The organism is Halarchaeum rubridurum, assembly GCF_014647115.1.
Taxonomy (GTDB): Archaea; Halobacteriota; Halobacteria; order Halobacteriales; family Halobacteriaceae; genus Halarchaeum; species Halarchaeum rubridurum.
The window spans coordinates 285601-340914 of record NZ_BMOO01000002.1 but is presented as its reverse complement, the minus strand read 5'-3'; the positions used below and the strand labels follow the sequence as shown (position 1 = coordinate 340914).

Here is a 55314-nt window from a genome sequence, read left to right as displayed (position 1 = left end):
TCCGCTTCGAGCCCGGCGACGAACAGGACGTCGACCTCGTCGCGTTCGGCGGGAAGGGACGCGCGTACGGGATGAACGGCCTCGTGAACGGGAGCGTGACCGGCGACCCGGCCGCGGCGCTCGACCGCCTGCGCGAGGCGGGGTACGCGGACACCGGCGCGCCGGACGGCGACGGTGAGGCGGGTGAGGAGTCGTGACCCGCGACGTCTCGCGGGAGGCCTACACGGAGCTGTACGGTCCGACGGTCGGCGGGCAGGTCCGGCTCGGCGACACCGACCTCCGCGTCGAGGTCGAGGCGGACTACCGGACGCCGGGCGACGAGGCGGTCTTCGGCGGCGGGAAGACGATACGCGACGGGATGGGGATGGCTCCCGGCGTCACGCAGGCCGAGGGCGCACTCGACTGGGTGATCACGAACGCGACGGTCCTCGACCCCGTGCTCGGCGTCGTCGCCGCGGACGTCGGGATACGGGACGGCCGGATAGCGGGGGTCGGGAACGCCGGGAACCCGGACACGATGGACGACGTCGACATGGTCGTCGGGCCGTCGACCGACGTCTACCCCGCGGAGGGGAAGCTCGTCACGCCGGGCGGCCTCGACATCCACATCCACTTCAACTCGACGGGGCTCTACGAGCACGCGCTCGCCTCCGGGGTCACGACGATGCTCGGCGGCGGCTACGGCGGCGGCGCGGCGACGACGACGACCGGCCCCGTGAACGTCGAGCGCTTCCTGCAGGCGGCGGAGGAGTGGCCGGTCAACGTCGGCTTCTACGGGAAGGGGAACGCGAGCGACCCCGGACCGCTGCGCGAGCAGTTGGAAGCGGGGGCCTGCGGGCTGAAGATTCACGAGGACTGGGGCGCGACGCCGGGCGTCATCGACACCTGCCTCACGGTCGCGGACGAGGAGGACGTCCAGGTCGCCATGCACACGGACACCCTGAACGAGACGGGGTTCCTGGAGAACACCGTCGCGGCCATCGACGGCCGGACCATCCACCTCTTCCACATCGAGGGGGCGGGCGGCGGCCACGCGCCGGACATCATGGAGGCCGTCGGCGACGCGAACGTCCTCCCGTCGTCGACGAACCCCTCGATGCCATATACTGAAAACACGTTCGACGAACACCTCGACATGGTGATGGTCTGTCACCACCTGAACCCGGACGTCCCCGAGGACGTCGCGTTCGCGGAGTCGCGCATCCGGGCGGAGACCATCGCCGCCGAGGACGTCCTCCACGACACGGGCGCGATCTCGATGATGACGAGTGACTCGCAGGCGATGGGTCGGATGGGCGAGGTCGTCTCGCGGACGTGGCAGACCGCCCACAAGATGAAGCGCCAGCGCGGGTCGCTCGACGACGACGGCGCGGCCGACAACGAGCGCGTCCTGCGCTACCTCGCCAAGTACACGGTCAACCCCGCAATCGCCGCGGGAATCGACGACCACGTCGGCACGCTCGAACCCGGGAAGCTCGCCGACCTCGTCCTCTGGGACCCGGCGTTCTTCGGGAGCAAGCCCCACGTGACGTTCAAGGGCGGCTTCCCGGTCTACGGCGAGATGGGCGAGTCGAACGGCTCGCTGATGACCTGCGAGCCCATCATGCAGCGCCCGCGCGCCGGCGCGGTCGGGAAGGCGAAACACGCCCTCTCGCTCTCCTTCGTCAGCCCCGCGGCCAAAGAGCGCAGCGTCGGCGAGGAGTACGGCCTCGACACGGAGACCGTCGCCGTCTCCGGCACGCGGACGGTCGACAAGAGCGACATGGTGCGCAACACGACCCGGCCGGACGACATCGAAATCGACCCCGAGACCTTCGAGGTGCGCGTCGACGGCGAACACGTCACCTGCGAACCGGCCGCGGAACTGCCACTCACCCAACGCTACATGCTATGAATCTCACACCGAAGGAGCGAGAACGACTCACGATATACACGGCGGCGCAGCTCGCACGCGACCGCAAGGAGCGCGGTCTGAAGCTCAACCACCCGGAGGCAATCGCGTACATCTCCGATTGGATATTCGAGGGCGCGCGTGAGGGAAAGGACGTCGCGGAGCTACGGGCGGGCGCGACCGGCCTGCTCGGCCGCGAGGACGTCATGGAGGGCGTCCCGGAGATGATCGACATGGTGCAGGTCGAACCGATGTTCCGCGACGGGACGAAGCTCGTCACCGTCCACGACCCGATTCGCACCGACACGGCGCGCGAAGTGGGGAGCGACGAGGTGGAGGGCGAATGAGTTCGCGGCTCACCCACCGCGACGTCGCCACCGTCGGCATCGGCGGGCCCGTCGGCTCCGGGAAGACGTCGCTCATCAGCGAGGTCGTCCCGCGCCTGCGCGACGCCGGCCTCGACGTCGGCGTCATCGCGAACGACATCCTGACGCAGGCGGACGCGGACGCCCTCCGCGAGCGCTTCGCGGGCGTCGTCCCCGAGGACCTCGTCGCGGGCGTCGAGACGGGCGCGTGCCCCCACACGGGCATCCGCGAGGACCCCTCGATGAACCTCCGGCAGATCGACGACTTCGTCGAGACCCACCCCGAGCTCGACCTCGTCATCGTCGAGAGCGGCGGCGACAACCTCGCGGCGACCTTCGACCCCGAGCTCGCGGACTACTCGCTCTACGTCATCTCGGTCGCGGAGGGCGACGACATCCCCGCGAAGCGCGGCCCGGGCGTCGTCGACTGCGACCTCCTCGTCGTCAACAAGACGGACCTCGCCCCCCACGTCGGCGCGGACCTGGAGAAGATCGAGCGCGACGCCGACGCCGTCCGCGACGGCCCCTCGGTCCTCACGGACTGCAAGGCCGAGGAGGGAATCGAGGACGTCATCGAGCACGTCCGGACCGAGGTGCTGTTCGCGTAGATGGCGACCGAGGAGGCGCACACGACGGACGGGAATGAGGCGGCACGAGAGGGGGAGGGCGAAACGGACGGCAGTGCTGGTGGAGCGGACGTGAGTGACCCGACTCTCGCGCACGCGCGAGAACTCCCGCCAGCGTTCGAGCCCTACGCCGAGGAGTCGCTCCCGCAGGTCGGCGTCGGGTCGCCGGGGAAGGTCGGGGAGTTGGAGGCGACGTTCGCCGCGGGGGCGGACGGGACGACGGACCTCGTCGCGGACTACGCCCGCGTCCCCTACCACCTGAGCGGGACGCTCGGTCACGACGTCGACCGGCCCGAGTTCGCGTCGGCGTACGTCCAGAGCCCGACGGGCGGCGTCGCACAGGGCGACCGGAACCGGATGGTCGTCACCGCCGAGGCGGACGCGCGCGCGCACGTCAGCACGGGGAGCGCGACGAAGGTGCTCTCGATGGACGCGAACTACGGGCGCGTCGACGCGACGTTCGTCGTCGGGGACGGCGCGCACCTCGAATACGTCCCCGAGCAGACCATCCTGCACCCGGACGCGCGCTACTGCGGCGAGACCGCGGTGACGCTCGGACGCGACGCCAGCATCGTGCTCGCCGACGTCGTCGTCCCGGGGCGACTCGCGCGCGGCGAGGCCTTCGACTTCGAGCGCTACTACGCGCGCACGACCGTCGACGGCCCCGAGGGGCGCATCCTCGCGGACACGACGCACCTCGCGCCGGGAGACGAAACAGAGGACCCGCGGCGCGCGGGCGTCCTCGGCGACTACGCGGTGCTCGGGACGTGCTACGTGGCGACGACGCGCGACGTCGACTCGGGGGCGTTGAGCGACCGACTCGCCGAGCGGGTGGCGGACGGGCCGGCACGCGCGAGCGCCAGCGCGCTCCCCCGCGACGGCGGCGCGTTCGTCCGCGCGCTCGGCGACCGGGCGGACGACGTGCGCGAGGCGCTCGCGGCGACGTGGGACGAGGCGAGCCGCGTCCTCCTCGACGCGCCGGCCCCCGACCCGCGCAAATACTGACACCGAGAGACACGCATGGAACTCTACGACACCTACCTGGGGAACGAACGGACGGACGACGACGTCGCGGCGCGCGTCGCGGCGAGCGAAGACGAGGCGGTCAGGCGCGTCACGCTCGACGAGACGACGCGGCGGCGCTCTCGCTTCCGCACGGAGGCGGCCGACGGCACGGACGTCGGCGTCGTGGCGACCGACGCGGGGAGCCTCGAACCCGGCGACGTGCTCGCGGGCGAGGACGACGGCCTGCTCGTCGTCGCCCTCGCCGCGCGGGAGGCGCTCGTCGTCTCGATGGCCGAGGCGACGGCGACCCCCGAGACGATGGCGCTCGCGGCGAAACTCGGCCACGTCGTCGGCAACCGCCACCGCGACCTCGCGGTCCGCGGGAGCGACGTCCTGATAGCCGTCGCGGAGTCGACCGAGCGCCAGCGCGCGGAGGTCGAGGGCCACCTCCCCGAGGGCGCGACCGTCGGCGTCGAGACGGTCGACCCGACGCTGTTCGACGACGCGACGCCCGAGCACGGCCACGACAGCGAGGGCGGACACGGCCCGGAAGGGCACGGACACACACACGGCGACGAGGGGCACGACCACGGCCACGACGACGAACACACGCACGCGCACGACGGAGACGGGCACTCGCACGCGCGCGGCGGCGTGCGGACGCCGGGTACGGGGAGTGACGCGTCGTGAGCGACGCGAGCGAGATGACGGACGCGGACGCGGACACGGACCCCGACGGGTCCAGCCCCGAGAAGGGGAGCACGAGCGCGGGCGACGCGCGCGCGCGCCTCGCGGCGTATCGGCTCGCGGACTCGTTCCTCCCGGTCGGCGGCAACACCGTCTCGTACGGCCTGGAGCAGTTCGTCCAGTCGGGGGCAATCGCGGACGGCGACGACCTCTGCGCGGTGCTGGAGAGCTACCTCCGCCGACAGGTCGGCCCCTGCGAGACGGTGGCCATCCGCGCCGCGCACGACGCGGCCGACGACCTCGACGCGGTCCGGGAGGTGGACGAGGCGCTGCGGGCGACGACGCTCGCCGCCGAGTTCCGCGAGAGCGCGACGAAGGCCGGCCGGCGACTCCTCGAAGTCGAGGCGGAGACGGGCGACGACCCGGTCGTCGCGGCGTACGAGGAGCGCGTGGCGAGCGGCGACGCCCCGGGAAACTACCCGGTCGCGCTCGGCCTCGTCGCCGCGCGCCGCGGCATCGACGCAGAGGAGGCCTGTCTGCTGCACGCCCACTCCTTCCTGACGGACATGCTCGGGGCGGCCCAGCGCCTCCTGAGCCTCGGGCACGTCACCGCCCAGCGGACCCTCGACGACCTCGCACCCGTCGCGGTGACGGTCGTTGAGGAGAACGCGGACCGGGGAATCGACCGCCTGGAGGCGTTCGCGCCGCTCGTCGACGTCCACGCGATGGAGCACGAGCGCGCGGACCGGCGGCTCTTCATGAGCTGAGCGGGGGTAGTTTTACGCCGATAGGGGTCGTCGGTCCACTGGAATGGTGAAATCGACGGTCCGGTTCCCGGAGGAGGTCCTCGACGCCGCCGAGGAACTGGTCGAGCGCGGGCTCTTCACGAACCGCTCCGAGTTCCAGCGCTTCGCCGTCGAGTGCGTCCTCGAACAGATCAACGAGGAGTACGAGCCGGCGATGCTGGACTACGACGAACTGTACGACGAGGTGTTCCCGGAGGAGGGACCGGGCGGGGAGGAACCCGAGGAGGGGTCGATGGACGACGAGTTCATCCAGACGGCCGCGCGCGTCCGCCAGTTGGCGATGCGCGGCGACGTCGAGACGGCGACGGAACTCCTCGACAGCCGCTACTCGCCGGCCGACCCCCGGGCGCTCCTCCTGGAGGACCTGCTCGCGGAGTACCGCGAGTAGCCCGTCACCGACCGCTTCTCAGGCGAGTCGCTCGCGGAGCGCCGCGGCGGCGTCCGCGAGGAGCGTCACCGTCCCGTCCGGGGCTCGAACGGCGGCGTCGTCGGCGTCGGTGGCGACGTCGGCGACGCGTCCGGCGGGGAGGTCGGCGGCGTCGAGGTCGACGGGCGTCACGTCGGCGGCGAGCGCGTCGGCGTCCGCGACGGCGAGCGCGTAGCGGTACGCCGGGTCGCGTTCGCGCGCGGCGAGCAGGCGTTCGCCGAGTCGGCCGGCGTCGCCGAATCGTCCGTCCGCGCCGCCGGCGACGTCGGCGAGCGATTCGGCGTACGGCGTCGCGCCCGCGGCGTCGGTGACGGAGTCGAGGGCGGCGAGACCGCGGACGACGGTGGCGACGTCGTCGCGCGTGGCGTCGTTCCGGAGCGTGGCGAGGTGGTGCACGCTCCCGGTTGGGCCGCCGACGGCGTGGGGATACCGGATGGCGCGCGCGACGACGTCGATGCCGCGCGCGACGGCGGTTTCGAGGTCGTCACCGCGGGCGAGGCGAGCGGTGATCGCGCTGGATATCGTACAGCCGGAGCCGTGAGTGCGCTCGGTGTCGACGCGCTCGCTCACGAACGTCCGGGTGCCCTCATTTGTGACGAGGACGTCGACGGCGCGGCCGTCGTCGTCGGTGTAGGGGTCGCCGCCGGTGAGGAGGACGGCGTCCGCGCCCTGCCCCCGGAGGGTTTCGGCGGCAGCGACGGCGTCCGCTTCGGTCTCGATGGTCGTGTCGGTGAGCGTCGCGGCCTCGCTCGCGTTCGGCGTGAGGAGCGTCGCGTGCGCGAAGAGGGTGTCGTAGGCCGCGGCGACGGTGTCGTCGGCGAGCGCGTCGCCCGCGGTAGCGACGAGGACGGGGTCGACGACGAGCGGGCCGTCGACGTCCGTGACGGCGTCGACGACCGCTCGGAGGGTTTCGGGCGTCCCGAGCATTCCCGTCTTCGCCGCGCGGACGTCGTAGTCGTCGGTGACGGCGTCGAGTTGTGCGGTGACGTCCGCGGGCGGGAGGTGGTGGACGCCGTGGACGCCGCGGGTGTTCTGCGCGGTGACGCTCGTGACGACGCTCGTCCCGTACGCCCCGCAGGCCTCCATCGTCTTCAGGTCGGCTTGGACGCCCGCGGCCCCGCCGGAGTCGCTCCCGGCGATGGTGAGCGCGACGGGGTAGTCGACCGGGGCGGCGCGTCGGGTCACGCGGCCACCTCCGCGGCGGCGCGCGCGCAGGTCGTGTGCGACATGGTCGGGGGTATCACGCGGTGATACAATAGCGTAGTGGACGACGGGCCGGCCGGCGGGTCGGGAGAACTGCGGCGTCCGGCGGCTTTTCGTCGCCGCGTCCCGCAGTGCCGGCGTGGAGAACCCGAATCGGGGGTACGAACGGCTGTTCGGCGACGACGCGCTCACGGTGGGGACGACGTTCCCGCTGACGGACGCCCGCGAGGAGCGCCCGGACGTCGAGCGCGAACTTGCGCTCGCCGAGCACCTCGAAGCGCTGGGGTTCGACGCGCTGTGGGCGCGCGACGTGCCGACGTACTGGCCGACGTTCGGCGACGCCGGCCAGACCTTCGACCCGTGGACGTGGCTGTCGCGGGTCGCCGCGCGGACGGACGACGTCGCGCTCGGGACGGCGAGCGTCGTCCTCACGCTCCGGCACCCGCTGCACGTGGCGAAGAGCGCGGCGAGCCTCGACCGCCTCTCCGACGGACGAGTCGTTCTCGGCGTCGCCTCGGGCGACCGACCGCCGGAGTACGCGGCCTTCGGCGTCGCGGAGGACGAGCGCGGCGCGGCGTTCCGCGAGCACGTCCGCGTCCTCCGGGCGGCGTGGCGCGAGTCGTACCCCGAGGTCGAGACGCGTTGGGGCACCCTCGACGGGACGCTGGACGTCGTGCCGAAGCCGACGGCGGGCGACCTGCCGCTGCTCGTCACGGGCAACAGCCGTCAGTCCCGCGAGTGGATCGCCGAACACGGCGACGGCTGGCTCTTCTACCACCTCCCCGAGGACACCCTGCGGAGCTACCTCGACGACTGGCGCGAGCGGACGGCGAAGCCGTTCGTGACGACCTGCACGGTCGACCTCGCCGCGGACCCGGACGCCGCGCCGGAACACGTGAATCAGGGCTTTCGCGCGGGCGCGGCGTGGTTCCGGGACTACTTCGGGCGACTCGACGACGCGGGCGTCGACCACGTGATCGTCGGCGTGCGCGGCGACGACCGCGAACGGGCGCACGAGCGCTTCGTCGCCGAGGTACTGGCGGAGGTGTAGCGAACCGGAGTGAGGAGTCGGGTCCTCAGTCAGTCGAGCGCGTCGAGCGCGTCGCGGACGCGCCGTTCGGCCGCCCTCGACGGCCCGTCGTCGTAGTCGAGGCCGTGCTCGCGGTGGTCGGCGACGGTCGCGGCCATCGCCTCCGGGACGGGCGTCGACGCCCAGCCGAGCGACGCGAGTTTCTCCGTCGGCATCACGAACGGCGTGCCCATGTAGAGCGGGAAGGCCGCCCGGTCGAGGTCGGCGGCCGCGAGGTCGCGCGGGCCCGCGTACACCGGGTCGACCGCGGTGTCCGCGGCGTCGGCGACGCGGTCGAGGAACTGCGTCATCGTCACCGGGCGCTGGTCGGCGACGTTGTACGCTTCGCCCGGGTCGCCGCGTTCGAGGACGATGCGGACGGCCGAGGCGACGTCCGCGACGTACGTCCGGTGGCAGACGTAGCTGCCGTCGCCGGGGACGACGACCCGGTCGTGGTCGAGCACGCGGTCGACCCAGTACCGCACGAACCCGAGGTGGTTGTGCGGGCCGTACACCATCGTCGGGCGGACCGACATCGCCGGTGTTCCGTGTTCGTCGGCGGCGGCGAGCGCGACCCGGTCCGCCTCGGCCTTCCGGGGCCCGTAAGTCTCGAAGGAGTCGTCGGTCGCCTCGGCCGGCGAGCAGGGGACGAGCGGCGTGTTCGACTCGGTCCGCAGCACGTGCTCGGGGTCGTAGGCGGCAACGCTCGACACGTAGACGTACGCGTCGACGTCGTCGAAGACCCGGACGGCCGTCTCGACATCGGCGGGGTAGAACGCGACGTTGTCCACGACGGCGTCGGGGTCGACGGTCTCGGCGACGCGCTCGACGGCCGCGTCGTCCCGCCGGTCACCGGTGACGTGCTCGACGCGCGGGTCGTCGGCGAACGGGCTCGGGTGGGTGCCGCGGGTGAACACCGTCACGGCGTACTCGTGGTCGAGGAGTTCGGCGACGACGTGGCGGCCGATGAACCGCGTGCCGCCGATGACGAGGACGTCGCTCATAGGTCGGCGTACGGCGTGTCGCCGTCGACGTTCTCGGGGAAGTAGGCTTCCGCGACCGCGGCGATGTCGTCCACCGTCGGAACCGCGTCGGGGTCGACCTTCTCGACGGTGAACGGTTCGATCTGGTAGACGCGTTCGCCGACGAGCCGGCCGTCGTCGGTGTACGGCCAGTACATCGCGTGCGGGGAGACGCGCGCGTAGGTGGCGTCGGGGTCGTCGATCACGGGGTCGTCGTAGTACCACGCGTCGCGCTCGTCCGCGATGACGTGGCCGGGGGCGAAGTCGACGGTCGAGGCGAACTCCGCGAGGCCGCTGTCGTTGACGAACAACTGGTGGAGGCCGTCGTTTATCGCCATGACGTTCTCGTCCTCGATAATCGCGTAGAACTCCTTCACCTCGTCCGCGCCGTCGAGGACGACCGTCTCGTCGGAACCGGTCCGCATCTCGTAATGCGGGTGATCAACGGTCATCGAGGGGTCGAAGATGCGCTCCCAGTTCCCGCTGAGTTCGAGGGCCCCGTGATGGAGGTAGTTCCAGAGGATGCGACTCCGATGCGGGTCGGGTTCGGACTCGGCCATCGACTCGATGTGTGCGAGGTGCCGGTCCAGCTTCTCCACGTACTGTGGCATATGAGGACAATATTCGTGAACGACGACAAAAGGGTTCGGTTCGGTGACACGGCGTCGAACGCGGACGGCCGGGGGGGTCAGCGCGCGGCGGGCGCGTCGCGGACGGCGTCGACGAACTGCTCGGGGTCGGCGTGCATCGCCATGTGCGCACAGCCCGCGAGCGTGACGATGTCGGCGTCGGGGAGCGCGTCGGCGACCGATTCGGTGGCGCGTCGCATCGCGGATGGGCTGTCGCCGCCGAGGAGGAGCGTCGTCGGGACCGCAACGTCGGCGAACGCGGCCGGGTCGAAACGCTCGCCCTGCGTCGCGCGAATCTCGCGCGGGACGGTCGGAATCGCGTCAAGGCGGGCGCGCCAGAGGTCGTCGCCGCGCATCGAGTCGATGACGAGGTCGCTCAGGCCGACGGCCTCACGGAGGAAGGCGGCGGTCGCGGCGTCGCGGCCCTCCTCGCGGAGCAGGCGCTCGATGTCGGCCGCCGCACCCTCGGGTTCGGGGACGTCGCCGAGCGGCGGTTCGTAGAGGACGAGCCGGTCGACGGCGTCCGTCTCCCGGACGGCGTGGAGCGCGCAGATCGCGCCGTAGGAGTGCCCGAGGAGCGAGACGGGCGTGTCGGGGTCCACCTCGGCGGCGGCGTGCTCGACGACCGCGGCGACGTCGGCGTACTCGTGCTCGATGGCGTAGGACGCGGCGTCGCCGCTCTCGCCGCGACCCCGCCGCTCGACGAGAGAGAGGGTGAACGACTCGGCGAGCGCGGGGGCGACCTCGCGCCAGTCGACCCGGTGGCCGGCGGTGCCGTGGACCAACACGAGCGGCGGTCCGTCGCCGGTTCGCTCGTACGCGATTCGCGTTCCGTCCGCCGAGGTAACAGTCGGCACACGAGAGAGCAGACCGCCGACCGCCTTGTACGTGAGGGTGTGCGGCGTCACACACGGTCGGACCGGGGGCCGGGAGGGCGACCACAACCGTTTTCTCACCCCGACGACCACTAACGGGTATCACCCGTGAATAGCGAGTTCGGCACCTACCTCGTCACACAGGGAAGTCGCTCGCGCGGGCGGACGACGGAGGACGTCGTCGCGGCCGCCATCACCGGCGGCGTCGACGTCGTCCAGTTGCGCGAGAAGGGCGCGACGGCGCGCGAGCGCTACCACCTCGGGCGCGCGCTCCGCGAGCAGACGCGCGAGGCGGACGTCACCTACCTCGTGAACGACCGCGTGGACATCGCGGCGGCCGTCGACGCCGACGGCGTCCACCTCGGCGACGAGGACCTCCCGGTCGCCGCCGCGCGCGACGTGCTCGGCGACGAGGCAATCGTCGGCCGGTCGGTCTCCTCCGTGGCAGCCGCCAGACGGGCCGTACAGGCCGGCGCGGACTACCTCGGCGTCGGCGCGGTGTACGCGACCGACTCGAAGGACGTCCGCGAGGAGCACGCGGAAATCGGCCCCGACACCGTCGCCGCCATCGCGGACGCCGTCGACGTCCCCATCGTCGGAATCGGGGGAATCACGGCCGCGAACGCCGGCGACGTCATCGAGGCGGGCGCGGACGGCGTCGCCGTCGTCTCCGCGATCACCGCCGCGGACGACCCCGAGGCGGCGACGCGCGAACTCGCCGACGCGGTACGAGCTGCCGGAGAACGACCATGACTATCGACTTCACCATCGCCGAGGCGCTCGGCACGATTCGGGACGAACAGCCGCTCATCAACTGCGTGACGAACGCCGTCACCGTCAACGACGTCGCCAACGTCACCCTCCACTGGGGCGGCCTCCCCGTAATGAGCGACGACGCCCGCGAGGTCGACGACATGGTCGCGGGCGCGCAGGGCTGTCTCCTCAACATGGGGACGGTCAGCGAGGCCGGCGAGGAGGTGATGTTGACGGCGGGCCGCGCGGCGAACGAGCACGACGTCCCGCTCGTCGTCGACCCCGTCGGCGTCGGCGCGACCCCCACGCGCGACCGCGTCGCCGAGGCGCTCGTCACCGACCTCGACCCGACGGTCGTGAAGGGGAACTACGGCGAGATTACGGCGCTCGCGGGCGACGACGCAGAGGTCCGGGGCGTCGAATCCGTCGGCGAGTACGCGGACGTCGCGGAGACGGCGATGGCGCTCGCGCGCGACACCGACGCCGTGGTGGTCGCGTCCGGCGAGACGGACGTCGTCGCGACGACCGAGGCGGCCTACGAGATTACGGCGGGCGACGCGATGCTCGGGCGGGTCGTCGGCACCGGCTGTATGCTCGGCGTGACGCTGGCGACGTTCGCCGCGGCGCTCGACGACGCGGAAACCGCGGCGCTCGCCGGCACGCTCGCCTTCGGCGTCGCGGGTGAAGCAGCCGCGAACGGGTCGTTCGGCGACTACGAGGGGCCGGCGAGCTATCGCGTGACCTTCCTGGACGCCGTCGCCGGACTCGACGATGCGGAGCACCCCGAGGCCGACGCGCGAATCGAGCGCGTCGTCGAGACGTAGAGCCGAGAGCCGAAAAACGCGAGAGGCGACGTTACTGGACGTCGATTCGGTGTCCGTCCGACTCGTCTTCTTTTCCGAGCGTCACGGTGAGCACGCCGTTCTTCATCGTCGCGGCGACGTCGTCGGTGTCGACGGGTTCGGGGAGCGTCAGCCGACGCGAGACGGATTCGCCGTGGCGCTCGCGGCGGACGTACGTCGACTCCGCCTCGTCCCCGCCGGTCTCGGTCTCCGTCGTCCGCTCGGCACTGATGGAGAGCGCGCGGTCCTGCACGCGGACGTCGACGTCCTCCTTCTCGAAGCCGGGGAGGTCGACGGTGACGACGAACTCGTCGCCCGCGTCCTCGACGTCGGCGGCGAACCCGCCCGTGAGCGCGTCGCCACGCTCGTCGTCGAGCATCTCGGCCGCGTCCTCGAACTGGCGGTTCAGTCGGTCGAAGAGCCGGTCGATGTCGTCGAAGGGGTTGCGTCGCGGCATACGGGGAGTGTGGAGGGCCGTCTCGAATATAGGGATGACGGCGAAACGCGCGAGCGGCACGACTGCGTCGCGGTCGCCGGAGGAACGCGAGCGACCGCCGTCCCGTGAGGCGCGCCGGGGCCCGTAGCGTTTTCGGGCCGACGGACGTAGGCGGGGGCGATGAGCGACTTCCACCGGTTCGGCCTCGGTACGTACAAGAACACCGATCCCGCGGACTGCCGGAACGCCGTGCGGACGGCGCTCGAAACGGGGTATCGACACGTCGACACCGCACAGATGTACGACAACGAGACGTACGTGGGCGAGGGTATCGCGGAGGCCGACGTCGCGCGCGACGACGTCTTCCTCGCGACGAAACTCGACATGGACAACCTCGCGCGCGACGCGGTCCACGAGACGACCGCGGAGAGCCTCGAAAAGCTCGACACGGAGTACGTCGACCTCCTCTACGTCCACTGGCCGATAGACAGCTACGACCCCGCGGAGACGCTGCCCGCGCTCGACACCCTCCGCACCGAGGGCGCGATTCGCAACGTCGGGCTCTCGAACTTCACGCCCGAACTCCTCGACGAGGCCATCGAGCGCCTGGAGAGCCCGGTCTTCGCCCACCAGGTCGAGATGCACCCGCTCCTCCAGCAGGAGGAGCTCCACGAGCGCGCGCTCGACGACGACCACTGGCTCGTCGCCTACTGCCCGGTCGCGCGCGGGCAGGTCGCGGACGTCCCCGAGCTCGTCGAAATCGGCGAGAAACACGACGCGAGTCCGTATCAGGTGTCGCTCGCGTGGCTCCTCTCGAAGGAGAACGTCGCGGCGATTCCGAAGGCGACCTCGAAGGCGCACATCGTCGAGAACTACGGCGCGCTCGACCTCGAACTCGACGACGAGGACGTCGCGCGCATCGACGGCATCGAGCGCGAGGAGCGACTCGTCGACTTCCCCGCGGCACCGTGGAACGAGTGAGCTACCGCCAGCCCGCGCGCCCGAAGTAGTCGCGTATCGGTGCGGGGTCGACGCCGTAGCGTGCGGGGAGTGCGTCCGCGTCGACACCGAGGAGCGCCCCCTCGTTCGCCCACCGGTAGAAGGCGGTGAGCGAGCGCGGGGCGGCGGTCGGACCCCGCGGGTCGGCCGTTATCGATCGACCGAGGAGCGCTTCGAGGACGTCGGCGACATCGTAGAGCGAGTGGGTCCCGGAGACGACGGGGAGTCGTTCGCCCGCGGGCGGGCGCGAGTCCGTGAACGCCGCAGCGGCGGCCCGACCGACGTCGCGCGGGTCGGTCAGCGGGACGCGCGCGTGCCCGTCGAGGGGGAACGAGAGACGTCCCTCGGTCTCGACGGCGTCGCGGGCGCGCTCGAAGGCGTCGAGCGGGACGCCGGGACGCAACGAGACGTGCGTGACGCCCCGAGAGGCGAGGTCGGCGTCGATTCGACCGCGGACGTCGACGAGGGGAACGCCGGGGCGCGCGTCGGCCTCGACGAGCGAGGCGTGAACGACGGTCGCGTCGGTGCGGTCGGCGGCGCGAACGAGCGCCTCGGCCCGCTCGGCCGTGGTTCGCGCGCTCGCGCCCGGGCCGCCGACGGCGAGGAAGAGCCCGTCGGCGTCCGCGAGGGCGTCCTCGACGTGGTCGAGTTGATCGCGTCGCCCGCGAGCGAGGCGGACGCCGCGGGAGGTGAGGTCACGGGCGACGTCGGTGTTGGGGTCGCGGACGAGCGCCGTGACGTCGACGCCCGACTCGCGGAGCGCGAGCGCGGCGGCGTAGCCGTACCGACCGGTCGCACCGGTGACGAGGACGCGCACGGGCGGACGGAGGACGAGGTGCTACTGGGGGCTTTCGGTTCGTCCCCACAGAGGGAGCGGACGCGCGACCCCGGCGTGTCCGCCGTTCCGGGATAAAGCCGACACCACCGCGTCCGCAGTAGTGACGCCGCGGGTCGGCTCGGTCGTCGGGCGGACGAACCCCGGCGTCGACCCCACCGTGTCCGCAGTAATCCGCGGGTGGCGGAGAGCCGACCGGAGGACGCGAGAGCCGACCGGAGGACGCGAGAGCCGACCGGAGGACGCGAGAGCCGACCGGGGGACGCGAGAGGCGCTACTCGAAGGACGCCAGCGACGCGTCGGAGCGGTCCGCCTCGGGCCGTTCCTCCCCGTCGGTCTCGTCGCCGCCTTCGGTGCTGGCGACCGACGTCGTCAGGTCGGGCATGGCGTCCTCGGCGAGTTCGACGACGGACTCGTGGACGCCGACGAGTTTCACCGTCTCCGAGAGCGCGCTCAACACCTGCTCGACGGGCATGTCGAGTTCGTACTCGCGGTACGTCCCGCCGCGACGGCCCTCGTTGCGCTCCGTGACGGAGATGATACCGAGCATGGCGAGTTCGCTCAGGTGGTCGCGCATCCGGCGCGGAACGAGCGGGTCGCGTTCGGCGAGTTCGGCGAAGCGTGTGTAGCGCGGGCGGACGTCGCGCGAGCGAATCGGTGTCTCGCCCTCCAAGTCGTTCGTCACGAGCGCGTAGAGGACGAGGTGGCCGTGCTCGGTGAGCCCACGGATGCCCTCCTCGATGCGGCCGCGTTCGAGCGCGGTCCGACCGCGGTCCACGTGGTCCTCGGTGATGGTGGTCGCCTCGTCGTCGCGCGCGACGTCGCCCGCCTTCATCAGGAGGTCGATGGACTGGCGGGCGTCACCGGCGTCTTTCGCGCCGTAGGCCGCACAGAGCGGGATGACGCCGTCCTCGAGGACGCCGTCGTGGAACGCGACGTCGGCGCGTTGCTTGAGGATGGCCTTCAGGTCCGTCGCGTCGTAGGCCGGGAAGTGAATCTCGTTCTCGCAGAGCGAGGATTTGACCTTCGGGGAGAGGTCGTCGCGGAAGGAGAAGTCGTTCGAGATACCGATGAGACCGACCTGGGTGTCTTCGAGTTTGCCGTTCGCGCGGGCGCGCGGAAGCTGGTAGAGGATGGAGTCGTCGCCGATGTTGTCGATCTCGTCGAGGACGATGAGGACCGTCCCGCCGTGCGAGTCGAGGTCCTCCCAGAGCATCTCGTACACCGTGGCGAGCGGGTAGCCGGTCGTCGAAATCTGGTTGTGCTCGGCGCGGAGTTCGTTCACGAGGTGGGTGGCGACCTGGTAGGAGGAGGAGAGGCCGTCGCAGTTGAGGAAGATGATGTCGAGGGCGATGTCGTCGTACTCCTCGGCGTCCTCCCGAAGGTGATCGAGGAGGTAGCGCGTCGCCGCGGTCTTCCCGACGCCCGTCTTCCCGTAGAGGAAGACGTTGTTCGGTTGCTCGCCGTTGATGACCGGTTGGAGGGCGGACGTGTAGGTGGAGAGTTCCTCGTCCCGCCCGACCAGCTCGGCCGGCTGGTAATCCTCCCGAAGCGCGTCGCGGTCCCGATAGATGTCGGTGTCCCGCTCGAAGAGCCCCATACGAACACCCCTGGTCGGAGACCACAATAAAACCACCGCGTCCGGAGTGTCCGCTGTGTCCGGAGTGTCCGGAGCGTCCGGAGTTCTGGAGGATTTACGTAGGTCGAACAATCAGATAAGAAGATTGTGGCCGACACCCTCCCCCCACTTTGTCCGCAGTAACGGGCGAGGAGAGGGGGAGGGGGGGTGAGGAAGAGGCCTCTAGAATAGCGATGGATTTAAATCAATAAAGAAAAAACACTATCCGTAGTAGGGACAGACAGAATAGTAGTATAGTTGTCTCGTTTAACTTCTATCCTATTTGTACTTTAATCCTATTCTGTAACAGGTGAATCCATCTACCCGTCTTTCGGTTCCGGCAACAGTTGTTCTCTCCTGCTCCCCCCACCGGTCCCTCTACCGCGATTACTGCGGACAAAGTGGGGGGAGGGTCCGTCCCGCCGTCGTGGATTGCGGACGGCCGAAGAACAGCGGACACGGTGGGGTGTTCGCCGTCGGCGTTCCTCCCCGGGCGACTCCGGGCACCTCCTCTCCGACGTACCGCCCGGTTCCGGTTCCGTGCGCCCGACCGACGCGAATCCCTCCCTTCGTTTTGACTCCTCGGCCCGAGACGTATCCACACTGAACACCGGCTCGAAGGCGGTTCCGAGCCGTATTACTGCGGACACGGTGGTGTCGGTTCGGCTGTCCGGTTCCCCTCCAGTCACCGTCGTCGGTCGCGCTATCGGGGCCGACAGTTGCCGATGGGGGTGGGATCGACGGGTCGGCGGCCGCTCGCCCGGTCTCCGTCCCCCGCATCCAACACCACCGTGTCCGCAGTATCGGCGCGTCTCGACGACTACTACGTCAGATACTCCGATGATGGTTTCACTCGATACGGACCGGGGACCCTCCTTTCGACCTGCCCGCCTTCTCCCGGAGCCGTTCGACGCGTTCGTCGAGGTCGGGATGGGTGGAGAACCACCGCCGTATCGGGTCCCCCGCGTCGTCGTCGTCGCTGTGCACGTAGAGCGGTGAGAGGACCGACCACGCGGGCCGGCTCGCGCGCTCTATCTTCCGGAGCGCGCGAGCCAGCGCCATCGGGTCACCCGTCACCTCGGCCGCACGGTCGTCCGCGGCGAACTCCCGACTGCGCGAGTGGGCGTTGACGGCGAGCGTGAGCGCGACGAGTCCGAGCGCGATAACGCCGTCGAGGGCACGCCGAAGCCGCCCGAACGGGGTCCGTCTCCACGCACCCGGCCGTCCGGCTATCCATGCCCACCCCTTCGCCAGCCCGGTCGTCGACAGCACGGCCGGGAAGAGAGTGATGGAGAGGAGCCCCGTGAGCGTCTCGCCGACGCTGAACGCGAGCGTCTGCACGAGTCCGTCGTGGTTCTCCAAGTGCGCGAGCTCGTGCGCGATGATGGCGTCGAGCTCCGCCGCCGTGAGGAGACGAAAGAGCGAACGGTCGAGGACCACGACCCCGGTCCCGACGCCGCCGAGCGCGAACGCGTTCGGCGTCGGCATCCGACTCACGTAGAACGCGGGGACGTCCGCGTCCATCCGCTCGCAGAGCGCACTCGCGCGTTCGTAGAGCCCGGGTGCGCGCTCCCGCGCGAGCGGCTCCGCGTCGAGTCGCGCGAGGAGCCGTCTCGTCCCGAGCGCGTAGCTGAGAGCGCCGAGGACGACCGCGGCGACGGCGACCACCGCGAGCGCCGTCGTCGGGTCCGGCCGGGTTGCCCAGAGGGCCGCGAGGACCCAGTACGCGAGGACCGCGGTGCCGACGTACCCGACGAGGAGCAGGGTACCCACCGCCGCCATCGCCAGCCGTAGGCCCGGTCGTTTCATCGAGTGTACCTACGGGCGCTCGCCCGAAACGCGTTCCGGCGTCGTCCCCGCGGGCCGACCGTTTGATGATTGTTCGCTCACTGCACAGATACGTGCCAACGAACATCGACCGACTCGTCGACGCGGCGCGCGAGCGACTCGGTGACCACCTCCAGGCCGTCGTCCACGGCGACATCGAACACCGGGAGTACACCCTCGCCTACGCTCAATCCGGGTTCACGGAGCGCCACGAAGCCGAAAACGTCACGCAGGTCGTCGAAGAGCACACGCTCGAACGGATAGAGATTCCGTACCAGGAGTCGCTTCACCCGACGCTTGGCGACCTCGAAGTGACGATTCGCGTCTACGAGGACGGCGTCAACGTCCACGGGTGGGGATGGGACGGCGAGTCGAGCATCGTCGTCGTCTACCTCGACGACGACGTCGCGGACGTTCCGTGGGTGGTCGAACAGATACGGGGGCTCGGCGGGACCGACGGCTGAAGCTCACACGACCCGTCTCGCCGACGCTTCCGGCCGGACGCGAACGCCGGTCGGACGCGAACGCCCGCCGCGTCGCTCCACGCGGGTCTCGCGCCCTACGCCGAGCCCTTCACTTTCGCCTCGAAGGCTTCCCGCACCTTCTCGACCTTCGGCTTCGCGTGCATCGTGCAGTACGCGTCGTTCGGGTTCTTCGCGAAGTAGTCCTGGTGGTACTCCTCGGCCCGGTAGAAGGTGTCGAGCGACTCGACTTCCGTCGCGACGTCGTCCGCGTACTCCTCGTCGAGCGCCGCGACGTACGCCTTCGCCTCCTCACGCTGGCGCTCGCCGTGCGTGAGGATGATCGAGCGATACTGCGAGCCGATATCGGGCCCCTGCCGGTCCACCTGCGTCGGGTCGTGAACCGTGAAGAACACCTCCAGTAGGTCGGCGTACGAGACGGTGTCCGGGTCGTACTCGATTTGGACGACCTCCGCGTGGCCCGTCTCGCCCGAACACACCGCCTCGTACGTCGGCTCCTCGACGTGGCCGCCGGCGTAGCCCGAGGTGACGTCCACGACGCCCGTCAGTTCCTCGAACGCCGCCTCGATGCACCAGAAGCACCCGCCACCGAACGTCGCGCTCTCGGTCGCAGTCATACGTCCCGGTACGTTACCCATCCCTATGTAGTTGGCGCGCACGACATCGCAGCCGACCACTCGGCTGACTAGAGTGTCTGTGAAACAGACTGGTCAGACACACCCGTCCGCGACACGCGCCGTCCCGCGGGCGATACGGAAGCGCCCCGATTCGGTGTCGGAGGCGTGGACGAACCAAACTATGATTACTGATCGGGTCGAAGCCGGAGACATGCGCGCTGGCCGAACCGAACCGACGCGGGTAGCATCGACGACACTGCGAACCGAGCGGCCGTCGGGGGTGCGTGCGTAGATGTACGAAATCCTCGTGCCGCTCGACGACCCGGACCGCGCCGACAAGCAGATCGAGTCCATCCTCGACATGCCGCTTGAGACCGAGACGGTCCGTGTGACGCTCCTCCACGTGTTTACGGACAATCCCGAGGGGGCGTCCGTCGGGCAGATAGAGTCGGTCCACGAGGCGCAGGACCTGCTCACCGACGCGGGCGTGGAGACGAACCTGATAGAGCGCAGCGGGGACCCCTCGACCGAAATCGTCGAGGCGGCCCGCGACCTCGACGCGGACCTCATCGCGCTCGCCGGCCGCTCGCGGAGCCCGACCGGGAAAGCGGTCTTCGGGAGCACGACGCAGCGCGTCATCCTCGAGGCCGAGCGCCCGGTCGTCGTCCAGAGCGTCTCCGAGTAGCGCGACCGGACCCGACTCGTCGCCGGACCGCGTCGGTCACCGGGTCGGACCGTCGCCGTCTCCCTCCCCCGATACTGTCGAGTATCCTATAACCATCGAAACTGGTTTGTTCGTCCGTAACCGAATATACGCGTGAGCAAGCAGTACGTTCGTACCGTCACCGACTGGGGCACGTTCCGCGCGGCGGCGCGCGACGCACCCGACGGCGCGCGCATCCCCGTTGAGGTCCGCGTCCCCGTCGAGGACCCCTTCGACGCCTATCGACGGGCGCGCGGCGGACGCGTGGCGGGCGATGGGCGTCGGGACTCGTCGTTCTTCTACGAGACGGGCGGGGACGCCGTCGGCTGGGGGTACTTCGGCGTCGCACCCGCGGACGCGACGACCGTCGGCCCCGACGGAAACGGCGTCTTCGAGGCCATCGACGCCCTCGTCGCCGACGAGACGCTCGTCCGCGCCGGCTGCGACGTCCCGTACCCCGGCGGTTCCTTCGGCTACCTCTCCTACGACGCGGTCCGGGAGATCGAGGCGATTCCCGAGACGACGACGGACGACCGCCGCCTGCCGCGCCTCGAACTCGCCACCTACGACTGTCTCGCGGCGTGGGCGGAGCCGTTCGAGCCCGGCGACGACCTCCGCGTGGTCGCCACGCTTCGACTCGACGCGCACGACTCGCCCGACGAGGCGTACGATGCCGCGCTCGCGCGGGCGACGGCGCTTGCCGAACGCGCCCGTGAGGGCGACCCGAGCGTCGGGCCGGCACCCGCGTCGGACGCGACGACCGCCGCCTTCGAGAGCGACGCGGGCCGCGAGGCGTTCGCCGGGCGCGTCGCTCGCATCAAGGAGGCGATTCGGGCGGGCGATACGTTCCAGACGAACGTCAGCCAGCGCCTCCGCGCGCCGGCCGCCGTCCACCCCGTTGAGGCGTACGCGGCGCTGCGCGACGTCAACCCCGCGCCCTACGCGGGCCTCGTCGAGTTCCCGTCCTGCGACCTCGTCTCCGCGAGCCCCGAACTCCTCCTCGAACGCCAGGGCGACCGCCTCGTCACCGAACCCATCGCGGGAACGCGGCCGCGCGGCGAGACCGACGCCGAGGACGCCGAGTACGAGGCCGACCTCCTCGGCGACGAGAAGGAGCGCGCCGAGCACGCGATGCTCGTCGACCTCGAACGCAACGACCTCGCCAAGGTCTCCGAACCGGGCTCCGTCGCCGTCGAGGAGTACCGCCGCGTGGACCGCTACTCGCGCGTCATGCACCTCGTCTCGCTCGTCACCGGCCGGATGGCACCCGACACGTCGCTCGGCGAGGCCGTCGAGGCCGTCTTCCCCGGCGGCACGATTACGGGCGCGCCGAAACCGAAGACGATGGAACTCATCGAGTCCGTCGAGACGACCCGCCGCGGGCCGTACACGGGCAGCATGGCCGCAATCGGCTTCGACGGCGACGCCACGTTCAACATCGTCATCCGGACGCTCGTCCGCACGAACGCCGAGTACGCCCTCCGCGTCGGTGCCGGCGTCGTCCACGACTCGGACCCCGACGCCGAGTACGACGAGACGCTCGCCAAGGCACAGGCGCTCGTCGACGCGCTCGATCAGGCGCTCGCCGCGGACGCCGGCGGCATGGAGGTCTCGAAATGACCGTCCTCGTCGTCGACAACTACGATTCGTTCGCGTACAACCTCGTCGACTACGTGGCGAGCGAGCACGACGCGGACGTCGTCGTCCGCCGGAACGACGCCGTCGACCTCAACGACGTCCGCGCGCTCGACCCCGAGGCCATCGTCGTCTCCCCGGGTCCCGGGACGCCCGCCGAAGCCGGCGTCTCCGTGTCGCTCTTCGACACCGACTACCCGATTCTGGGGGTCTGTCTGGGCCACCAGGCGCTCTGCGCCGCCCGCGGTGCCGACGTCGTTCGCGCCGACGCGGTCGTCCACGGCAAGCCCTCGGCGATTCGTCACGACGGCGACGGTATCTTCGACGGCCTCCCCGACGCCGTCACCGTCGGCAGATACCACTCGCTCGCCGTCGACGCCGACACGCTCCCGGCGCGCCTCGTCGAGACCGCGTGGACCGCCGACGGCGAGGACGACGACGTCGTCATGGCGGTTCGGGACCGCGAGAAACCCCACGTCGGCGTCCAGTTCCACCCGGAGAGCGTCCTCACCGGCCGGTCCGACGACCCCGCGGACCTCTCGCTCGGCCGCCGGCTCGTGGCGAACTTCCTCGCGGGCGCGACACGCGACCGAGACCGGGGACGGAACCGCCAGCAGTGACGATGCAGTATCACGTCGACGGCGCGCTCGTGGACGCCGACGCGGCGACCGTGAGCGTCGCCGATCGAGGATTTCGCTACGGCGACGCGGCCTTCGAGACCCTGCGCGCCTACGGCGGCACGGTGTTCCGGTGGGACGACCACGCCGCGCGCCTCCGTGACACGCTCGACGCCCTCGGCTTCGAGCGCTATCCGGACGCGGCCGACCTCCGCGGACGCGTCGCCGAGACGCTCGCCGCGAACGACCTCGATGACGCCTACGTTCGTGTTTCCGTCACGCGCGGCGCGCAGTCGGGAAAACTCACGCCCGGGCCCGCCGACCCGACCGTGGTCGTCGTCACGAAGCCCCTCTCGCGCGGCGGCACCGACGGCGACGACGTCTGGGACGCCCCGGCGAGCGCGCGCGTCGTCGAGACGCGCCGCGTGCCCGACGCGGCGATTCCCGCGGCCGCGAAGACGCACAACTACCTGAACGGCGTTCTCGCGCGGAACGAACTCGACGGCGAGGACGAAGCGCTCATGTGTGACGTCGACGGCCACCTCGCCGAGGGCGCGACGAGCAACGTCTTCTGGGTTAGTGACGGAACGCTTCGCACGCCGACGCTCGACGGCGACGTCCTCCCGGGCGTGACGCGCCGCGTCGTCCTCGAACTCGCCGAACGCGAGGGCGTCGACATCGAAACCGGAACGTACGACCCCGACGCCCTCCGACGCGCCGACGAGGCATTCCTGACGAACACGACGTGGGAGCTCCGGCCGCTCGTCGACGTCGACGGGACGGCCCTCCCGGTCGGCCCGCTCACCGAGCGACTCGCGGGCCGCTTCGACGCGCTCGTCGAGTCGACGCACTACTAGAACCGAGACCCAGCCGCTTCGACGCGCTCGCCGAGCGGCGGCGAGCCGACGAGGGGCGGCCCCCTGCTCTCCCCTCTACTCGCCGCCGTCGACCTCCTCGCGAAGCTGCGCGAGGGAGGCGACGCGTTCGGCGTGGGCGTTGTGCTGGTGGATGGACTCGTCGTTCGACTGCTTCATCGTGACGACGGTCCCGTCCGGGAGGTCGGGGTACTCATCGACGACCTGCTCGGCCATCGAGCGCACGCAGTCCTCTACGAACCGGGCGTTCGCGTGCGCCTCGTACGTCATGTGGTCCTCGTCCGGGCGCTTCGCGAGGTTGTAGATTCGCGCGCTCATCGAGTCCCGCGCGATCTCGATGAGGTCGCGCAGGTCGACGTCCGGCGTCCCGGCTGTCTCGACCGTCAGCGTCGCGTGCCCGCGCTGGGAGTGGCCGGCCTGCGGGACGTCGCGGAGGAACGCCTTCACGTCGTCCTCCGCGACGCCGAGCTCCGCGAGCCGCTCGGCGGCGCGCGCGGACATCATCTCCTGACTGCAGGGACAGACGGTCATCCCGGTGACGCGGACGCCGACCTCCTCGCGCGTCTCCTCGCCCTCCGCCGCCGTCGCGGACGCGACGATGTCGAGCGTCGCCTGCGTGGCGCGCTCCGACTCGGGCGTCTCCTCGCGCGTCATGTACGCGGCCTCCATCGACACCACCGCCTGCGAGGTGTAGTCGTGCTTTTCGAGGAGTCGGTCGGCGACCTCGCCGCAGACGTCCTCGACCTGATAGGTCGGTTCGTCGATGGCCGACTGGAGCGTCTCGTCGATGACCTCCATGTTTCGGCTCATGTCGATTCCCTTGCGCTCCCGCGGGAGATCGACGTACACTTCGAACTCCGCCATCAGGACGACCGGGCGTTTCTCCGGCCGTTCGAGCGTCACCAGCTTCTCGACGCCGGTCACACCCACGTGGCTCAACCCCACCGAGACGTCCGGTGTTGACGCCTGCACGTCCGGAAGCTCGTCTGGCATTACTCCCCAGTGGGCCGCGACCCGTTTATTCCTTGCTCTTCTCGCCCCCGCCCGAGCGGACGCCCGCGACGCCGCGCCACCCCCGCCGACACCGACCGGAACGGGCACCGACGCGGCACCGCCAGGCGAACCCCATCCGCGAGTATCGGACATATTCGAGTTCGTACCAGGTGGCTAGGGTGTTTCGAACCCGAATCCACGCTCCCCGCGGCGACTATTTACGACGGTATTCGTGTAAAGAAACCCCCGTATCGTCTTCAGAGAGTATCACTAATCGACCTACGAGGGCGATATATCCGATACAGTCGGATAGCGTGTTCGCTGTCGGCTCAGGGCGACGTGGCGATGTACCGGTCAGCCACCCGGTCGCCCGCGACGATGTTTCGGACGTTCGCCGTCAGCTGGTCGATGGTGTCCTCGCGGCTCGCCCGCGTCATCGCCGCGACGTGCGGCGTCGTGACGACGTTCTCGAAGTCGAGCAGCGACGAGTCGCTCGGGAGCGGCTCCGTCTCGTACACGTCGAGGCCCGCGCCCCCGATGGCGTCGGATTCGAGCGCGTCGAGTAGCGCCGTCTCGTCGACGACGGGTCCGCGCGCCGTGTTCACGAGAATCGCGTCGTCCTTCATCGTCTCGAACTCCGCCGCACCGACGAGCCCCGTCGTCTCCTCGGTCAACTCGGCGGTGACGATGACGACGTCGCTCGCCGCGAGCGTCTCGTCGAGCGACGTGAGCTCCGTCCCCGAGAAATCGGCGTCGATGCTCGGGACGTAGGGGTCGCTCGCGTACAACTCGACGTTGAAGCCCGAGAGCAACGAGGCCACGCGCTTGCCGACGTCGCCGAAGCCCACGATTCCGACGGTCGACTGCGAGAGGCGCGTCCCGAGCGGGTACTCGTCGCGCCACTCGCCGCGCTCGATTATCGAGCGCGCCGTCGGGAGGCGCCGCGCGCTCGCCAGCGCGAGACAGAGCGCGTGCTCGGCGACGGAGAGCGCGTTGTGCCCCGGCGTGTGTGTCACGGTGATGCCGTGGTCGGCGGCCGCCTCCAGGTCCACGGAGTCGATACCCGTCCCGAGTTTGGCGATTATCTCGAGGTCCTCGGCGTGTTCGATGACCTCGCGCGTCATCGGAATCCGCGAGGTGACGAAGACGACCTCGACGCCCTCGACGGCCTCGAGGAGCGCGCCGTCCCCCTTCTCGATTCCGACGCTGATGTCCCACGACGACGGGAGCGCGTCCGTCAGTCGGTCGCTCGGCGTGATGTCCTGGTCGACTATCGCTCGCATGGGCGTGCATCCGCGGGCGCGTCACTTGTGCGTGCCGGTCGCCGCGACGGTCCCGGGTGCGCCGATTGACCGATAGGTTTTTGCACCCGTTAGCTGAATCAGGAGACATAGCGAGCACGTTTACGTGCTGGTGTCACAGATGAATCCGAACCTAACCGAGGTCACCGTTATCGGTGACGACGATACGGGGGTACTCACCCGAGTCACGTCGGTGCTGTTCGAGCACGACGTCGAACTCGAAGAACTCGACCAGCAGGAAGAACAGGGCGTGTTCCGCGTGAAGGCGCTCGCCGACACGTCCGACGCGGACGAGGACGCCCTCGAAGACGACCTCGCGGCGGCCTGCGACGAGCTCGACGTCGACCTGCGCGTCCGCTTCCCCGAGGACCGGGGCGGGGACTCGCTCGGCGTCCTCGTCACGAAGGAGAGCCACTGCCTGGAGGCGATGCTCGACGCCGTCGAGAGCGGGGCCCTCGACGCCGACGTCGAAGTCGTCATCGGGAACCACTCGACGCTCGCCGACATCGCGGAGGACCACGACGTCCCCTTCCACGACGTCGGCGACGAGAACGGGAACCCCGACGAGAGCGAGATTCTCGACCTCCTCGACGAGTACGACGTCGACGTCGTCGCCCTCGCGCGCTACATCCAGATAATCAGCCCGGAACTCGTCTTCCACTACGAGAACCGCATCATCAACGTCCACCCGAGCCTCCTGCCCGCCTTCCCCGGCGCGGCCGCCTACCGGCAGGCCGTCAACAAGGGCGCGCGGATAGCCGGCGTCACCGCCCACTACGTCACGCCGAACCTCGACCAGGGCCCGATCATCACGCAGCGCGCGTTCAACGTCCCGGACGACGCCAAGGAGGCCGACCTCCAGGAGCAGGGCCAGCCCCTCGAGGCCGACGCGCTCATCGAAGCCGTCCGCCTCCACGTCGAGGGCGCACTCGAAGTCGCCGACGGCCGCACGTACGTCGACGACGCGGACGCCGACCTCGGGCTCCCCGCGGAAGTCCGGGAGCTCAACCCGTCGGAGCCGACCGACCGGAACTGAGCCGACTCGCGGACGCCCCGCTCGTCGTCTCCGTCCGTCGCACCGTCACGAGCGCAGCGAGCACTCGACCGCCGTCCGACCCGATTCTGCCGTTCGTCGCCCGTCACACAGCCCCGCCGCTCGCCGTTCGTCACTCGCGTCAGAATCCGCCGTCGAAGAAACGTCGATGACCGCGTTCGGCCGTTAGTTCAGTCGACCCTTCCGCCACGACTCCGTGTCCGGCACCTGATTGAAGGTGTAGATGTGGAGCGACTGGATGTTGTACTCGGGGTCGTCGGCGTGCGGCTGGAGGCCGTCGATCAGCGCGTCGGGCGTGTAGTTCCCGCGCGAGCCGATGAGCTGGCGGAGGAAGCCGATGATCCCGTTCGTCTTCTGGAGGAAGCGAATGGAGTCACCGACGCCGACCTTTCGGGAGATGGAGAGGAGCCGGGAGTACTTCATGACGCCCGGAATCCCGACGACGACGGGGAGGTCGACGCCCCGCGCGCGGATTTCCTCGATCCACTCGAGCACGGCGTTCGGGTCGAAGCAGAGCTGCGTGGCGATGTACGTCGCGTACGGCGCCTTGTTGTCCATCGACTCGGCGAGCGTCTCGTCCGAGAGGAAGTCGTGGCCCTCGGGGTAGCCGGTGATGCCGACATCCTCGAAGTCGTAGTCGATGCGTTCGAGCCCCTGCAGGAGGTCGTACGCGGACTCGTAGTCGCCGATTGGCTCCTCGCGGTCGCCACCCGGGACGAAGATGTCGTCGACACCGAGCTCGGTGAGCTGCTCCGCGATCTCGGCGAGGTGGTCGTCGCCGCGAACGTACCGCGCGGAGACGTGGGGAACGGCCTCGAAGCCCTGTTCGACCGCTTCCTCGGTGGCCTCGATGGTCCGCTCGATGCCGAGCTGCGGCGAGGCCGTAATCGTGACCGTCGCCCCGTCGGGCAGGTGTTTGATCTGGTCGCCGAACGTGTCGAAGGGCATCAGTTCGTAGCGCGGGTCAGCGAGCAGCGTCGTGGAGTCGCGGGACGTCGATGTTGTTTGTGCCATGATGTGTCTCCGGTCTACCGCGGTCGTCCCACCGTGGCCTCGCCGTCGCGCGCGGCGGCCGTCGGCCCGGTCGGTCGGACGTACTCACGGTACATCACTTACATGATACGGTATCAGCGACATAAGCCTTGCCCTCGTTCGTGTCGCCGAGCCGACGCGCGGACCAGTCCTGGACGCGACGAACACCTCCGAGAATATCGGACGAACGTCCGCTTGCCGCCCGCCCAATCGTTCGAACGGACGCGTCAGCGGTCTCGACGGCCACGGGGCACGCACGAGTTTACGGAGTTATCGGTGTCAAACGGCGGCGGAAATATCGGAAAGAGAACTATTAGGGGCCGGAGGCGCCGCCAATTTTCCGATTATCTCGGATACACTCTGACAATCTATCGTGTAGGTCTCGCGGGCGAGCTCGTCCCGGCGGCGGTGACCGCGCTCCCCGCCGACGGGCACACTCCATTAGTCCCACGCGCGAGGGCACCCGTTCGGGTGGTGTGGTGAATCGCACCACGAAAGTATTAAATAGACCAGGCACAACTGATGAGTTACGACTCACCATGAGCAGAGAGTGGTCATTCAGCGACAGTATGGAAGAGGCAGTCGAAGCGGCCGGAAGCCCGCTCGACCTGATGCGCAACCTCGGCGTCGGCAAGTTTACCGAGGTCCCCGACGAGTACACCCACTGGATCGAAGAGCAGCGCTCCTGGGCCGAATCCGTCGCCTTCGCCGACCAGTCCTACCACATGTCGGACCTTCGCATCAAGGGTCCCGACGCCGTCGAGTTCCTCTCGGACTTCGCCGTCAACAACTTCGAGGGCTACGAGGTCGGGCAGGCGAAGCAGCTCGTCGTCGCCAACCCCAACGGGAACTTCCTCGGTGACGCCATCCTCTTCCACGAGGAGGAGAACAACCTCCTGAGCGTCGGCGCTCAGGCCGGTCACAACTGGCTGCGCTACAACATCGAGACCGGCGACTACGACGTCGAGTACGAGTACCAGCCGCGCCCCGCCGCGACGGGCAACGACCCCAACGACTACCGCTACCAGGTCCAGGGTCCCGACGCCGTCGAGGTCATGCGCGAGGCCGCCGACGATCCGCTCCCGGACCTCGGCTTCTTCAACTTCGAGACGATCACGATCAACGGCGTGGAGACGAACCTGCTCCGCCACGGCATGGCGGGCGAGTCCGGGTTCGAGTTCTGGGGTCCCTACGAGGAGCGCGAGGAGATTCGCTCCGCGATCCTCGAGGCCGGTGAGGACTACGACATCCGCCGCCTCGGTGCCGAGAGCTACCAGACGGCGAACGTCATCCTCGGGTGGCTCCCGCTCGTCGTCCCCGCCATCTTCAGCGACGAGATGGAGGACTACCGCGAGTGGCTCGACGTCCGCGACGGCCTCCTCTCCGTCGGCGGCAGCTACGACTCCGAGGACATCTCGGACTACTACGTCACGCCGGTCGAACTCGGCTACGACCACATCATCAGCTTCGACAACGACTTCGTCGGCCGCGAGGCCCTCGAAGCGGAGATCGACAACCCCGAGCGCAAGAAGGTCACGCTCGAGTGGGACGCCGACGACCTCCAGAAGGTTCGCGGCTCCCTCTTCGAGGACGGCGAGACGAACGAGTACATGAACTTCCCGCACCCGCGTAACGCGGCCTGCCCGTACGACGAGGTCCTCGTCGACGGCGAGCACGTCGGTGTCTCCACCGACAAGAGCTACGTCTACAACGAGCGGAAGTTCCTCTCCCTCGCGGTCCTCGACACCGAGTACACCGAGCCCGGCACCGAGGTCACCATCGTCTGGGGCGAGCCCGACGGCGGCGAGGAGAACCCGGTCGTCGAGCGCCACGAACAGACCGAGATTACCGCGACCGTCCACCCCGCCCCGTACGGCGAGGACAAGCGGTAACACCACCCCACCGACCCGCGGGTTCCCCTCCTCGTGAGGGGGCGTGCATGTAACTCGCGGCTCCCTGCGCGGCTTTTGTCCCACCTCGCGTTCGCCGGACGCATCGAAGGTATTTTGTGCTCCGATGACTCACTATTCCGATAACGGCCCCGAGACTGCGCTCGCCGTCGGCTCGGCGGGCTGACGTCACCGTCCGGGGTTCGCGCGGCGACAACAAGGTGCTATCCAATATGGCCGACATTATCGACGGGAACGCGGTTAGTGATCGTATCAAGGACGAGCTGAGCGAGAACGTCGACGCCCTCGCCGACGAGGACGTGACGCCGGGGCTCGCCACCGTGCTGATGAGCGACGACGGCGCGAGCGAGACGTACGTCTCGATGAAACAGCGCGCCTGCGAGAACATCGGCATCAACAGCGTACACGTCGAAATCGACCCCGAGGCTCCCGAGCAGGAGCTCCTCGACAAGGTCGACGAGCTGAACGAGGACCCCGAGGTCCACGGCATCCTCGTTCAGATGCCGGTCCCCGACCACGTCGACGAGCGCAAGGTCCTCCAGCGCATCGACCCGATGAAGGACGTCGACGGCTTCCACCCGGAGAACGTCGGTCGCCTCGTCGCGGGCGACGCGCGCTTCAAGCCCTGCACGCCCCACGGCGTCCAAATCCTCCTCGGTGCCGCGGACGTCGACACGACCGGGAAGGACGTCACCATCGTCGGGCGCTCCAACATCGTCGGCAAGCCGCTGGCGAACCTCCTCGTCCAGTCCGGCGAGAACGCGAACGCGACCGTGACCGTCTGTCACTCCAAGACGCAGAACCTCGAGGAGAAGACGAAGGCGGCCGACATCGTCGTCGCCGCCGTCGGCGTCCCCGAGCTCATCGACGGCTCGATGCTCAGTGAGGGCACCACCGTCATCGACGTCGGCGTCAACCGCGTCGACGCGGACACGGAGAAGGGCTACGAGCTCGTCGGTGACGTCGAGTTCGAGAGCGCAAAGGAGAAGGCGGACGCCATCACGCCGGTTCCCGGTGGCGTCGGCCCGATGACCATCGCCATGCTCCTCTACAACACCGTGAAGGCGGCCGGCCTCCAGCACGGCGTCGAGGTCGACCTCCCCGACGCCTGAGGACGCGCCCCCGACCGTCTCGCCGCCGGCGACGGCGCTTTTTCACCCACACCACAACGCTTACTACCGGCGCGAGCGAACTCTCGGGTGTGCTTGGAGATATCGACCACATCGAAATCGAGGCGAGTGACGCAGAAGAGATGGCGGAGTTCCTGAAGTCCCTCGGCTACGAGGAGCACCGGGAGACGACGCACCACGGCCAGTCCTTCGAGCTCGTGCCCGAGGACGGCGACGGCCCGCTCTTCGAGATTCACACGGTCGAGGGCGAGGAAGTCCCCGGCATCAACCACATCGCCTACGCCGTCGAGGACATCGAGGCGATCACGGAGAAACTCAAGGAGGACGAGAACGTCGACCAGGTCTCCGATCCCTACTACGTCGAGCACACGGGTCGCACCATCACGAACTTCCGCGACCCCGACGGCCGTCGCTTCCAGATGGTCGAAGACGACGAGTAACTCCGCGACGACCCACCACGTCTTCATTTTTATCGCGCCAACCGCGTAGCGTCCGCGCCGTCCGTTCCATCTATCGGAATCTATAACTTCGGAGACCGTGCACGACCAGACGGTATGGATCAACACAACTCGTTCCGCGAGAGCATCGAGAACGGCGAGGTCGTCCTCGGCGCTCGCTCCGTGACGTTCTCGCCGACGGTCATCGAGGTGTACGGCGACCTCGGTATCGACTTCGTCTGGCTCGACTTCGAGCACCAGGGTCCGAGCCCGTACGACAGCACGCTCTTCGAGGACCTGACGCGCGCCGCCGAGGTCGGGGGCACCGAACTCTTCGTTCGCCTCCCCTCCGCCGACCCCGCGCTCATCCGCAAGGTCCTCGACGCGGGCGTCCGCAACGTCTTCATCCCGCGCGTCGACTCCGCCGAGGAGGTCCGCCGGGCCGCGAAGGCGACGCGCTTCGTCTACGACGGCGAACCCGGCGAGCGCGGCCTCGCCAGCGGGCGCTCCCGGACGTGGGGGAGCGCGGACGACTACGTCGAGACCGAGGACGAGGAGGTCTGTCTCGGCGTCATGATAGAGAAGACGACCGCCGTCGACGACCTCGAGAACATCCTCGACGTCCCGGAACTCGGCTTCGTCTTCATCGGCCCCTCTGACCTCTCCGTGCAGATGGGCCACCCGAACGAGAAGTCCCACCCCGAGGTCCAAGCACAGATCGCGGACATCCAACAGCAGTGTCTCGACGCCGGCGTCCCGATGGGCTGCATCGCGAACGAGCCCGAAGCGGTCGCCGAGGCCATCGACGACGGCCACCAGATCATCCGGATGGGCGGCGACCTCTCCTCCGCGAAGGCCGTCCTGAGCGAGCGCCTCGACCGGATCGACGACCTCCGCTAGGCCGTCCCGAGACGGGACGCTTCTTTGCGCTCCGGCCCGAACGACGTGACGATGACGGACCACACGGACCGGAAGCGCGAGACGGCGGCGTCGTTCGGTGCCGCCGCGGACGCCTACCTGGAGAGCGACGTCCACGGCGAGGGCCGCGACCTCGAAACGCTGGCGGACTGGTGTGCGGACGCGACGACCGCACTCGACGTCGCCACGGGTGCCGGCCACACCGCGGGGGCGCTCGCCGACCGCGGCGTCCCCGAGGTCGTCGGCCTCGACGCGTCCCCCGAGATGGTGCGGACCGCGACGGACGCCTTCGACGGCGTCGCAGGCGTCGTCGGTGACGCCGAACGCCTCCCGGTCGCGGACGACGGTGTCGACGCGGTGACGTGTCGCATCGCCGCCCACCACTTCCCCGACCCAGAGGCCTTCGTCGCGGAGGCCGCGCGCGTCCTCACCGCGGACGGGCGGCTCGTGGTCGAGGACAACGTCGCGCCCCCGGACCCCGACCTCGGCGCGTTCCTCAACCGCGTCGAGCGCCTGCGCGACCCGAGCCACGTCGAGTCCTACACCGTCGAACAGTGGCGCGAGTGGCTGCGCGACGCGGGGTTCACCGTCGAGCGGACGGCGCGGTTCAAGAAGACGCTCGACTTCGACGCGTGGGCGGCCGCCCAATCGCTCGACGGCGAGACGCGCGAGCGCGTCGAGACCATCCTCCGCGAGGCCGACGCGGACGCCCGCGACCTGTTCGAGATCGAGACGCGCGACGGCGACGTCGAGTCGTTCGCCAATCTGAAGGCTATCTTCGAGGCGACGCTGAGCGAGTGAGCCTCAGTAGACGTTCTCGACGATTCCCTCGTCGAGGTCGTCGAAGCTTTCGAGGTAGTCGCGGCGCTCGGCGCGGAGTTCGCGGCGCTTCTCGTCGTAGTCCTCGACGTAGTCGGCGACGTCGTACGCCTCGATGTCCATCCCCGGCACCGACGTCGGGACGGCGAACCCGCGCTCGGCGGCGTCGTCCCACTCGACGCGCCCGCGAGAGATTTCGCGGAGTATCGTCGTGGACTCCTCGACGCCGATGGACTTGGCCTTCTCGCCGAGGTAGCCGGTGTTGAGCACGTAACACTCGACGCCGAGGTCGTCGACGAGGTCGCGGAAGCGATTGCCCTCCTCGCCCTCCGAGCCGACGATGAAGGGGTTCGTCCCGACGACGCGGATGGCCTCGCCGGCGCTCGACGGGTCGCCCGCGCTCGTCTGGATGGACTCGCCGAGCATGAACGCCGCGGCGGCCGCGTCCGCCGGGAGCTTCACGACGGGCGGCATCGTCGGGTTCCGCGTGATGAAGAACACCTGCTGGGCGCGTTCGAGGTCGATCTCCTCGGCCGCGGAGTCGAGGTGCTCGCGGAGGACCGCGGCGCGCCCGTTGCTGGTGTACGTCTCGCTGTCGAAGTCGACGGTGCCGTCGTCGGCGACGTCGACGTTCTCCAGGACGGCCGTCTCGTGCGTGACGGCGTCGTACACCTCGGGTTGCTCGTCGGCGTCGAGGCCGATGGTCTTGAGGTAGAGCCCGTTGCCCTCGCTCCCGGCGACGGTCCCGTTCGGCAGGAGCGCGCAGACGTCGTCCTGCACCATCACGGCGTCCTCGGGGTCGTCGAGGCCGAGACCGTGGGCGGTGAGCGTCGACTTCCCCGTCCCGGAGAGCCCGAGGAAGACCTGCCCGACGGTTCGGAGGTCACCCTCGTCGTCGTGGACCGTGACCCGCTTGCTCCCCGCGTGGAGGCCGAGCCCGCCGGCCCGCTTCGCGCGGTACATGAACAGGCGGAGGGCAGCCTTCTTCGCCTCGCCCGTGTAGTCGCTCCCGAGGACGGCGGTGACGCCGGCGTCCGGGACGGCGCGGATGGCGAGGTCGTCGTGGTCGGGGAGCTGGACGGTGAGGAAGTCCGGCTCGGCGTCCGCCGGCGCGGGCTCGAAGAGCCGCGTGACGGCGAGCGCGATGCGGCCGTACTCCTTTGGCACGTAGTAGCGGTAGTGGTAGGTGTGCTCGGGGTGACGACCGACCTGTCGGTCGATGCAGAGCATCTCGTCCTCGCGCGCGTGTGAGAGCGCCTCCGTGATGCGGTCGTAGTCCGCGCGCTCGAACTCGTCGTCGACGTCGTTTTTCGTCCGGTCGGACGAGCGCGAGCGCTGCTCGCTGACGTACGCGGGCGAACCGAACTCCGTCGTCGTCTCCAGGTGCGCGGAGAACTCGCGCAACTCCGCCTCGTCGGGGTTGTACACGACGTTGTCCGCGTCGGCCGGGTCGGGGAGCGCCTCCGCTGCCGACGGCACGGCGTCTTGTTTACTCATTACTGTCCGACCGTTGTGTCCCCACCGACAAATAGTTATACATCGCGCCAGCAGGCCGCGGTACGCGGTATCGTCTACCGTGACTGCGTCTGCGTTCGTCGGGACCGCCGCGCGCCGTCGTTCTCACGCACACTCAGCGGTACAGAAGGCTTAATGATGGTTCACGAATGATACCCGTATATGTCCGAACCAGAGCTGGCACGTATTGGGCACGTCGCGCTCGAAACGGCGGACCTCGACGCGTCCCTGGCGTTCTTCGTCGACGCCGTCGGGTTCGAGGAAGTCGAACGACAGGACGGCACGGTCTACCTCCGCGCGGTCGACGAGTTCGACCACCACTCGGTCAGCCTGACGGAGGCCGAGCGGGCGGGCGTCGACCACATCGGCTGGCAGACCCGGAACCCAGAGGACCTCGAGGCGTACGCGGAGATGCTCGAAACCGAGGAGGGCCTCGACGTGACGTGGGTCGACGCCGACGAGGAGGCCGGACAGGGCGAAGCCATCCGCTTCTCGACGCCGCACGGTCATCCCTTCGAGTTCTATCACGAGATGGAGAAGCCCGACCCGCCCGCCGAGCGGCGCTCGAAGCTGAAGAACAAGACCTACTCCCGGACGACGACGAACGCCATCGCCCCCCGCCGCATCGACCACGTCCAGATTTGGGACGCCGACGCCCCGGGGTGTGCCGAGTGGCTCCAGGAGGCCCTCGATTTCAAAGTGCAGGAGTACTACGACCGCGAGGACGGCTCGCGCTGGGGGACGTTCGTGAGCGCGAACGGGAACAAGATCGAGGCCGCGGTCATCGACGACGAGGCGGAGCAACCGCCGGGCCTCCACCACATCGCCTACAAGGTCGACAGCGCGGACGACCTCTTCGACGCGGCGGACGCGATGAACGAACGCGGCGTTCCCACGGACGGCATCGGCCAGCACTCCATCTCCCGCGGGAAGTTCCTCTACACGCGCGACGAGGAGAGCGGCCACCGCATCGAGTTCAACGCCGGCGGCTACCTCGTCTTCGACCCCAACTGGGAGCCCATCGCGTGGCAGGAGGGCGACCTCGAGGACCGCCAGTGGATCGGCCAGATCGAGTCGACCGACCGCGTCCAGTACTGACGCACCGGACGTCTTTCCGTTTTTTCGGCGCGCCACCCGCGTAGCGACGCGTAGCGACGCGTCCGTCGGCGCTCGCGTCGTGCGCGCACCCCCGCATCCACCCTATCCGAATATTCCGGAAAATATATCGGCGTCAGTCACGATAGTGCGTGTATGAGCGACGATCCCCGTTCGCTGACGACGATTCGGCGGGCGTTCGAGGTACTCGACGTCCTCCAAGAGACGAACGGGGCCGGCCCGACCGAGCTCGCGCGGCGCATGGACCTCCCGAGCAGCACGATGTACGACTATCTCCGGACGCTCCACGAGACCGGCTACGTGACGCGGGAGGACGGCGAGTACCGCCTCAGCCCGCGGATATACACGATGGCCGGCCGGATGAAACACCGCGACCGGCTCTTCCAGACCGCGAAACCCGAGATGAAGCGCGTGGCGAACGACACGGACGAACTCGTCGGGCTCACCATCGAGCACGACGGCAAGGGGTTGATACTCCACCAGGAGGAGGGCCCACAGGCGTTGAACCTCGGGACGTATCCGGGTGCGATGACGCCGCTGCACACGCACGCGTCCGGGAAGGTGATACTCGCGTACCTCCCGGACGACGAAGCGGAGGCGATCTTACGCGACGGCCCGCTGGCACAGCGCACCGAACGGACCGTCACGGACCCCGACGCCCTTCGGGCGGAACGCGAACGCATCCAGGAGCGCGGCTACGCGGTCGACTGGGACGAGCAGGTCATCGGGATGGGCATGATAGCGGTCCCCATCCTCATCGACGAGCGACTCCACGGCGCGCTGAACATCGTCGCCCCGACGGGCCGCGTGCAGAACGAGTCGTACCAGGAGGAGCTCCGCCAGAAGATAGAGGAGTCCGTCAACCGCATCTCGATCAACTATCAGTACGGCGGTTCGGGGACGCCGCGCGAGCCCTGACTCGGCTCGTCCGGAGCATCTCGGACGCCGCCGCATCGTCTCCGTTGGCGCTCGAACCGCCCGAATCGCTCGGCCGTCGTGGCTACCCGTCCGGCCCGCCGGTCCACGACCGCGGTTCTTTACGGCAATAGGTCTGTAAATATACCTCATCATATATCGAGACGTATCCGACACTCTCGGAGACGAGGACGACACGGCCGGACGGCCGTGAGGAACGCGTGGCGGTCCGCACGGGCGACGGGATGGACGGTTGTCGTCGTGGGACGGCGCGTCGGCTGACTCTCGGTCCGTGCTACGTCATCTATTCACGGCGAGCACGCGCTCTCGCGCGGACGGGAGAAAACGACGGCTGACAGTTCCAACGCGCGACGACGGCGTCGAGGCGCGTTATTCGATGGCCTCTTCGAGCGGCTCGCGCACCTTGTCGGGGATGACCATGCTCTGTTTGTCCTCGTCGACGCAGACGTGCTGTTCGTGCCCCTCGAAGGCGACGGCGCCGTCCTCGTGGCGCGCCGTGAAGTCGAAGCCGAGGCTCTTGTTGCCGATGTCGGGTTCGACCTCAATGCTGATCGTGTCGCCGACGAACACCGGCTTGCGGAACTCCATGTCCATCGCCACGAGCGGCAGGTCCATGTCGAACTCCTTGACGTCCCAGTAGGAGATACCGATGCTCTCCATGAACTCCTCACCGGCCTCGTGCATCGCGTCGACGAGACGCGGGTAGTACGCGATACCTGCCGGATCGACTTGGCCCCAGTGGCACTTCCATTCGTGCTCGAACATCACCCGGAAGATGAAGTTTATACACAAATCCCTTTCGGTGCCGTCTCCCCGCGAGGCCCGCAGCGGAGGTATGCGTCGTCGGCGAGACCGAGAACGCGGTGTTCGGGCGGCGGGACGTCGGCGGGACGCGCCGAGACCTCGGTCGATGCGAACTCTCAAAGTATAAGTGAGAGCGCTATTATCTATCGTTATATGCAACACGGGTCCGAGCACGACGTTCCCGCGATTAGAGACCTCTCGGCCATCGCAGCGGAGAACAACCCGAACGGAACGGCGTTCGGGACCGGGGTGGACGGTCGGACGATGACGTGGGAGGAGTTCGACCGGGAGAGCAACCGGGTCGCGAACGGACTCCGGGAGTACGTCGCGCAGGGCGACCGGGTGGCGATGCTCTGTCAGAACTCCCTCGACCACGTCTCGCTGTGGAACGGGGCGCTGAAGGCGGGGTGTACGGTGTCGAACCTCCACATCCGTGCGTCGCCGAACACGGTCCAGCACTGCATCGACGAACTCCGCCCGCGGGTGCTCGTCGTCGACGAGCGCACCGCCGAGTTCTTCGAGGAGCGCGTCCGGGAGAAGATCAGCACCGACCTGGCGGCGGTCATCACGCTCGCGGACCCGCAGGCGGACTACGAGCAGTCGAAGGCGGACCTCATCGAGGGCCAGTCGGCCGCCGAACCCGACGTCCGCGTCAACGAGGACGACCTCGCCGCCGTCCTCTGGACCTCCGGCACCACCGGCCAGCCCAAGGGTTGGTGTTTCACCAACCGCGCCCTCTACCTCCGCGGGAGCACGCTCGTCGACGTCGCGGAGGTGAATCGCTCGTCGCGCCAGCCGAACACGTTCACGCCGTCGTTCGCGGCGTGGTACTCGGTGATGCTCCCCGCGCTCGTCTCCGGGGCGGAGACGCACTTCCTCAGCAACTGGGACGTCGAGACCTACCTCGACATGATCGAGGAGCACGAACTCACCACGGGGATGCTCGTGCCGACGATGTGGCGCGAAATCCTGCGCTCGGACGCCCTCGAAGAACACGACGTCTCCTCGCTCGATGCGATCACGTCGGCCGGCGAAGTGCTGGACGCGACGACGCTGCGCAACCTTCGGGAGAAACTCTGCTCCGACGTGAAGAACATGTACGCGGCGACGGAGTCGTTCTCGACGGTGATGCAGAACGCGGAGTTGAACGAGGAGCGCGTGGAGAGCGTCGGGAAGCCCGTTCCGGGGGTTCGGTTGCGGATCGTCGAGGAGGGCGGGTCGTACGACGACGTCGTCCCGCAGGGTGAGGTCGGCGAACTCGTCATCAACGCGCCGGACGCGCCGGTGTGGGCGTGGGGGAACACCCAGAAGACCGACGCGTCCTTCGAGGACGGCTGGTGGTACTCGGGGGACCTGGGCTACCGCAGCGAGGACGGATTCATCTACCTGGAGGGCCGCAGCGACCTGATGATTCTCTCGAAGGGTATCAAGGTCTACCCCGCCCCCATCGAGGAGCGCCTCAACGAACACCCCGGCGTCGAGGAGGCGGCCATCGTCGGCGTCAAGGACGAGGAGTACGGGGAGAAGGTCACCGCCTACGTCAACCGCTCGGACCCGGACGTCACGGCCGACGACCTCGACGACTGGTGTATCGCCAGCGACAACCTCTCGCGGATGGAACGCCCGCGCACCTACCACTTCGTCGACGAGCCCCTCCCCCGCACCGCCACCGGCAAACTCGACCGTCTCAGCGCCAAGCAGCTCGGCGACGACGAGTAACGCTCACGCGCGGTCCGTCCCCGCTCCGGTCCCGACTCGTTTCTCCGTTCGTCCCCGTTCTCGACGTGCCCCGTCCCCGCTCTCGCGCCCCGTCGCCGCCGACGGCGACGTCCGCCGGTTCCGCCGACGGTTCGACCGTCCGTCGACCACCACGAATGATTGTTGGAGTGTCACGAACGAACGTGCCCCGAAAGCATTAACCTCCCCGAAAGATAATGGACGGACCAGAGATGTTCCCACAGACGATCCCGTCCGTCGCTCCCGGACGACGGGCGGCAGAACGAACCGGGTCTGGTCGGTGGTACCGTGCTCTCCATTGAGGGGCTCACCAAGGAGTTCGGCTCCCTCGTCGCCATCGAGGACCTCGACTTGGAGCTCGAACCGGGAGAGATTCACGGGCTCATCGGCCCGAACGGCGCGGGGAAGACCACGACCATCAACCTCATCACCGGCGACCTCGCCCCCACTCGCGGCACCATCATGTACGACGGCGAGGACATCGCCGGCCGTTCGCCCACCGATATCGCGAACATGGGTATCGGACGGTCGTTCCAGGTCGTTCAGTACTTCCCCGAGATGACCGTCCGCAAGCACCTCCGGCTCGCCTCGCGGGACCCGACGCGGACGGTCCTGAGCGCGTTCACTCCGCGGACGGACTACACGGAGAAGATAGAGGAGATAGCGGAGACCGCACACCTCGACGGCCGACTCGACACGGTCGCGAAGAACCTCTCCCACGGCGAACAGCGGTTCCTCGACATCGCCATGGTACTCGCCATGGACCCCGAAGTGATCCTCTTCGACGAACCCGCCGCGGGGCTCAACCACTCGGAGACCGAGGAGGTCCGGCAGATATTCGAGGACATGCGCGGCGACTACACGATGCTCGTCGTCGAACACGACATCGACCTCGTTCGCGCGCTCTCCGACCGCATCAGCGTCCTCCACAACGGCTCGATTCTCACGACCGGGCCGCCCTCGGAGGTCGTCGAGAACGAGACTGTCAAGGAGGTGTATCTCGGTGAGTGAACTCCTCTCCGTCGAGGACCTGAACGCCTACTACGGCGAGAGCCAGATACTCTTCGACGTCTCCATCGACGTCGGCGACAACGACGTCGTCGGCATCTTCGGCCGGAACGGGATGGGGAAGACGACGCTGCTCGACAGCATCGTCAACCGCATCGACCGCAAGACCGGCCGCGTCGTCTACGACGGCGAGGACATCTCGGAGTGGGAGACCCACGACATCATCCGCGAGAAAATCGCGTACGTCCCCGAGGACCGCGAGATATACCCGGCGCTGACCGTCCGTGAGAACCTCGAACTCGCCGCACCCCGCACCATCGACCGCTCGACGCGCGAGGAGCGACTCGACTACGTCTTCGAGAAGTTCGAGCGCCTCGGCGAGCGCGAGTCGCAGCGCGGCGGGACGCTCAGCGGCGGCGAACAGCAGATGCTCGCCATCGGGCGCGCGCTCGTCACCGACCCCGACCTCCTCCTCCTCGACGAACCGACGGAGGGGCTCGCACCGACGATCATCGACGACGTCATCGAGATACTCGAAGAGCTCGTCACCGAGGACCGCGCGGTGTTGATAGTCGAGCAGAACATCACGCGGATGCTCCCGCTCATCGACCGCGGCTACATGATCGAGACGGGGCGCATCGTCGCCGACGGCGACGCGGACTACCTCGACGACGAGGAGCTACAGGACGAGTACCTCACGGTCTGAGGCGACTGCCACCCCCACCCCCTTGGTGGGTAACAGAAGACATAAGACGGTGTGGCGTAACCTCTACCCCAATACGAAAGATAATGACTATCGAAAACACCTCGGACGCCGAACTCGGGAAACGGGCGATTATCGCGCCGTTCCCGTGACACACTGATGGACAGCACACAACCCCCAACGCCATGATGTACCACCTACCGCTCCTCACGTCGAGCGAGTTCGCCACGTACCTGCTGAACGGGATCAGCCAGGGCATGATAATCTTCCTCGTCGCCAGCGGGCTGACGCTCATCTTCGGCCTCATCGGGCTGATCAACTTCGCCCACGGGGCGCTGGTCGCCCTCGGTGGCTACGGCACGCTCCTGATCGCCGACGCGACCGGAAGCTTCTGGCTCGGTCTGTTCGGCGCAATCGCCCTCGTCGCCCTCCTCGGTCTCGTCCTCGAACGCAGCGTCCTCCACCGGGTCTACGAGCGCCCGCTCCTCGGATTCCTGGGGACGTTCGGGATGTACGTCGTCATCGAGGAGCTCATCTCCTTCCAATTCGGCGACCAGGCGAGACAGATCGCCTCGCCCCTCCCCGGCTACGTCAGCTTCATGGGCGCGACGTACCCGAAACACCGGCTCCTGATAATCGCTATCGGGTTCGCCGTCGCCCTCGGTATCGGTGCCCTGCTCTCCTACACGCGACTGGGCATGGAGATACACGCGACCGCCACGGAGTCCGAGACGGCCGAAATCCTCGGCGTCGACTCCGCGCGCGTGTACACGCTCACGTTCGTCATCGGCGCTGCGCTCGCCGCGCTCGCCGGCGGTCTCACCGGGCCCGTGACGTCCGTCTCGCCCGGGATGGGGATGAGCTACATGATCCTCGCATTCCTCGTCATCATCGTCGGCGGGATGGGGAGCTTCAAGGGCTCGTTCCTGGTTAGCCTCATCGTCGGGCAGATAACCGCCTTCGGCTGGCTGTTCCTCCAGCCGACGTACGTCCGTCTCGGCGTCTTCGTCGCCGCGATGGTGTTCATCCTGTACAAGCCACGTGGCTTCTTCGGGAAGCCGGAGGTGTTCGAATGAGCGCCGTCGCCGAACTCCGTCGGTACTTCACGGAGACGAAGCGGTGGCTGCTCGTCCCCGTCCTCCTGCTGGCCATCCTGCCGCTCGTCACCGAGCAGTACTTCCTCAGCATCGCCACGCAGGCGATCATCCTCGGGTTGTTCGCCATCTCCGTCGACATCGCGCTCGGCTACGTCGGGCTGTTCACGCTCGCCCCCGCGGCCTTCTTCGGCATCGGCGCGTACTCGGTGGCGAAGCTCGTCGTGGACTACGGCTCGTCGTACTGGCTCGGCTTCCCGGCCGCCATCGTGCTCGCCGTCGTCATCGCGGTCCTGATAGGCTACGGGCCGATCAAGCGCCGCATCGGGCTCGTCTACTTCGTCCTGTTCACGCTCGCGTTCGGCGTGCTCGTCCACGACTTCACGTACGCGACGACGTGGCTCACCGGCGGGTCGAACGGGCTCGGCTACCTGACCGCGCCGACCCTGTTCGGCATCGACCTCTCCCGGACGGTCCCGTACTACTACTTCGCGCTGCTCGCCGTCGTCGTCGTCGCGGGCCTCCTCTACTGGCTCCTCTCCTCGGACTACGGGGACGTCCTCCACGCGACGCGGCAGAACGAGGTCCGGATGCGCTACCTCGGCTACGACACGGACCGGGAGAAGCTCATCGCCTGGGTCCTCTCCGCGACGGTCTCCTCGATAGCCGGCGCGCTCTACGTCGCGACGGTCAACGTCGCCTCGCCGTCGCTCATGGCCTTCAGCCTGACCGGCGAGGTCACTATCTGGGTCGTCATCGGCGGACTCGGAACCTTCTTCGGGCCGTTCCTCGCCGCGTTCGGCCTCACGATATTCGAGTCCTACCTCGGTGCGGTGCTCCCCGAGGGGTACCTGCTGATTCTGGGTGCCCTCTTCATCGTCTTCGTCTTCGTCCTTCCGGACGGACTCGTCGGCCTCCTGCAGCGCTGGCGCGACGGCGAGTAACCGTCCGCCCTCGCTGATACCGAAACGTTATAAACTCGGAGGTCCACTCATCGGTCACACTATGGCTAATAATAATGAGCGGAGCTCGGTGCGGCGGCGCCGATTCCTCAAAGCTGCGGGAGCCACGGTCACCGCGACGGCTCTCGCCGGCTGCGGTGGCGGCGGCGGAAGCGGCGGGAGCGGTGGCAGCGGCGGGAGTGGTGACGGTAGCGCGAAGATCGGCGTTCTCGCGCCGCTGAGTGGCGCGACGCCCACGACCGGCCAGGAGGTCCAGCGCGGCGTCGAGATGGCGAAGGAGCACCTCGGTGGGCAGATTCTCGACTCCGACTTCGAACTCGTCGTCCGGGACACCCAGTCCACGCCGTCCGGCGCGCTCGAAGGCGCGCGCTCGCTCGTCACGCAGGAGAACGTCGACGCCATCATCGGCCCGTCGCTCAGCTCCTCGACGGCGTCCGTCGTTCCCTACATCAGCAACGAGGCGCAGATTCCCATCCTCCCGACGCAGGCCTCCTCGACGACGGCCCGCGAGGGGGACAACTGTTCGGACTACTCCTTCTTCATCTGGCCGAGCAACCGCCACACCGTCGACGTCGGGGTCAACTTCATCAACGACCTGCCGAACCACATCGACCGGGACTTCGACCCGCAGCGGATGCACTTCTTCTCCGCCGACTACTCCCTCGGGCAGAACAACCTCGAACTGCTCAAGAACCGCCTGAGCGAGGAGGGCGGCGAGGTCACCGGGCAGACCCTCGTCCCGCTTGGGACGCAGGACCTCTCCTCGTACATCTCCGAGCTCCTCAACAGCGACGCGAAGCTCATCACCGGCGTCATGCCGGCCAGTCTCGCCATCTCACTTATCAACCAGGCCGCGGACTACAACCTCAAGGAGGAGAAGGTCCTGATGTTCAACTCCGGAAAGCCGGTCAACCAGATCGTGCAGGCGTCCGTCGGCGGCTCGGCGGACGGCTGGTACGGGACGACCTTCTACAACCCCGCGAGCGAAAGCGAGATCAACCAGACGTTCAAGGAGCTCTACCCGACCGACAGCACCAGCCTCCTGCCGAACGCGGCCTGCGGCAGTGGCTTCGAGACCGTCCGCGCGCTCGCCAAGGCCATGGAGAGCGCCGGGTCCACGAACGGCGACGACGTCATCGAGGCCCTCGGCGGCCTCAACTGGCAGTCCATCTTCGGCGACACGACCTTCCGCGCCGGCGACGGCCAGGTCGAGATCGACTTCATCGGTGCCACCCGCCAGGACACGCAGTTTACCCCGATGGAGGAGTACACGAACGTCATCCCGCCGAACATGTGCTGACTCGCGCGCCGACGCGCTGAACGACACCGGGACGCCGCGGCCCCTCCGACCGGCCGCCGCGTCCCACGGCCACACCGTTTCCCCGCCGCGTCCCGCGTCGAGCGGTCGTCTTACGACTGCGGCCCGAGGTATCCCCACGCCTGCAAGCGGTCGCCGTCGCCCGCGATCCAGCGCTCGCCGATGTCGTCGCGGTAGTACATGTTCGGCATCACGATTCGGTCGATGCGCTCGTAGGCCTGCTCGCGCGCCTGTCGCATCGTCTCGCCCTTTCCGGTGACGACGAGGGGCATCCCGGATTCGCCGGCGACGCGCCACTGTCCCTCGACGTTCTTCGCGTCCTCTATGTGGACGCCCTCGCGGTCCGCCGTCTCGAAGACGACCGCGGCGTTCCGCGAACTCTCGTCGTACGTCCGCTCGTCGTCGAAGGGGAACGGCGGGAGGACGATCCGCACGCCGATCTGATAGCCGTTGTGCACTTGCAGTTCCGGGTCGTTCCCGTGCGCGAGGTCGTAGAAGAACGCCCCGGTGCTCGACTCGAAGGACTCCTCCTGGAGGGCGATAGTGGGGTAGCCGAAACGCGGCGTGAACTCCAGGGGGTAGATGCCGGTCTCGTTCACGATGCAGTTGACGTCGATGCTCCCGACGTACCCCTCCTCGGCGAGCCACCCCTCGAGTTTCCCCAACGTCTCCGCGAAGAGCTCGTTCCGGCCACCCCAGAACATCGACGTCCCCATCTCGCCCGTCGAGGGGCCGATGTTCCCCGGGAAGAGCTTCTTGTGCTCGAAGTTGAAGTTGACCTGGTCGATGAACCGCTCGCCGTCGAAGAATCCGCAGATGGCGACCTCGACGCCCTCGACCTTCCGCTGGAGCTGGAAGCCCTTCATCCGGTGGCCCCACGCCTTCTTGTACGCCGCGAGGACGTCGACGACGTCGCTCCCGTCGTCCTCGTCGCCGACGTAGAGGAGCCGCTTGACGTTCTGGACCTCGCCGAGCGGCTTGACGACGTAGGGGGCGGGGTTCTGCTGGACGAACCGGATTCCCTCGTCGAAGTCGTGGAAGACGCGGTGGTCGATAGTGTTGACGCCGTGTTCTTCGAGGACCTCCATGGCGTAGCCGCGGTCCTCTTCGAGTCGGTCCGTGTTCGGCGTCCCGCCGACGACCGCCTTCCCGCGCTCGCGAAGCTCCTCCGCGAGCGCGCCCGTGCCGATGTCGCTTCCGACCCAGATGTCGTCGAAGACGACGACGTCGGCCCACTCCACTTCGGCCTCCCAGTCGTCGGTCTTCGGGACGAACCCGTCGCCGATCTCCCGGTCGCTCTCGGCCTCGATGTAGTACTTGACGTCGTGGCCCTCCCGGTGGACCTGCCACGCGACGTCCGTGATGAGCGCCGCGTCGAGCGAGCAGAAGAGGAAGTTCTTCGAGTCCATACGCTCCACTCCACCCGGGACAGGATAAAAACTACCGCCGCGTCCCGCCGCCATCCGCCGCGGCCGCGACCGACCGACGACGGACGCGCCGGGACGCGGCCCCCGGTTCTCGTCCCGACCGACTCGGGCCGGCGCTCGCCCCCGACTCTATGTAGTTAGGCGCTGGTTCTTTGGTGACGTGGGGGCTGTGTCGGTACGTGGCCGACACCGGCCACACAGTGGTCGGCTATCCCCCCCTCTCCCCCTTGGCCGGCCGGGCGGGCTCGTCCCGCCCCTTTCGTTTACTGTGAACCCCCGTCACTCACCACGCCGCCCGTACCACGTCCTCCAGCGCCGCCGCTGACGTGTCGATTCCCGTCGGGACGTTCTCGACGAGACGGTCCGCGGCCGTCGTCGCCGCGATGTCGGCCAGGTCGTCCGCCGCGATGTCCGCCACGTCGCGCAGTCGTGTCGGGAGGTCGAGCCCGTCGCGGACGGCGGTGACGGCCTCGACCACGCCGGCGGCCGGGTCGGTCGCCGAATCGACGCCGAGTGCGTCCGCGAGCAGGTCTCGGCGACACGGGCCGCGCTCGAAGAGGTAGGCGAGCGCGTGCGGGGCGATTATCGCGTGCGCCGCACCCTGCTGAATCGACGAGTGCGTGGTCAGCCCGTGCCCGAACGCGTGGACGAGCGCGAGCGTCGAGGCGTCGGGCCGCGAGATACCGTACTGCACGAGAATCGTCCCCCGGACCGCGTCGCCGTACGCCGGGTCGTCCCCGCGGAGCGTCGGGAGCGCCTCGCGGAGGAGCGAGAGCCCGCGCATCGCGGTCCCGTCGGTCACGGGCGTCGCGGCTCGCGCGTACAGCGCCTCCACACCCTTGTCGAACCCGTTCATCGCGGAGGCGGCGAGGACGCCCTCGGGCGTCGTGGCGACGAGACCCGGGTCGTAGACGGCCGCGTCCGGCATCAGACGCGGGTCGGAGAGCCCGCCGTCGACGGCGGACTCGACGTGCCCGCTCTCGGGCGTCGTGCGGAGGCCCGCGACGTGCGTGAGGTCGGCCCCGGCGAGCGTCGTCGGCACGACGACGAGCGGCGGCAAGGTGTCCGGAACCGGGAGCGACCCGCTCTCCGCGAACGCCCGCACCGCGGCCGCCCGGTCGTCGCTCGCCGCGAGCGCGCGCACCGCCTTCGCGACGTCGAGGCTCGACCCGCCGCCGAGCGCCACGACCCCGTCCGCGTCGGTCTCGTCGTACCGCCTCGCCCCGTCGAGCGCCGTGTCGAGGCGTTTCTCCGGGGTCGTCTCCGCGAACACCTCCCCCGTCCGGCCGTCCGCACCGTCCACGACCGGCTCGATTACGGCCGGTACCGTCCCGGTCGTCGTGCCGGCGACGACGAGCGCGCGCTCCACCCCGTGCGCGTCGAGTTCCGCGCCCAACTCGCTCGTCGCGCTCGCCCCGAAGCGTATCGCCGGCGGCCGGTAGTCGAACCGGAACCCCTCCGCGCCGATGTGTTCGTCCATGGCGGCGCTTCGCCCGTCACCCGGTTAAACGCCGCCGTCGCGGCATGCACCGTCGATACCTCCCGGAGGGCCGGTGCGTCGGCGTGACAGCGAAACCCCTCTATCATACTGAGCAGTATTATTGGTCAGTATTTCTGAACAGTATTACTGCTCACTCCGAAATGGTCGGGCCGTGGGATACACTTACATAGCCCGCGCGGAAAGCGGCGAGTGTGACGACGTCGTCCACGGCCGTCGACACCACGCCCCGCACGGACACCGCCCTCGGTCGGTCCGGCCCGGCCGTCGTCTACGCCCGCCCGCGACGGCGGTATCGCGGGACACGCGGGGCACACGGGGTGGTCGCCTGATGGCGACCGCGACCGTCGGCGACGTCCGGTGTGCCGTCTGTGACACCGATTTCGCCGTCCTCGACGACCTCTTCGAGCACGACTGCGACGACGCGACCGGCCGCGGGCTCGCCGTCGCGGACGACTAGACCGCCGCGGCCGGTGACTTGATTCTCCCGCCGGGCGGACTCGGTGTATGGAGTACACCAAACTCGGCGCGACGGGCGTCGACGTCTCGCGGCTCTGTCTCGGCACGTGGCGCTTCGGGAAGGAGTCCGACGGCGTCGTGGAGACGGACCGGGAGACGGCCCACGACCTGCTCGACGCGTTCGCGGACGCCGGCGGGAACTTCATCGACACCGCGAACGGCTACGGCGACGGCCGCTCCGAGACGTGGATCGGCGAGTGGCTCGACGAACGCGACCGCGAGGACTACGTGCTCGCCTCGAAGGTCTACTGGACGCAGGAGTCGCGCTTTCAGGAGAACCTCTCGCGCAAGACGATTCGCGCGGAAATCGAGGGCACCCTGGACCGCCTCGGGACCGACTACCTCGACGTCTACTACATCCACCGCTGGGACGACGAGACGCCGATTACGGAGACCCTCGAAACCCTCACCGGCCTCGTCGAGGAGGGAACGGTCAACTATCTCGGTGCCTCGACGATGGCCGCGTGGCAGCTCACGAAGGCCCTCTGGAAGGCCGACGCCGAGGGCCTCCAGCGCTTCGACGTCACCCAACCGCTCTACCACGCCGCCTACGAGCGCGACGTCGCCGACTACCTCTCCGTCTGTGCCGACCAGGACCTCGCGGTCTGCCCGTACTCGCCGCTCGCCGGCGGCTTCCTCACCGGGAAGTACGAGCGCGCGGGCCAGGGGACGTACGACGTGACGGCCCCCGAGGGGTCGCGCGGTCAACTCGACGACCTGTTCTCCGACTACTACGTCTCCGAGCGCGGCTGGCACGTCCTCGACGCGATTCGCACGGTCGCCGAGGAGGAGGGCGCGACGCCCGCGCAGGTCGCGCTCCGGTGGCTCGTCGAGCGCGAGGCGTTCACCTGCGTCCCCATCGTCGGCGCGCGCACCACCGACCAGCTCGCGGAGAACCTCGGCGCCGTCGACGTCTCGCTCTCCGCCGACCAGCGCCACCGGATACGCGACGCGCGCTACGACGAGGGCGGCGACTACTACGAAACCACGGCCTGATTCGGTTCCGACTCGACGCTCCCGTTCGGTCGAACCCGGTCCTTCGGCCGGTCTCGGAGATAGAGTTACGGTGGTCGCCCCCGACGCCGGTACCATGTCGCAGTCCTCGTTCGACGTCACCACCGAGTCGGGACGCGAGACCGGTACGACCCTCGTCGTCGGTCAGACGCACCCCGGCCTCGCCGGCGTGACCGCGGCCGACTACCTCGTTCGTCACCTCGACGCGACGCGCGCGGGTCGCGTCTCGACCGACGCCCTCCCGGCCATCGCGCCGTTCGAGGCGGGCGTCCCGCGCCACCACAGCCGACTCTACACGCTCGACGACGCGCCGCTGTCCGTGCTCGTCGGCGAACTGTTCGTCCCGGTCGGGGCCGCGCGCTCGTACGCCGACGCCCTCCTGTCGTGGGCGGAGACGGAGGGAATCGACGAAATCGCGGTCCTCCACGGCGTCCCGTTCGCCCACGGGCCGGACGAACACGCGGTGTTCCACGTCGCCACCGAGGCGTACCGGGAACGTCGCCTCCCCGACGACGTCTTTCACCCGCTGGCGAACGGCTTCCTCGACGGCGTCGCGGGCGAACTCGTCACCCGCGGCCTCGACGGGGACGCACCGGACGTCGGCGTCTACGTCACCCCGACTCACCCTCCGGGCCCGGACGTCGACGCCTCGCTCCGCCTGCTCACGGCGCTCGAAACCGTCCACGACTTCGACGTCGACGAGAGCGAACTCGAAGCCCTGAACGAGCAACTCCGCGAGTACTACGGAAAGCTCGCCGAACGCGTCGCGTCCGCGGCCGAGGGCGAGGAGGGCCTCGGCGGCTACGACACGCAGGACGGTATGTACATGTGACGCGGCGGCCGAAAAACGATGTGTGGTAACGCCACCCAAACACCTATGACGCACCAAACACAATAATTAACCGTGATGAAAACGCCCGTGCGAAACCGGCTGCCCGACCGGCCGGCGACACCGGCGCGTACCGCCGCCGGAGCCGCCGAACTCCTGTTCGCGCTCTGCGCCGCCCTCGGCGTCGCGTGCTACGCGCTCGGGCTGCTCGTCGGCATGTACGGCACGGCGAGCCTCGGGGTCGTCGTCGGTGCCGTGGGCGCGCTCGGCAGTCTCGCGGTCGCGTCGACGCACGCGGACCCCGACGGCGACGGACGCCGCTGACGGCTCCGTCACTCGCGGGGCGTCGGTCGCTTTTCGACGTCGACGCCGTCGGTCACTCGCCCATTCGCTCGCGCCGTGGCGCGCCGTGGTGCACCACCCGCCTCGGCGTCACCCGCTTCGAACCGTCAACACGGGTACGTCGGCGGTTCGGACGACGCGCTCGGTGACGCTCCCGACGAGCACCCGCCCGAGGCCGCGACGGCCGTGCGTCCCCATGACGATGAGGTCGATGTCGTTGGCCCGCGCGTACGTCGTAATCGCCTCGTGGACGTTCCCGTTCGTTATCGTGCTGCGCGCCTCGACGCCCGCGTCCGCCGCGGCCGTCGTGACGTATTCGACCGCGTCCTCGCCCTCGTCCTCCAGGTCCTCCACGACCGTCTCCGTCGCGTCCAACGTCGCGTACGGGCTCGTGTCGACGACGTAGAGCGCGTGAATCCGCGCGCCGTACGTCGCCGCGATGTCGACGGCGTGCTCGACGGCCGCCTCCGCTTCGGGGCTCCCGTCCGTCGGAACGAGTATCTCGTCGTACACGCACCCCGCTACGGCCGCCAGCGCATAAACACACGGGCCCGTCGTCGCCGTCGAGGAGCTGGTCGACGGACGCGTCGCTCGGACGTGTGGAAGTCCCCGCCCGCAGTGGGGCGGGATGCAATGGAATGCCTCCAGACTTCTTGCTGTACCGAGGGGCGCGTCGTCCCGCACCGGTAGCGTGGTTGTGGCGTCCGGTGAACCAATCGCGGGTCGTCACCCACCGGCGGGCCACTCAGCAGCCCCATCCCCCTTGGGATGACGGTTATCAGTACGGGTTCTTTGATAAAAAAGTTGTTGCCGAACCGGGGGCCGGACCGACATCCACGAGCCCCGACACCCCCGGCCGGTGTTCGGGGCGGCGTCGTTCGCTCCGCTCGGTCCGTCCGCTCGGGGCGGGCGACCCGCCGGGAGAGCCACGCGTGAGCGCTCGCGGTCGTACCCCGGAGCACGACGCGTCCGGCGACGGTATCGACGGCCGTGACACCCGCCCGGTCCTTCGACGGGTCGTCCCGTACGCCGGTCGGTCGAGCATCGACCGTCGCACAGCCGTCGGGCGCCGTCGACGCCGGTCATCGACAACCTTCTTGGCCCGCTGTGCCCTCCCTTTCGACGACCCCGGACGCGCGCCCGAGCGCTCCACCACGACCACACCACCGCTCACCGATGGCAACCTCCTTCGACCTCTTCGACACGCTCCTCTCCGTCCCCCGGCCGGCCGACCCGGCCGCCGCAGTCGCGGCCGAACTCGACGCGCGCGACGTCACTGTCCCCACCGACTGGGCGAGCGCGTACCGCGAACCGCACGTCGACGTCCCCGACGGGGCCGAACTCCCCCTCCCCGCGCACGTCGCCGCCGCCCTGCGGAGCCGCGGTGTCGACCCGACCGACGGCGACGGACACGGGAACGCCGTCCGGCGCGCCGTCGTCGCCGCCTTCGACCCGACCGACGTCGACACCCACCCCGACGCCCCCGACGCCGTCCGCGCCGCGGCGCGCGTCGGCCCCGTCTGCGTCCTCTCGAACTGCAGCGTCCCCGGCCTCGTCCGCCGCGCGCTCCGCCGCTCCGCCCTCGACGCCGACGCCTTCGACGAAATCGTCACCAGCGTCGCCTGCGGCTGGCGGAAACCCGACCGTCGGGCGTTCGCGGCCGTCGCCGGCCGCCTCGACGTCCCGCTCGCCGACCTCCGCCACGTCGGCGACGACCCGCGGACCGACGGCGGCGCGGACGCCGCCGGCGCGCACGGCATCCTCGTCGACGAGACGCCGCTCGCCGCCCTCCCCGACAGACTCGGTGAGACGCGGTGAGCGTCGCCGCCGCCCTCGCACTCGCGCTCGGCGTCGCGCTCGACGCGCTCGTCGGCGAACCGTCCACCCGCTTCCACCCGGTCGCGTGGTTCGGGCGCGCCGTCGGCCGCGCCGACCGGCCGTGGCGACACCCCCGACTCGCCGGTGCGCTCGTCGCGTTCGCCCTCCCGCTCGCCGCGGCCGCCGTCGTCGCCGCGAGCGTCGCCCTTCCGTCGCTGCTCGTCGCCGGCCCCGCCGCTCTCGCCGCGGGCGCCGCCGTCGCGGGACTCTGGGTCTTCGTCGCGTCGAGTCGCCGCGCGCTCGTCAGCACCGCCGCCGACGTCCTCGCCACGCTGGCCGACGACCCCGACGCGGCCCGCGACGACGTCCGCGCGCTCGTCGGGCGCGACACCGACTCGCTCTCCGTCGCCGACCTCCGCAGCGCGGCCGTCGAGAGCGCGGCCGAGAACCTCGCCGACGGCCTCGTCGCGCCGCTCACCGCGTTCGCGCTCGGCGCGCAGGTGTCGCTCCCCGTCGCGGCGGCCGCCGCCGCGTGGGTGAAGGCCGTCAACACGCTCGACTCCATGCTCGGCTACCCCTCGAAGCCCCACGGCACGGCGAGCGCGCGGCTCGACGACGCCGTCATGTGGCTCCCGGCGCGCGTCAGCGCGTTTCTCCTCGCCGTCGCCGGCGGCGACATCGGGGCCCTCCATCGGGCCGCCGCGTGGGCGCGCGACCCGCCGTCGCCGAACTCCGGGTGGCCGATGGCCACGCTCGCCGCCGTCCTCGACGTCCGCCTCGCCAAACCCGGCGTCTACGCGCTGCACCCGACCGCCGACCCGCCGACGCCCGAGCGCGCCCGGCGCGGCGTCCGAATCGTCGACCGCGCCGCCGTCCTCGGCGTCGCCCTCACGGGGGTGTGCGCGTGGGTCTGAGCGCGCCGGTCCGCCGCGTCGCCCGCGCCCTCCGTGGCGCGCTCGGGTTCCTCACGCGCGCGCCGGTCGGTCACGACCGGGCCGCCTGGGACGCCTTCCGCGCGACCCCCGTCGCCTTCCCGCTCGCCGGCTACCCCATCGGCGTCGCGCTCGCACTCCCGCTCGCGCTCCCACTCTCCCCTTCGCTCGCCGCGTTCGCCTTCGTCTGCTGGGTCTACGTCGTCACCGGCATCCCGCACGCCGACGCGATCACCGACCTCGGCGACGCCGCCGTCGTCCACGGTACGCCCGCCGAACGCCGCGAGGTCATGACGGACACGACGGTCGGTGTCGGCGGCGCACTCGCCCTCGGCCTCGTCCTCCTCGGCCTGTTCGCCCTCGGCTCCACCCTCGCCGCGCTCCCACTCCGCGCGCTCGCGCTCGTCGTCACCGCCGAGGTCGGCGCGAAACTCGCCGTGGCCGCCGTCGCCTGCCTCGGCGACCCCGCTCACGAGGGCCTCGGCTCCGCCGTCGCCGGCGACCTCGACGCGCGCTCGCTCGCGCTCCCGGTCGCCGTCTCGCTCCCCGCCGCCCTCCTCGCGTGGCCGACGCCCGCAGGGGTGCTCGCCCTCGTCGCGGCCCTCTGCACCGCGCTCTGCGTCCGCGCGTGGGCGACCCGACGGCTCGGCGGCGTCAGCGGCGACGTCCTCGGCGGCGCGAACGAACTCGCTCGCCTCGCCGCGCTCTTCGCGGGGGTGGTCGCGTGGACGGCCTGGTGATGTGCGGCGGCCGGGGCACCCGACTCGACGCGACGGCGGAGAAACCGCTCTCCCGCGTCGCCGGCGTCCCGATGGTCGAGCGCGTCGCGGACGCGCTTGCGGCCAGCCGCGTCGAGACGACGCACGCCGCGGTCAGCCCGCACGCCCCCGAGACGGCCGCGCACCTCGACGACCGCGGCGTCTCGCTGATCGAGACGCCCGGCGAGGGGTACGTCGCGGACCTCGGCGCGGCGCTTGATACGCTCGAATCGCCCGTTCTGACGGTCGCCGCCGACCTCCCCCTGCTCGACGCGGCGTCGGTGAACCGCGTCCTCGACGTCTCCGCGGACGCCGCCGACGGCCCCGGCGTGCAGGTCTGCGTTCCCGCCGCACTCAAACGCCACCTCGGCGTCAGCGCCGACACGACCTACGAGCGCGACGGCCGCGAGGTCGCCCCGACCGGCGTCAACGTCGTCGCGGACGGGGACACCGAAACCGTGTTGCTGTCGTACGACGTTCGCTACGCCGTGAACGTGAACCGCCGCCGAGACGCCGCAGTCGCGGAGGCCCTGCTGTGACGTTCGTCCTCGTCGCCGGGACGACCGAGACCGCGGGCATCGACGGCATCAGCGCCGCCGGCGAGACGCCCGCCCTCATGGCGCACACGCCCGCCGCCGACGCCGAGCTCGTCGCCTACGGCCGGCCCGTGTTCGCCCCCATCGTCCCCGTCAGCCCCGAGGGGTGCCCGACCCCCGGCCTCGTGACGCGCGCCGTCCGCGACCTCCTCGGCTTCGACGTCGTCGTCGCCGACGCCGGCCTCGCCGCCCGCACCGCCGCCCCCTCCGTCGGCTTCGGCAGCGACCCCGGCGCGGACGTCCGCTCGGCCGACCCGGTCCCGGACGCCGCCGCCCGCCACGACGTCGCCCGCGAGTACGCCGCCGGCCACCCCGACGACGAGTTCGTCGTCGGGGAGACGATTCCCGGCGGCACGACCACCGCCATGGGCGTCCTGCGCGCCCTCGGCGCCGATTACGCCGTCTCCTCCTCCCTCCCCGCGAACCCCCTCGCGCTCAAGCGCGAGGTCGTCGCGGACGGCCTCGACGCGAGCGGTCTCGACGCCGGCGACCTCGCCGGGGAGCCAATCGAGGCGATTCGCCGGATGGGCGACCCGACGCTCGCCGTCACGCTCGGCCTCCTGCGCGGCGCGCTCGAACGCGGCGCGGACGTGACGCTCGCCGGCGGCACCCAGATGCTCGCCGCGGCGACGCTCGCGCGCCACGCCGACGTCACCGCCGACTTCGACGTCGCCACCACCTCCTTCATCGCGGACGACGACGCCGTCGACGTCCGCGCCGCCGCGGACGCCCTCGACGTCACCCTGCACGTGACCGACCCCGGCTTCGTCCCGGACGAGCACGTCGCCACGGACCACTACCTCGCCGGCGTCGCCAAGGAGGGCGTCGGCATGGGCGGCGCGCTCCACCTCGCCGACCGCGCCGGCGTCCCGATGGCCGACGTCCGCGAGCGCCTGTTCGCCCGCTACGACGCCCTCGTCGGTGACGATGGACCCTGAGGCCGCGACCGGGGTCGACCGCGTCCCCCACGGGAGCAGCGACGACCCCGACGTCCTCGACTTCAGCGCGAACACGAACCCCGCGGTCCCCGAGGGCGCGCGCGAGGTCTACGCCGACGCGTTCGACGCCGCACGGACCTACCCGGCGGAGCCCCCGGACGCCTACCGCGACGCGGCGGCCGCCGTCGTCGGCTGCGACGCCGCCGACGTGGTCCCGACTCCCGGCGGCCTCGCCGCCATCCGACTCGGTATCGAGACCACCGTCACCGCCGGCGACAGCGTCCTCGTCCCGAAACCGAGCTTCGCCGAGTACGCCCGCGAGGTCCGCCTTCAGGGCGCGGAGCCGACGTTCGTCGCCCACGACGCCGTCCTCGACGCCGACCCGTCCGCCCACGCGCTCGTCGTCCTCTGCACCCCGAACAACCCCACGGGCGACTGCGCGGACCCCGAGCGCCTCCGGGCGTTCGCCGCCCGCTGTCGCGCCGCCGGCACGCCCCTGCTCGTCGACGAGGCCTTCCTCGGCTACACGGACACGCCCTCGCTCGCCGGCACCGAGGGCGTGATGGTCGCGCGCTCGCTCACGAAGCTCTACGGGCTCCCCGGCATCCGCGCCGGGTACGCCGTCGCGGTCGGTGACCTGCGCGAACGGCTCCTGGGTGCCCGCCGCACGTGGAACCTCGGACGGCCCGCGCTCGCCGTCGGGACCCACTGCCTCGACCGAACCGACTTCGTCGCCGAGACGCGCCGCCGCGTCGCCGCCGAACGCGAACGCCTCCGCGACGCGCTCGACGCGGCGGGGTACGACGTCCACCCCTCCGACGCGCCCTTCTTGCTCCTCGACGTCGGCGACCGGACCGTCGACGCCGTCGTCGCTGGCGCGCGCGAACGCGGGGTCGCCGTGCGCGACGCGACGACCTTCCGCGGCCTCGACGCGCACGTCCGCGTCGCCGTCCGCCGCCCCGCCGAGAACGACCGCCTCGTCGAGGTGCTCGCCGATGTCTGAGGCGACCGT

Annotated in this window: 60 protein-coding genes (2 of these 60 cut by a window edge); 43 read left to right on the top strand and 17 right to left on the bottom strand. The window is 69.6% G+C overall.

All coding sequences use genetic code 11. The features are described 5' to 3' along the window. The 8 genes in view from IEX84_RS05105 to IEX84_RS05070 are tightly spaced (at most 43 nt apart) and all read left to right on the top strand, a layout consistent with a single transcriptional unit that may run on beyond the window. Positions 1-197: the 3' portion of an urease subunit beta gene (locus IEX84_RS05105; protein ID WP_188870496.1), read on the top strand. Its footprint begins 217 nt before the window's first position; only the last 197 of its 414 coding nucleotides appear in the window; its start codon lies beyond the left edge, outside the window; its stop codon occupies positions 195-197. Further along, positions 194-1894 (top strand): urease subunit alpha, encoded by a 1701-nt coding sequence (gene ureC / locus IEX84_RS05100; RefSeq protein ID WP_188870494.1) that lies wholly within the window; start codon positions 194-196, stop codon positions 1892-1894. Before IEX84_RS05105 ends, ureC begins: the two co-directional genes overlap by 4 nt. After that, positions 1891-2238: an urease subunit gamma gene (locus IEX84_RS05095; RefSeq protein WP_188870492.1), complete on the top strand. Its 348-nt coding sequence runs from the start codon at positions 1891-1893 to the stop codon at positions 2236-2238. Before ureC ends, IEX84_RS05095 begins: the two co-directional genes overlap by 4 nt. Further along, positions 2235-2864 carry an urease accessory protein UreG gene (gene ureG, locus IEX84_RS05090; protein WP_188870490.1) on the top strand — a complete coding sequence of 210 codons (630 nt, stop codon included), beginning with the start codon at positions 2235-2237 and terminating at the stop codon, positions 2862-2864. The genes IEX84_RS05095 and ureG overlap by 4 nt, the downstream gene beginning before the upstream one ends. Further along, positions 2865-3887, top strand: a complete 1023-nt coding sequence (locus tag IEX84_RS05085; RefSeq protein WP_188870488.1) for an urease accessory protein UreD — start codon at positions 2865-2867, stop codon at positions 3885-3887. It abuts the gene before it with no gap. A 15-nt stretch (positions 3888-3902) separates the two neighbouring features. After that, positions 3903-4577: a UreE family protein gene (locus IEX84_RS05080; RefSeq protein ID WP_188870486.1), complete on the top strand. Its 675-nt coding sequence runs from the start codon at positions 3903-3905 to the stop codon at positions 4575-4577. Further along, on the top strand, positions 4574-5341 hold the full coding sequence (locus tag IEX84_RS05075) for an urease accessory protein UreF (protein WP_229732311.1): 768 nt from the start codon (positions 4574-4576) through the stop codon (positions 5339-5341). The genes IEX84_RS05080 and IEX84_RS05075 overlap by 4 nt, the downstream gene beginning before the upstream one ends. Positions 5342-5384: 43 nt before the next feature. Next, complete coding sequence (locus IEX84_RS05070) at positions 5385-5768, top strand: ribbon-helix-helix domain-containing protein (protein ID WP_188870484.1); 384 nt, start codon at positions 5385-5387, stop codon at positions 5766-5768. A gap of 18 nt (positions 5769-5786) precedes the next feature. Here IEX84_RS05070 and thiD read toward each other — a convergent pair whose 3' ends face one another. Beyond that, positions 5787-6992 (bottom strand): bifunctional hydroxymethylpyrimidine kinase/phosphomethylpyrimidine kinase, encoded by a 1206-nt coding sequence (gene thiD, locus IEX84_RS05065; RefSeq protein ID WP_188870482.1) that lies wholly within the window; start codon positions 6990-6992, stop codon positions 5787-5789. A gap of 157 nt (positions 6993-7149) precedes the next feature. Here thiD and IEX84_RS05060 point away from each other — a divergent pair, with 157 nt between their 5' ends. Next, complete coding sequence (locus IEX84_RS05060) at positions 7150-8061, top strand: LLM class oxidoreductase (protein WP_188870480.1); 912 nt, start codon at positions 7150-7152, stop codon at positions 8059-8061. 29 nt (positions 8062-8090) lie between these two features. On the opposite strand, the gene IEX84_RS05055 is transcribed toward IEX84_RS05060, so the two are convergent. The 3 genes from IEX84_RS05055 to IEX84_RS05045 form a co-directional block, all read right to left on the bottom strand. Then, the gene (locus IEX84_RS05055) at positions 8091-9083 is read right to left on the bottom strand and encodes an NAD-dependent epimerase/dehydratase family protein (RefSeq protein WP_188870478.1); all 993 of its coding nucleotides are present in this window, start codon (positions 9081-9083) and stop codon (positions 8091-8093) included. Next, a complete protein-coding gene (locus IEX84_RS05050; RefSeq protein WP_188870476.1) occupies positions 9080-9712 on the bottom strand; it encodes a hypothetical protein in 633 nt (210 codons plus the stop codon). The genes IEX84_RS05055 and IEX84_RS05050 overlap by 4 nt, the downstream gene beginning before the upstream one ends. 77 nt (positions 9713-9789) lie before the next feature. Further along, complete coding sequence (locus IEX84_RS05045; RefSeq protein ID WP_188870473.1) at positions 9790-10587, bottom strand: alpha/beta fold hydrolase; 798 nt, start codon at positions 10585-10587, stop codon at positions 9790-9792. A gap of 126 nt (positions 10588-10713) precedes the next feature. Between IEX84_RS05045 and thiE the strand changes: the two genes are divergently transcribed. Together thiE and thiM are read left to right on the top strand one after the other, a co-directional pair. Next, positions 10714-11358 (top strand): thiamine phosphate synthase, encoded by a 645-nt coding sequence (gene thiE / locus IEX84_RS05040; protein ID WP_188870471.1) that lies wholly within the window; start codon positions 10714-10716, stop codon positions 11356-11358. Then, positions 11355-12182 (top strand): hydroxyethylthiazole kinase, encoded by an 828-nt coding sequence (gene thiM / locus IEX84_RS05035; protein ID WP_188870469.1) that lies wholly within the window; start codon positions 11355-11357, stop codon positions 12180-12182. Before thiE ends, thiM begins: the two co-directional genes overlap by 4 nt. Before the next feature lie 31 nt (positions 12183-12213). Here the strand turns inward: thiM and IEX84_RS05030 are convergent, their stop codons facing one another. Beyond that, positions 12214-12657 carry an Hsp20/alpha crystallin family protein gene (locus IEX84_RS05030; RefSeq protein WP_188870467.1) on the bottom strand — a complete coding sequence of 148 codons (444 nt, stop codon included), beginning with the start codon at positions 12655-12657 and terminating at the stop codon, positions 12214-12216. Positions 12658-12816: 159 nt separating this feature from the next. Here IEX84_RS05030 and IEX84_RS05025 point away from each other — a divergent pair, with 159 nt between their 5' ends. After that, the gene (locus tag IEX84_RS05025) at positions 12817-13617 is read left to right on the top strand and encodes an aldo/keto reductase (RefSeq protein WP_188870465.1); all 801 of its coding nucleotides are present in this window, start codon (positions 12817-12819) and stop codon (positions 13615-13617) included. Between the two features lies 1 nt (position 13618). Here the strand turns inward: IEX84_RS05025 and IEX84_RS05020 are convergent, their stop codons facing one another. The 3 genes from IEX84_RS05020 to IEX84_RS05010 all read right to left on the bottom strand — a co-directional run bounded on the left by IEX84_RS05020 (position 13619) and on the right by IEX84_RS05010 (position 17897). Beyond that, the gene (locus IEX84_RS05020; protein ID WP_188870463.1) at positions 13619-14452 is read right to left on the bottom strand and encodes an NmrA family NAD(P)-binding protein; all 834 of its coding nucleotides are present in this window, start codon (positions 14450-14452) and stop codon (positions 13619-13621) included. 292 nt (positions 14453-14744) lie between these two features. After that, a complete protein-coding gene (locus tag IEX84_RS05015) occupies positions 14745-16070 on the bottom strand; it encodes an orc1/cdc6 family replication initiation protein (RefSeq protein WP_188870461.1) in 1326 nt (441 codons plus the stop codon). Positions 16071-16937: 867 nt separating this feature from the next. Continuing rightward, on the bottom strand, positions 16938-17897 hold the full coding sequence (locus IEX84_RS05010; protein ID WP_229732310.1) for a M48 family metallopeptidase: 960 nt from the start codon (positions 17895-17897) through the stop codon (positions 16938-16940). Between the two features lie 92 nt (positions 17898-17989). On the opposite strand from IEX84_RS05010, the gene IEX84_RS05005 reads away from it, so the two are divergent. Next, positions 17990-18379: a hypothetical protein gene (locus IEX84_RS05005; protein WP_188870459.1), complete on the top strand. Its 390-nt coding sequence runs from the start codon at positions 17990-17992 to the stop codon at positions 18377-18379. A gap of 95 nt (positions 18380-18474) precedes the next feature. On the opposite strand, the gene msrA is transcribed toward IEX84_RS05005, so the two are convergent. Beyond that, positions 18475-19014 carry a peptide-methionine (S)-S-oxide reductase MsrA gene (msrA, locus tag IEX84_RS05000; RefSeq protein ID WP_188870457.1) on the bottom strand — a complete coding sequence of 180 codons (540 nt, stop codon included), beginning with the start codon at positions 19012-19014 and terminating at the stop codon, positions 18475-18477. A 292-nt stretch (positions 19015-19306) separates the two neighbouring features. Here msrA and IEX84_RS04995 point away from each other — a divergent pair, with 292 nt between their 5' ends. The 4 genes from IEX84_RS04995 (at position 19307) to IEX84_RS04980 (ending at position 22826) form a co-directional block, all read left to right on the top strand. Further along, a complete protein-coding gene (locus IEX84_RS04995) occupies positions 19307-19699 on the top strand; it encodes a universal stress protein (protein ID WP_188870455.1) in 393 nt (130 codons plus the stop codon). Positions 19700-19831: 132 nt separating this feature from the next. Next, entirely contained in the window at positions 19832-21337 is a 1506-nt protein-coding gene (gene pabB / locus IEX84_RS04990) for an aminodeoxychorismate synthase, component I (protein WP_188870454.1), read from the top strand. Continuing rightward, positions 21334-21972: an anthranilate synthase component II gene (locus IEX84_RS04985; RefSeq protein ID WP_188870452.1), complete on the top strand. Its 639-nt coding sequence runs from the start codon at positions 21334-21336 to the stop codon at positions 21970-21972. Before pabB ends, IEX84_RS04985 begins: the two co-directional genes overlap by 4 nt. Before the next feature lie 2 nt (positions 21973-21974). After that, positions 21975-22826, top strand: coding sequence for an aminotransferase class IV (locus IEX84_RS04980; protein ID WP_188870450.1), 852 nt, complete (start codon positions 21975-21977; stop codon positions 22824-22826). 75 nt (positions 22827-22901) lie between these two features. Here the strand turns inward: IEX84_RS04980 and mptA are convergent, their stop codons facing one another. Beyond that, on the bottom strand, positions 22902-23837 hold the full coding sequence (mptA, locus tag IEX84_RS04975) for a GTP cyclohydrolase MptA (protein ID WP_188870448.1): 936 nt from the start codon (positions 23835-23837) through the stop codon (positions 22902-22904). Positions 23838-24166: 329 nt separating this feature from the next. Beyond that, positions 24167-25120: an NAD(P)-dependent oxidoreductase gene (locus IEX84_RS04970; protein WP_188870446.1), complete on the bottom strand. Its 954-nt coding sequence runs from the start codon at positions 25118-25120 to the stop codon at positions 24167-24169. A 139-nt stretch (positions 25121-25259) separates the two neighbouring features. Between IEX84_RS04970 and IEX84_RS04965 the strand changes: the two genes are divergently transcribed. Then, complete coding sequence (locus tag IEX84_RS04965) at positions 25260-26174, top strand: formyltetrahydrofolate deformylase (protein ID WP_188870444.1); 915 nt, start codon at positions 25260-25262, stop codon at positions 26172-26174. A gap of 183 nt (positions 26175-26357) precedes the next feature. Here the strand turns inward: IEX84_RS04965 and IEX84_RS04960 are convergent, their stop codons facing one another. Further along, a complete protein-coding gene (locus IEX84_RS04960; protein WP_188870442.1) occupies positions 26358-27206 on the bottom strand; it encodes a methylenetetrahydrofolate reductase in 849 nt (282 codons plus the stop codon). Between the two features lie 587 nt (positions 27207-27793). On the opposite strand from IEX84_RS04960, the gene IEX84_RS04955 reads away from it, so the two are divergent. The 5 genes from IEX84_RS04955 (at position 27794) to IEX84_RS04935 (ending at position 32420) form a co-directional block, all read left to right on the top strand. After that, complete coding sequence (locus IEX84_RS04955) at positions 27794-29116, top strand: aminomethyl transferase family protein (RefSeq protein WP_188870440.1); 1323 nt, start codon at positions 27794-27796, stop codon at positions 29114-29116. A gap of 230 nt (positions 29117-29346) precedes the next feature. Then, entirely contained in the window at positions 29347-30246 is a 900-nt protein-coding gene (locus IEX84_RS04950; protein WP_188870438.1) for a tetrahydrofolate dehydrogenase/cyclohydrolase catalytic domain-containing protein, read from the top strand. Positions 30247-30335: 89 nt separating this feature from the next. Then, positions 30336-30704 (top strand): VOC family protein, encoded by a 369-nt coding sequence (locus IEX84_RS04945; RefSeq protein ID WP_188870436.1) that lies wholly within the window; start codon positions 30336-30338, stop codon positions 30702-30704. 114 nt (positions 30705-30818) lie between these two features. Next, positions 30819-31601 carry an HpcH/HpaI aldolase family protein gene (locus IEX84_RS04940; protein WP_188870434.1) on the top strand — a complete coding sequence of 261 codons (783 nt, stop codon included), beginning with the start codon at positions 30819-30821 and terminating at the stop codon, positions 31599-31601. A 51-nt stretch (positions 31602-31652) separates the two neighbouring features. Next, entirely contained in the window at positions 31653-32420 is a 768-nt protein-coding gene (locus tag IEX84_RS04935; protein ID WP_188870432.1) for a class I SAM-dependent methyltransferase, read from the top strand. A gap of 3 nt (positions 32421-32423) precedes the next feature. Here IEX84_RS04935 and IEX84_RS04930 read toward each other — a convergent pair whose 3' ends face one another. After that, positions 32424-33935, bottom strand: coding sequence for a phosphoenolpyruvate carboxykinase (ATP) (locus IEX84_RS04930; RefSeq protein ID WP_188870430.1), 1512 nt, complete (start codon positions 33933-33935; stop codon positions 32424-32426). A 180-nt stretch (positions 33936-34115) separates the two neighbouring features. Here IEX84_RS04930 and IEX84_RS04925 point away from each other — a divergent pair, with 180 nt between their 5' ends. Next, positions 34116-35051, top strand: coding sequence for a VOC family protein (locus tag IEX84_RS04925; protein WP_188870428.1), 936 nt, complete (start codon positions 34116-34118; stop codon positions 35049-35051). Between the two features lie 153 nt (positions 35052-35204). Beyond that, positions 35205-35987: an IclR family transcriptional regulator gene (locus IEX84_RS04920; protein ID WP_188870426.1), complete on the top strand. Its 783-nt coding sequence runs from the start codon at positions 35205-35207 to the stop codon at positions 35985-35987. Between the two features lie 387 nt (positions 35988-36374). Here IEX84_RS04920 and IEX84_RS04915 read toward each other — a convergent pair whose 3' ends face one another. Then, the gene (locus IEX84_RS04915) at positions 36375-36770 is read right to left on the bottom strand and encodes an acyl-CoA thioesterase (RefSeq protein ID WP_229732309.1); all 396 of its coding nucleotides are present in this window, start codon (positions 36768-36770) and stop codon (positions 36375-36377) included. 192 nt (positions 36771-36962) lie between these two features. Between IEX84_RS04915 and IEX84_RS04910 the strand changes: the two genes are divergently transcribed. The 6 genes from IEX84_RS04910 (at position 36963) to IEX84_RS04885 (ending at position 43613) form a co-directional block, all read left to right on the top strand. After that, positions 36963-38528 carry a class I adenylate-forming enzyme family protein gene (locus IEX84_RS04910; RefSeq protein ID WP_188870422.1) on the top strand — a complete coding sequence of 522 codons (1566 nt, stop codon included), beginning with the start codon at positions 36963-36965 and terminating at the stop codon, positions 38526-38528. A 306-nt stretch (positions 38529-38834) separates the two neighbouring features. Then, complete coding sequence (locus IEX84_RS04905; RefSeq protein ID WP_188870420.1) at positions 38835-39557, top strand: ABC transporter ATP-binding protein; 723 nt, start codon at positions 38835-38837, stop codon at positions 39555-39557. Beyond that, complete coding sequence (locus tag IEX84_RS04900) at positions 39550-40260, top strand: ABC transporter ATP-binding protein (protein WP_209590329.1); 711 nt, start codon at positions 39550-39552, stop codon at positions 40258-40260. The genes IEX84_RS04905 and IEX84_RS04900 overlap by 8 nt, the downstream gene beginning before the upstream one ends. A 182-nt stretch (positions 40261-40442) precedes the next feature. After that, entirely contained in the window at positions 40443-41333 is an 891-nt protein-coding gene (locus tag IEX84_RS04895) for a branched-chain amino acid ABC transporter permease (RefSeq protein ID WP_188870418.1), read from the top strand. Continuing rightward, complete coding sequence (locus IEX84_RS04890; protein WP_188870416.1) at positions 41330-42295, top strand: branched-chain amino acid ABC transporter permease; 966 nt, start codon at positions 41330-41332, stop codon at positions 42293-42295. Before IEX84_RS04895 ends, IEX84_RS04890 begins: the two co-directional genes overlap by 4 nt. Positions 42296-42356: 61 nt before the next feature. Continuing rightward, positions 42357-43613, top strand: coding sequence for an ABC transporter substrate-binding protein (locus IEX84_RS04885; protein WP_188870414.1), 1257 nt, complete (start codon positions 42357-42359; stop codon positions 43611-43613). A gap of 110 nt (positions 43614-43723) precedes the next feature. Here the strand turns inward: IEX84_RS04885 and IEX84_RS04880 are convergent, their stop codons facing one another. Further along, positions 43724-45040 carry a phosphoribosylglycinamide synthetase C domain-containing protein gene (locus tag IEX84_RS04880; protein WP_188870412.1) on the bottom strand — a complete coding sequence of 439 codons (1317 nt, stop codon included), beginning with the start codon at positions 45038-45040 and terminating at the stop codon, positions 43724-43726. 301 nt (positions 45041-45341) lie between these two features. Next, positions 45342-46538: an iron-containing alcohol dehydrogenase gene (locus IEX84_RS04875; RefSeq protein WP_188870410.1), complete on the bottom strand. Its 1197-nt coding sequence runs from the start codon at positions 46536-46538 to the stop codon at positions 45342-45344. Between the two features lie 212 nt (positions 46539-46750). Between IEX84_RS04875 and IEX84_RS04870 the strand changes: the two genes are divergently transcribed. From IEX84_RS04870 to IEX84_RS04855, 5 genes are all read left to right on the top strand, one after another. Then, on the top strand, positions 46751-46888 hold the full coding sequence (locus IEX84_RS04870) for a hypothetical protein (RefSeq protein WP_188870408.1): 138 nt from the start codon (positions 46751-46753) through the stop codon (positions 46886-46888). Continuing rightward, positions 46888-47016: a hypothetical protein gene (locus tag IEX84_RS14680; protein WP_268237629.1), complete on the top strand. Its 129-nt coding sequence runs from the start codon at positions 46888-46890 to the stop codon at positions 47014-47016. The genes IEX84_RS04870 and IEX84_RS14680 overlap by 1 nt, the downstream gene beginning before the upstream one ends. Positions 47017-47063: 47 nt before the next feature. Then, entirely contained in the window at positions 47064-48071 is a 1008-nt protein-coding gene (locus IEX84_RS04865; RefSeq protein ID WP_188870407.1) for an aldo/keto reductase, read from the top strand. Between the two features lie 94 nt (positions 48072-48165). Further along, a complete protein-coding gene (locus tag IEX84_RS04860) occupies positions 48166-48921 on the top strand; it encodes a proteasome assembly chaperone family protein (RefSeq protein WP_188870404.1) in 756 nt (251 codons plus the stop codon). Between the two features lie 72 nt (positions 48922-48993). Next, positions 48994-49242, top strand: coding sequence for a hypothetical protein (locus IEX84_RS04855; RefSeq protein ID WP_188870402.1), 249 nt, complete (start codon positions 48994-48996; stop codon positions 49240-49242). Positions 49243-49350: 108 nt separating this feature from the next. Here IEX84_RS04855 and IEX84_RS04850 read toward each other — a convergent pair whose 3' ends face one another. Beyond that, positions 49351-49773 (bottom strand): universal stress protein, encoded by a 423-nt coding sequence (locus IEX84_RS04850; RefSeq protein ID WP_188870400.1) that lies wholly within the window; start codon positions 49771-49773, stop codon positions 49351-49353. Positions 49774-50436: 663 nt separating this feature from the next. On the opposite strand from IEX84_RS04850, the gene IEX84_RS04845 reads away from it, so the two are divergent. The 7 genes in view from IEX84_RS04845 to IEX84_RS04815 are tightly spaced (each overlapping or abutting the next) and all read left to right on the top strand, a layout consistent with a single transcriptional unit that may run on beyond the window. After that, positions 50437-51078 (top strand): HAD family hydrolase, encoded by a 642-nt coding sequence (locus IEX84_RS04845; RefSeq protein WP_188870398.1) that lies wholly within the window; start codon positions 50437-50439, stop codon positions 51076-51078. Next, complete coding sequence (gene cbiB / locus IEX84_RS04840) at positions 51075-51992, top strand: adenosylcobinamide-phosphate synthase CbiB (RefSeq protein ID WP_188870395.1); 918 nt, start codon at positions 51075-51077, stop codon at positions 51990-51992. Before IEX84_RS04845 ends, cbiB begins: the two co-directional genes overlap by 4 nt. Beyond that, positions 51983-52750, top strand: coding sequence for an adenosylcobinamide-GDP ribazoletransferase (cobS, locus tag IEX84_RS04835; protein ID WP_229732308.1), 768 nt, complete (start codon positions 51983-51985; stop codon positions 52748-52750). The genes cbiB and cobS overlap by 10 nt, the downstream gene beginning before the upstream one ends. After that, the gene (locus IEX84_RS04830; protein WP_188870910.1) at positions 52750-53307 is read left to right on the top strand and encodes an NTP transferase domain-containing protein; all 558 of its coding nucleotides are present in this window, start codon (positions 52750-52752) and stop codon (positions 53305-53307) included. The genes cobS and IEX84_RS04830 overlap by 1 nt, the downstream gene beginning before the upstream one ends. Continuing rightward, entirely contained in the window at positions 53304-54302 is a 999-nt protein-coding gene (locus IEX84_RS04825; RefSeq protein WP_188870393.1) for a nicotinate-nucleotide--dimethylbenzimidazole phosphoribosyltransferase, read from the top strand. Before IEX84_RS04830 ends, IEX84_RS04825 begins: the two co-directional genes overlap by 4 nt. Continuing rightward, entirely contained in the window at positions 54292-55305 is a 1014-nt protein-coding gene (locus tag IEX84_RS04820; RefSeq protein ID WP_188870908.1) for an aminotransferase class I/II-fold pyridoxal phosphate-dependent enzyme, read from the top strand. Before IEX84_RS04825 ends, IEX84_RS04820 begins: the two co-directional genes overlap by 11 nt. Beyond that, positions 55298-55314, top strand: partial view of an adenosylcobinamide amidohydrolase gene (locus tag IEX84_RS04815; RefSeq protein ID WP_188870391.1) — the 5' end (the start) only. 685 nt of this gene lie beyond the right edge of the window; 17 of the gene's 702 nt are visible here — the first part of the coding sequence; its start codon is at positions 55298-55300; the stop codon falls past the right edge of the window. The genes IEX84_RS04820 and IEX84_RS04815 overlap by 8 nt, the downstream gene beginning before the upstream one ends.

Excerpts from the sequence above, each read along its gene's own strand:
- IEX84_RS05095 (WP_188870492.1), top strand. The coding sequence starts at position 1,891 with ATGAATCTCACACCGAAGGAGCGAGAACGACTCACGATATACACGGCG.
- ureG (WP_188870490.1), top strand. The coding sequence starts at position 2,235 with ATGAGTTCGCGGCTCACCCACCGCGACGTCGCCACCGTCGGCATCGGC.
- IEX84_RS05085 (WP_188870488.1), top strand. The coding sequence starts at position 2,865 with ATGGCGACCGAGGAGGCGCACACGACGGACGGGAATGAGGCGGCACGA.
- IEX84_RS05080 (WP_188870486.1), top strand. The coding sequence starts at position 3,903 with ATGGAACTCTACGACACCTACCTGGGGAACGAACGGACGGACGACGAC.
- IEX84_RS05070 (WP_188870484.1), top strand. The coding sequence starts at position 5,385 with ATGGTGAAATCGACGGTCCGGTTCCCGGAGGAGGTCCTCGACGCCGCC.
- IEX84_RS05055 (WP_188870478.1), bottom strand. The coding sequence starts at position 9,083 with ATGAGCGACGTCCTCGTCATCGGCGGCACGCGGTTCATCGGCCGCCAC.
- IEX84_RS05050 (WP_188870476.1), bottom strand. The coding sequence starts at position 9,712 with ATGCCACAGTACGTGGAGAAGCTGGACCGGCACCTCGCACACATCGAG.
- thiM (WP_188870469.1), top strand. The coding sequence starts at position 11,355 with ATGACTATCGACTTCACCATCGCCGAGGCGCTCGGCACGATTCGGGAC.
- IEX84_RS05030 (WP_188870467.1), bottom strand. The coding sequence starts at position 12,657 with ATGCCGCGACGCAACCCCTTCGACGACATCGACCGGCTCTTCGACCGA.
- IEX84_RS05025 (WP_188870465.1), top strand. The coding sequence starts at position 12,817 with ATGAGCGACTTCCACCGGTTCGGCCTCGGTACGTACAAGAACACCGAT.
- IEX84_RS05015 (WP_188870461.1), bottom strand. The coding sequence starts at position 16,070 with ATGGGGCTCTTCGAGCGGGACACCGACATCTATCGGGACCGCGACGCG.
- IEX84_RS05010 (WP_229732310.1), bottom strand. The coding sequence starts at position 17,897 with ATGAAACGACCGGGCCTACGGCTGGCGATGGCGGCGGTGGGTACCCTG.
- msrA (WP_188870457.1), bottom strand. The coding sequence starts at position 19,014 with ATGACTGCGACCGAGAGCGCGACGTTCGGTGGCGGGTGCTTCTGGTGC.
- IEX84_RS04995 (WP_188870455.1), top strand. The coding sequence starts at position 19,307 with ATGTACGAAATCCTCGTGCCGCTCGACGACCCGGACCGCGCCGACAAG.
- IEX84_RS04985 (WP_188870452.1), top strand. The coding sequence starts at position 21,334 with ATGACCGTCCTCGTCGTCGACAACTACGATTCGTTCGCGTACAACCTC.
- IEX84_RS04980 (WP_188870450.1), top strand. The coding sequence starts at position 21,975 with ATGCAGTATCACGTCGACGGCGCGCTCGTGGACGCCGACGCGGCGACC.
- mptA (WP_188870448.1), bottom strand. The coding sequence starts at position 23,837 with ATGCCAGACGAGCTTCCGGACGTGCAGGCGTCAACACCGGACGTCTCG.
- IEX84_RS04970 (WP_188870446.1), bottom strand. The coding sequence starts at position 25,120 with ATGCGAGCGATAGTCGACCAGGACATCACGCCGAGCGACCGACTGACG.
- IEX84_RS04965 (WP_188870444.1), top strand. The coding sequence starts at position 25,260 with ATGAATCCGAACCTAACCGAGGTCACCGTTATCGGTGACGACGATACG.
- IEX84_RS04960 (WP_188870442.1), bottom strand. The coding sequence starts at position 27,206 with ATGGCACAAACAACATCGACGTCCCGCGACTCCACGACGCTGCTCGCT.
- IEX84_RS04955 (WP_188870440.1), top strand. The coding sequence starts at position 27,794 with ATGGAAGAGGCAGTCGAAGCGGCCGGAAGCCCGCTCGACCTGATGCGC.
- IEX84_RS04950 (WP_188870438.1), top strand. The coding sequence starts at position 29,347 with ATGGCCGACATTATCGACGGGAACGCGGTTAGTGATCGTATCAAGGAC.
- IEX84_RS04940 (WP_188870434.1), top strand. The coding sequence starts at position 30,819 with ATGGATCAACACAACTCGTTCCGCGAGAGCATCGAGAACGGCGAGGTC.
- IEX84_RS04935 (WP_188870432.1), top strand. The coding sequence starts at position 31,653 with ATGACGGACCACACGGACCGGAAGCGCGAGACGGCGGCGTCGTTCGGT.
- IEX84_RS04930 (WP_188870430.1), bottom strand. The coding sequence starts at position 33,935 with ATGAGTAAACAAGACGCCGTGCCGTCGGCAGCGGAGGCGCTCCCCGAC.
- IEX84_RS04925 (WP_188870428.1), top strand. The coding sequence starts at position 34,116 with ATGTCCGAACCAGAGCTGGCACGTATTGGGCACGTCGCGCTCGAAACG.
- IEX84_RS04920 (WP_188870426.1), top strand. The coding sequence starts at position 35,205 with ATGAGCGACGATCCCCGTTCGCTGACGACGATTCGGCGGGCGTTCGAG.
- IEX84_RS04915 (WP_229732309.1), bottom strand. The coding sequence starts at position 36,770 with ATGTTCGAGCACGAATGGAAGTGCCACTGGGGCCAAGTCGATCCGGCA.
- IEX84_RS04910 (WP_188870422.1), top strand. The coding sequence starts at position 36,963 with ATGCAACACGGGTCCGAGCACGACGTTCCCGCGATTAGAGACCTCTCG.
- IEX84_RS04895 (WP_188870418.1), top strand. The coding sequence starts at position 40,443 with ATGATGTACCACCTACCGCTCCTCACGTCGAGCGAGTTCGCCACGTAC.
- IEX84_RS04890 (WP_188870416.1), top strand. The coding sequence starts at position 41,330 with ATGAGCGCCGTCGCCGAACTCCGTCGGTACTTCACGGAGACGAAGCGG.
- IEX84_RS04885 (WP_188870414.1), top strand. The coding sequence starts at position 42,357 with ATGGCTAATAATAATGAGCGGAGCTCGGTGCGGCGGCGCCGATTCCTC.
- IEX84_RS04880 (WP_188870412.1), bottom strand. The coding sequence starts at position 45,040 with ATGGACTCGAAGAACTTCCTCTTCTGCTCGCTCGACGCGGCGCTCATC.
- IEX84_RS04875 (WP_188870410.1), bottom strand. The coding sequence starts at position 46,538 with ATGGACGAACACATCGGCGCGGAGGGGTTCCGGTTCGACTACCGGCCG.
- IEX84_RS14680 (WP_268237629.1), top strand. The coding sequence starts at position 46,888 with ATGGCGACCGCGACCGTCGGCGACGTCCGGTGTGCCGTCTGTGACACC.
- IEX84_RS04865 (WP_188870407.1), top strand. The coding sequence starts at position 47,064 with ATGGAGTACACCAAACTCGGCGCGACGGGCGTCGACGTCTCGCGGCTC.
- IEX84_RS04860 (WP_188870404.1), top strand. The coding sequence starts at position 48,166 with ATGTCGCAGTCCTCGTTCGACGTCACCACCGAGTCGGGACGCGAGACC.
- IEX84_RS04845 (WP_188870398.1), top strand. The coding sequence starts at position 50,437 with ATGGCAACCTCCTTCGACCTCTTCGACACGCTCCTCTCCGTCCCCCGG.
- IEX84_RS04830 (WP_188870910.1), top strand. The coding sequence starts at position 52,750 with ATGTGCGGCGGCCGGGGCACCCGACTCGACGCGACGGCGGAGAAACCG.
- IEX84_RS04820 (WP_188870908.1), top strand. The coding sequence starts at position 54,292 with ATGGACCCTGAGGCCGCGACCGGGGTCGACCGCGTCCCCCACGGGAGC.